Source organism: Evansella tamaricis (assembly GCF_019042215.1).
GTDB classification, from domain to species: domain Bacteria; phylum Bacillota; class Bacilli; order Bacillales; family Salisediminibacteriaceae; genus Evansella; species Evansella tamaricis.
The window spans coordinates 1-57,671 of the sequence record NZ_JAHQCS010000131.1 but is presented as its reverse complement, the minus strand read 5'-3'; the positions used below and the strand labels follow the sequence as shown (position 1 = coordinate 57,671).

Sequence of the window (57,671 nt, the reverse complement as noted above, 5' to 3'; positions counted from 1 at the left end):
CCCGTTTAGAAGAATAATGGGTAAAAAATAGTTTACTGTTTAGTAGAAAAAATAGTAGGCAATTTAGAGACACCTATTAGATGTTCTAAATTGCCTAGTTCATTACTCTGTAAAATCTTGCATATTCTCATAGATTTTTATTATTTTTTGTCCATAGTCATCGCCCGGTACTGCCCATTTCCCATTTAATTCTACCCATTTTCTTGCACTCCCACGCTCAATAAGATCAAATCTTGGATTAATTAATTTTTCTCCATCTGGAATTGGTTTTTTGGATGCGTAGGCATAAAGATGTTGAATATGGGCAATTACTCCATCTCTAGGTGTATTAAAACTTGCCCCTGAAACTCCATCCTTTGTTGCACCTAATCCGCCGAAATTGTTTTGGGATTTATCTACACGTCCACCAAATCGGAAATTACCAGTCTCCAAAAGGGCTTGGGCAAAGGCAACGTCTCCTCTTATCCCGTATTTCATACTAATTTCCACATACAATTCTCCTAGTTTTGGAGCGGAGGAATTTACACTTTTTGAGAACTTATCCATTTGCTCACCAGATAACACTGTATTCCCGTTAATTCTCTCTTCTTCCGGTTCCATTTTCGGCTGACTGTCATCCTCTCTTGTTATAAAAGCATCTTTTATGCCATATTTTCTTACTTTATCCCTTAGTCGTACTGCATTATCTTTCTTTTTAAATGCTCCAATTTGAACGCGGTGAAATGGCTCTCGTTCGTTATTTAAATTGACTTTAACAACATAAGTGTCGTAACCATCATTTTGTAATTGATTTGCCCGTTTCTTTGCATTTGATTTCTTTTTAAAGGAACCTGCTATCACTTTATAGAGCCCCTTTTCCAACTTTTGTCCTGTCCTCTTTTGATTTGATTTCTCTTTCTCAGTATATTCTTCAGCCGATTCTTCCTCTTGATTTTTCTCTTTATTTTTTCGAGTTAAATTGAATGCCCTTTCCAATCCATTCACATGCCCTTGAGCAACCTTCTGAAGCCATTCTGGATCCCTTAACTTCTTAGCATCACCTTCATGATCAATAAAACCATTCTCTGTTAAAATGGCCGACATAGATGATTCCCTTAACACATGAAAGTTTGCTTTCTTTTTCCCGCGACTCCTTAAATTATTCACCTTCATAATTTCTTTATGCAAGATATTTCGGTACATTGCGGTGTCTGAATCCTCTGATAAACCTTTGTAAATATAATCCTCGTAACCATTTGCTGATCCATTGGCAGCATTCGCATGAACCGAAAGGAAATAATCAGCATTCCATTTATTCGCGTCTTTCGTTCTATCAGATAATGAGATCGTAGCGTCTTTCGTTCTACTCATCTTCACCTCCACATCATCATATTGATCCATTAGAATATCCCTAATTCGAAGGGAGATCTCCAAGACCACATCCTTCTCTTTCAACCCATTTCCAACAGCACCACTATCATTTCCTCCATGACCTGGGTCCAGGTATAGTTTAAACATAGAATACACACCTCCTACTAAGCTACTATTTACTGTATTCAAAATAGAAGATGTTCGTATAGACAAGTTACTAAAACTGTGAAATATAGAGAAAATTAGGTTCCCGTGATAGAAAAAAAAGATCCGAAAAATCGAATCTTTTTTCACCCTATTAGATTAATCATCTTATTTATTCTCTTTAAAAAAGTGTGCTCTGCTTGATTCATAGGATATTTCTTATTTTTATCTCTTGTACTATTGATCCATTGATCCAATTGTATAATAACATCATCCATATTTTTATAGGTAATAATATTTAACGATTCACTTAATTCTTCTAAACCTTTGCGGTTGTCACATAATTGGATCGCATCACATGCTGCTATTTCAAAACACCGATTATTTGGACTTATGCCATTTATAATTCTTAGTTGGTTTGCCGGTCGATGGGGATTTAATACAATACTGGAGTTACTATAATAGTATCCTGTCTCGCTCGGATCTATCCAATGACTAATACAAGTCAATTGACTATAATTTTGCCAATTTCTAAGAAAATTTGACCATTTCCCTCCGACAACCGTGACCTTCCAATCTGTTTTTCTTATTATTTGGTTAATAATATTAATACGATTTGGATATGGGTATCCTACAAAACAAACATCACTTTTATATTTTGCATCCGAAGTTCGTTTAGGATAGTAAACGTTTGGGTTATAACCAAGTGGCATGTAATGAACATTTTGATGCCCTAATGCTTCGTAAAAACTTACTGCTGTTTTTTCCACAGTAAAAACCAAGTCGAAATCATGTATATATTTTTTTGTATCGTAAATAAAATAGGGATCTTCACAAAACCAACCTACTTTTCTGCACTTCTTCAGTTGTTTCAGAATGTTTTGCTCCGCTTTTATCCCTCTTCCAAACAATAAAAATGCTATCTCAGGTTTTTTTTCGCTCACAATCTGTTCTATTGGATCATCCTTATTAGCAATAATGATATCTATTCCAGAAATGGAACTCCACGCATCTATTAAGCTTTCGTTTAAATAATCATATATCCCCCTATATGGGGAGCAAATATAAAGTAGTTTCAACTATTTTCCTCCTAGAGGGATACCGAGATGGTATTAACGGCCGGAATTCCTTCTTGATAGTTTTTGGCATAGAAGAAACCTTCAATAAAATACTGCTGTTCTTTATTTTCGGTTAAAGAAATATTAAAATTTGTAAATCTTCCAGTCTCATATGGTTTTAATTCCTTTAAATGTATCGGTTTTAACCAATGCTCCCCCTTTTCAGCTATCCATCGTTTCCAATCTTCTTGAACATACATCCATTCCTCCGTTAATTGAGTTGAGTTTTCTCCCATATTGGTAAGATGTGATATCTTTCCTCCCAATCGAATTTTTGTGGATGGCCGTACACGAAAACAAATAACAGGCTCTTCAAATGTTTGGTTTGTTACATTTCGAAATGTAAATTGACCAAAAAGGTTAACCTTATTTTCTGTATCTTCTATTTCATCATCACTATTAATGAGAGTAGTATAACTAAAATATGATAAAATAGGAGGCACTATTTCTTTATTTTCCTCAACTTTATCCATGGATGCCCCCGATACAAATACTTCTTCTACCTCTACTGAATCAGAATCATCCACTTCTCCATCTTGCTGGTAACGTTTTTTCAATAAAACAATATGTTGCTTATATTTTTCCACTTCTGACCTGTAATGAATAATTTTTTGATTTAGTTGGGTTATTTTTTCATCTCTTTTTCTGATCATCTTTTTTACTCTCTCCGACATGGTGTTCTCCTCCCTTCCTTCATATTCGATATGTATGCAGCATAAGTATTGGTAAGTAGTTTAAAATAAAAAATAAAAAGAATCAGGCGATGAGTAAATCATCATCCTGATTCTAAAGTCCCTATTTAGCAATTTTTTGGAGGGAATATTTCTGGGCACTGTGGTGGAAATGCGATATCTGGGCAAAGTCTATCGACAATAGGCTCAATTATGTCTTCACGAGGTTGACATATTTTACCTTCCACTTCCACTTTCACATCTGCTTCCACTTGAACAGATTGACAGATTGTCAATGTAAATGCTAAGTCTAAAAACTCACCATTATTACAACAAACTACTCCTGTACCAAATAGATCGAAGATGTGACATTCGATGTCTGTCCCTTCAGGTGCACACAATAAGAATTTTTCAAAAACACAGAATGGAATTGGAGTGGATACACAGAATGGATTGTTTAAATCATCTTCCATATAAAGTTCAATCACAAAATACCCTTGTACCTTTAGTTTAACAGCCTGAAGTTCAATACCTAGTTCTTCCACATATACATTTCTGCGATTACCAACTTCTGTGCAGTCAATATCATCTAAGTCAATTTGGTTTCCATCTTGATCTGTGGGAATAGCGTTCACAATAAAGTCTTCACCTGGCTCTAGGAATGCGCATGGGTCCGCATCGGGTGTTCCATTACATGTGAATTCTAAATCATCTAAACCTCTAGTACCCATAAAGTTAAAATCTTTGTCTACTTGTCTAGTGACCCAATCATACACTTTGGGAACACGGACGCAAAGTCTCTCAAAGTCGGACATAAATTTATCATCCTTTCTTTCATTATTATTCCTTTAACGGGACTACTTCATTGTATGAACAAAAGCTGAATTTGTTCTTAGTTCTATAGGTGATTTTATAAGTTGGGCGAAAGAAGCAAGTTTTCATTTATTTATCATAAGCTATTAACAAACTAGATCAAATAAAGGAGGTAAAACAATGAAAAAAGGAAAATTAACATCTGTTCAGCTGGAACAGAAAATCATTCATTTGCAGTCAGAACTTTCGAGACATAAAAAAAGAATCTTAGATTATGAGGAGAATTACCATTATCGTCTGCTCGATGAACTAAAACAAACAAATGAGAAACTTTCCAAAAGAAATCAATTATTAGAGGGAAGTTATCAAAGTCTTCATAATGAAAAGAACAAATTAGAAGGAGAATTGAATCGCTTAAGCGAAAACGTAAAAGAAAAAGATTTAAAGATAACAGAGTTAGAGGGTTTACTAAAACAAAAAGATCAAAAAGTTAATCCTCAAAAATCTGTTGATTTTCAACAACTAACTGTCATGAACGAATCAAAAAAAATCCAAGGGACTTTAGAAAAAATGACTGATCAACAATCTTTTGTTCATCCTAATACAGATACAAAGAATAAAAACGATAAAGAAGTTCTTGAAGAAAAGGAGAAAAACTCTCTATCACCAACCGACTGGTTTCAAAGAAATATTATGGAACAATCATCTAAAAACAAGAAAAATACATGAGACCATTAGGCTAGTTGTAACACATCTTTACATTCCCACTCATAAATTGTAGAGAAAAAGCGAGGGGGTAAGGAATATTATGCAAAAAAAACCAAAAGTATATCTTCCAAATAAAAAACGAAGATCAATAGTTTCCCCTGGCACGAAAAGATCCAGTGGATGTGGATGTGGAAGTAAAAGAATCAGGACAAAACGATCGTAATTTTTTCAAGTTGTTTTATCCTAAATACAATAGGGAATACAAAATATATGGAGGTGAGAGTTCGATGGGTTATATACCACCAGTTAATGATCCACAAACAATATTATATGGTAATCGCCTATCTGGAACTAGCCGGAATATCTCACCTTCTTTTCCTGTTCAAAATATTACACTCTATGAATCTTTGTATCATTTGAAAAAACCGTACAGAATCAAAGGAGATAGAAGGAAAAAACATTCACCCGCGATTGCTGACAAACTGGATAATCAGTTGTCTGGAAAAGGGAAGTATATGGATAATCGTATTTAAGTATTTTTTATACTACTAGATGTGTTTCAAATACTCATCTACTGCCTTTTCCCATGATCTTGGCAATGGTATAGAATTTATTTTTAGCATATTCATGTTTAAAACTGAATTTTTTGGCCGGACAGCCTTATTTCCAAATTGCTGTGTTGTCGTTTTATATACTAGATCTTTCTGACCCGTTATTTTACTGTATATATACTCTGCAAGCTCATGTCTGGAACACTTCCCCTGATTACAAACATGATAAATGCCTGTTTTTTTTTCAAGAAGGTTTATAACGATTCTTGCCAAGTCCTTGACATAAGTTGGCGAACCAGATTGATCGTTGACAACATTAATCCTTTCCCTCTTTTGTGCTTTCACCACTATTTTTCGGACAAAATTATCCACATCTCCACCGAATATCCATGAAGTTCGGACAATCCACCAATCGTAACGATAATTCTGTACATATTCTTCTCCAAGCCATTTCGTGAACCCGTAATGATTAACAGGTTTTGGTTTGTCAGCTTCCATATATGCCATGGAACTTTCTCCATCAAATACATAGTCACTGCTCATATATAATACAGACGCCCTTACCTTCTCTGCAGCTTTTAAGATGTTTTTTGTCCCTTGCACATTTACCTGAGTGGCATGATAAAAGTGTTCTTCAGCCCCATCCACTTCTGTCCATGCCCCCGTATGAAGAATAATAGAAGGTTTCCATTCCATTATATATTTACAAACACTATCAAAATTTTTTATGTCCATTTCCTCCCTGCCCAGTGGAAGAAACACCACCTGCCTTTCTTCCAGAACATTCTGTAAAGCACGGGATAACTGACCCCTCTTCCCAGTTATAAGTACGTTGTTAATCATAACCTCCACCTACAACTCTTCTCATATGAAAACATATATTGACTTGTTTTTTGCAATGCTTCCATCGTTCCCGCATCCATCCAATAATCCTTCAGTGTTACTGTAGATACTGTGGAATGTTTCAAATACAATTGATTGATGTCTGTGATTTCCAATTCTCCTCTGTTTGATGGTTTTATCTCTTTGATAAAATCAAATACTTCATGGTTAAACAAATAAATGCCGGTCACACATAAATTAGAAGTTGGTTCTGCTGGTTTTTCAATAATTTCAACTGGATGATTATTCTCATCAAGCTTTGCGATACCAAACCTGCCTGGATCGTAGACTTCTTTTAAGAATAGTTTTGCCCCTTCCTCCCCCTGTTCAAATAACTTTACTGATTCTGCCACAGATTCTGTAAAAATGTTATCTCCTAAAATAACAAAAAGTTTTTCCCCTTTTACATATGATTCCACCTGTAACAAAGCATGTGCGATTCCTAATGGTTTACTTTGTGGAACAAAGGAAACTTTCATATTTTTATGAAAGGAATAGTCCTCTAAAATACTTTGAAAGAAGGGGATATCCTTTAAATTGGAAACAATTAAAATCCTTTCCATACCGGCTTTTTTCATACTTAATAAGGGCCATATAATCATTGGATGCCTTCCCACCGGTAAGAAGTGTTTATTAATGATTTTAGTAAAGGGACGCAAACGTGATCCCGATCCCCCTGCTAAGATGACTCCAATCATACAACTCACCCTTTAGATCTCAGTATAATAACCACCTGACAACAACCGATTCCACAACAGCTGCCACTCCAGCAGCAGCTAATATAATAATAACGACCGAAAACACGGATGGAAGAAGCGAGAAACCAAGCCATAACAAGATGCTCGCCCATATTCCCATACACCAGTGGCAACTGAACAATTCCCCAAACCATTTCTTCCAACCTTTATGGGCTATGATTTGAACGGTTTCTTCCTTTCCGTCTTCATCCACTTCCTGTTCGTATTCATATAGACCTTTACGAATAAACTCTGTGATGGAATCGTACAGTAATAAATGAGTTAATCGAAACACCGCCAAGGAAAACAAAAGGAATTGAAACACCGTTATCTCAGTCATCCCACTTCTCCTCCGTTCTAAATTGGGCATTTACTTTATTTATATGTGGGGTAAAGAGAAATGGGAATGTACATTTAAAAACAAAAAAACCCAAGAAGTTGGTTCTGCCAACCTCTTGAGTGAATCAATTCAATTCATTTCATTACTTTACATTAGCCCAATCGTATTATAACCGCCATCCACATGGAGAAGTTCTCCAGTTATTCCACTGGATAAATCACTCATTAAGAATAATGTCGTATTACCCACTTCCTCTTGGGTTACCGTCCGTTTTAATGGTGCAGTTTCTTCCATTTCCTTTAACACTTCGTTGAATCCACCTATTCCCTTTGCGGCAAGGGTACGAATAGGACCAGCTGAGATGGCATTGACTCGAATTCCTTCTTTTCCAAGATCATTTGCCAAGTATTTTACACTTGCATCTAAGGAGGCTTTAGCAACACCCATGACATTATAATTTTTTACTACACGTTCCCCACCTAGGTAAGTAAGTGTTACAACAGACGCTCCTTCTGTCATGATTGGTCTTGCGGCTTTCACCACAGCAGTTAATGAATAGGCACTGATATTTTGTGCCAACAAAAACCCGTCCCTCGTTGTATTTAAATATTCTCCCATAATTTCATCACGGTTTGCAAAGGCAATACAGTGGGCAATTCCGTGAATTTTCCCTACTTGATCACCGATTTGTTTAAAAGCAGTGTCAATTTCTTCGTCACTTGTGACATCACAGGGGAGGATAATAAAATCTTTTCTTTCCAGCGTTTCCGCTAAATCTCTGACGTTTTTTTCAAATCGTTCTCCTGCATATGTAAAAACGAGACGTGCCCCAGCACTTGCCAGTGATTCAGCAATACCCCATGCAATACTTCGTTTATTTGCTACGCCCATAACGACATAGGTGCGATCAGATAAATCAATTTTCATGAAAGATCCTCCTAAATATAATAAGTTGTTATTAGTACCTAGTACTAATTTTACAGAGTTTAAACCCATACGTCAATCCAAGAATTAAAAACGTTAATTTAGTGTATCCAATTGCCTTATTTTAGCGCAAGTATTGGAAACTAATTTTTGCAGAAAATACTCAATGGAAAGTAAAATAGATATATTACAATTCCCACACATTTCCTTGGAGGTTTTTTTATGTATGATATTATTGGAGATATTCACGGATGTTTTCAGGAAATGAATGAACTTCTGGATACGCTTGGATATCAAATGAACGATGGGAATATAACCCATCCAGAAGGGAGAAAACCCGTTTTCCTTGGTGATTTAATGGACCGGGGACCTAATTCATTATCCGTCATTTATTCTGTTACTCGCTGGGTAAAGGAAGAAAAAGCACTTTATTGTCCGGGAAATCATTGTGATAAATTATATCGGTATTTTCTTGGGAGGAACGTTACCATAAGCCATGGTTTGGAAACCACAGTGGCAGAATTGGAAGTATTGGGCCATAAAGAATATAACCATATATCATCCCTTTTTCGGAATTTGTACGAATCTTCCCCCCTTTACTTAGTATTAGATGAGGGAAAGCTTGTAGTTGCCCATGCAGGCATACGTCCTGATGATATTGGTAAAAACAATAAGCGTATAAAGACATTTGTATTATATGGGGACATTACAGGAGAAAAACACCATGATGGTCGTCCAATTCGAAGGGATTGGCCATCCAAATATACTTACGATACCTTTGTAGTCTATGGACATAGCCCTGTGCAAGAGCCTCGCCAAGTGGGAAACACCTTAAACATTGATACTGGTTGTGTCTTCGGTAATTCCCTCTCCGCTTTTCGTTGGCCAGAAAAACAAATTGTTTCCGTTTCATCCCACCAAGCATTGGTTGAGGAAAAATTCCGCCCTTTTGATCCATATGACCAATAACCTGTCAGGTGGTACGTATACTTTAAAAGCACTCTAGCATTAATCTCTGAGTGCTTTTAGAGCTTCTTCCATATCGTTTGGAATACTACTTTCAAAGAAAAATTCCCTGTTTTCGATGGGATGAAAAAAACGTATGCTAGAGGAATGTAACGCCTGCCGCTCTATTATCTCTTTTTTACCGCCATAAAGGGTATCTCCCATCAGCGGGTGACCTATATAACTCATATGAACTCGAATCTGGTGTGTCCTGCCAGTATCTAAAATTAGTTCAACGAGTGATGCATTCCCTAGAGTTTCCTTAACTTGATAATGGGTAATGGCCATTTGTCCATCAGTCCGGACTTCCCGCTCAATAATACTTCCTTCTCTCCGCCCTATCGGTTCGTTAACCGTTCCACTATGTTTACTTAATTCTCCATGGATAATAGCGGTGTATGAACGTTGGATACCTTTTTCTTTTTGCATCCGAACAAATAAATCATGAGCATACCGGTGTTTTGCAATCATCATTAATCCCGATGTATCCTTATCCAACCGATTGACAGCGTGGAACGTAAAGGGAATGTTGTTCTCTTGATAGTAATAAATAACAGCCCCTGCTAATGACCCCTCTAAATGATCTCTTGATGGAATTGTGGGTAACTGTGGTGGTTTATTTACCACAAGGAGATGGCTATCTTCATAAACAATATTTAGAGGGACAGCATGGGGTCTGATCCAATCACTGACTTTTTCTGGAGGAAAGGCGATCGAGACATGGTCATCAGTGCGTAATATATATCGCACTGTCACTGATTCCCCATTGACTTTAATTTCTCCCCCATGAAATTTAATATCTGCTAAAGCTTTCCGTGAAATTTTCTTTATGTGAAGCAAATAATCCCGAAGAAACTGACCACTCTCCACTTCTTTTATCTTCCATTCCAAAGTATGATGCATTTTAATCTCCTAATCAGTAATAAAGGATTCCTTCACCCGTTTCCAGAAAGGGAATGGGCGGAATCTGGCAAATCGGATTTTTTCTTCAGCAACACGGCATTGAATCGATTTCATATCCTTCTGCACTAACGTCTGATGGTCTATAGTAACTTGAAAATCAGCGTTGTTCTTTGGCTTTAACAAACATGTATGATGCTGAGGTAGAACCAATGGTGAACCAATAGTTCGGTACACTCGATTATTTATCGATGCCATTTCAGCTACTTGTATACAGGCCAAAGATGGATGAACAATGGCACCACCCAATGCTTTATTATAAGCTGTACTCCCAGAAGGTGTGGATATACACAGTCCATCTCCACGGAAAGTTTCGAATAAATTACCTTTAATTTCAATATCCATCACCACAGATCCTTCGATACTCTTAACTGAGCATTCATTTAATGCCAGAAAACGTTCTGACTTCGATTCGTTATGATGTCTTATGATTACTTCGAGTAAAGGGTATTCCACCACTTTAAATGGTGTTTTAGCAATATGTATAACAAGCTTCTCCACTTCTTCCGGCTGCCAGTCTGCGTAAAAGCCCAGGTGTCCTGTATGGACCCCTACGAATGAGGTTTCTGCCAGCCGATTTGTATATTGATGAAACGCCTGCAATAAGGTACCATCCCCCCCTACCGAAATCACAATATCAGGTTCTTCCTCGTTAGGTGATAACTTGAATTCCTCCAAATAGCTCCTAATCTTTTGTGATATTCTGTTAGAAACATCGTCTCCACGGGAACTTACAGTGAAATTCATGATTCGCAATCCTTTCCACATTATGTTTTTCTTTGCATCGTATCATGTTGTTTTTGGGAGATGATTTGTTGTGCTTCTTGTACTTCTCCCCGAATTTGGGACATCTCTTCATCAAGTCGAAACGCAGCTTCCGCAGCCCGTTCTAACCGATGCTCTACCTCTTTTGGGATCTTACCTGCATATTTGTACTGTAAGGAATGTTCTATGGTAGCCCAAAAATTCATCGCCAATGTCCTAATCTGCAGTTCCACTAGAATACGCTTTTCTCCCCCGTCAATCATTTGTACCGGGTAACGTAATACAATGTGATAGGATCTATATCCGCTCCGCTTTTTATGTTTAATATAGTCCCTTTCTTCTACAATTTCGAAATCTGTTCTTGCACGGACTAATTCCACGACAGTATCAATGTCACCGACAAATTGACACATCACTCGTACCCCTGCCAAATCCTGCATTTTCTCTTCCAAGTCTTCCAGTGGGATATGTTTTCTTTTTGCTTTTTGAAGGATACTTGAAATTGGCTTCACTCGTCCGGTTACAAATTCAATTGGTGTATGTTTTGACGTTAATTGATATTGTTCTCGAATTCCTCTTAATTTAATTTTCAGTTCATCAACTGCCTGTTTATACGGGGAAAGCATCGTGTCCCAATCCATAAGGGAAATCACCACCAAACCGAAGTTCTATACTATCAGGAGACAAACACTTCTTCAACAGCACGAACCATCTCGTCACCATAATTACTGTTTCCACGGATATTATCAATTAGTGTATTCATTTCTTCCTTAAAATTTGTAAGTTCTAGTCTTGAAACCTTCCCTGAACCGGCAAATTCCACATATACCGGCTGGTCTGTCAAGCGAAGTTCTTGGATTTTATTCCAAACATTCTTTTGAAAGCGTAAATGGGCAAACCCATTGTCATCTTCTAGTATGTAAACAAATGATTGGCGATCAGAATCCACAAGAATTTGTTCTCCAGCTGTTAGCTTTTCTATCGTATCATTAGTCACTGATGTTCCATTTACAATGGCAAAATTACCTTCATCCCTTGTTTCAATTTTTTCTATGTTCCAAGAATTCATATTCCATTAACCCTCCGTTTAGCCTACTTTCATTTTTTCATTTTTAGTGTATCATAATTTTTCCAATACTACGATGAAAAGCGCAAGCGCCTATGGTCACGAGCGCAGTACAGTGCCTCTTCCTCTACAAGCATCGCTCTGAAGTATATCCGTCCATCGGGCAAAGCGCCACGTCCTGTGGCATGCCCGATATTAGGACGTTTGTCCGTCGAGGTAACTCGAAGCATATTCGAAGGGCAGCATCGCTCGCGTGCTGCCACTGGAGTAAACGCTCGTTGGACAGCGAATTCGAAGAAGTAGCTAGAAGTCCGCTCTTTGACTTCAGTTGTCACTTCCGAAGGTGCAAAAACTTATAAATTCTTACCTTTTAAAAAATGTAAACTAATCCCCAAAAATCTTTGTCATTTTTTGCCGACAAATGGTATTGTATTACTAAGGATTATTAATGAAAAAACGAAGGTGATGGAATGAATCAAGAAGTGGAAATTGAGTTTAAAAATTTATTAATTTCTGATGAATATTACGGTTTATTAAATCATTTCAATATCAAACAAAATGATTTTAAAGTACAAACAAATTATTATTTTGATACTTTACAAATGGAGTTAAAACAAAACAAAAGTGCCCTTCGAATTCGGAAAAAAAATGATGAATATACGATTACATTAAAGGAACCTCATCCAGAAGGGTTATTGGAAACCCATCAAAACTGTTCACGAACAGAATTCAAGCAAGCGGTAACAAAAGGTATACTTCCATCAGGGGATATTCTTATACAGATTGAAAACCTCCTTCAAAAAAATACTCCTTCCTTTGTCTTTTTAGGGGAGTTAACAACAGAACGCGCGGAATTATCGTTACCAGAAGGTCTGCTTGTATTGGACAAGAGTTCTTATTTTGACGTTGTTGATTATGAAGTGGAATTTGAGTGTAAAGAAAGAGTAGCAGGAGAATTGGCATTTCAAAATCTTCTATCAGAGTTCCGTATTCCATTCAGAAAAACTCCAAATAAGATTAAACGATTTTTCGAGGAAAAAAATAAGATTCACAAACATAAATAGATGGGGGAACTGAAATGAAAATCAATGGAGGAAATGATTTTTATCAATGGCAAGTTTTACGGGCATGGGGAGAAAAACAATCAGAAACACTACGTTCTTCCTCAGTCAATCCATTAGCATCCAATTTCCAAGATCTTCTTCAAGAAAAAATAGCTTCCTTCGAAAATAAATTACAGCAATTAAATTCTGGAATGGAATTAAAGAGTAATTCAGAAAGAGATGCAGCATTTCTCCCCCTTATTAAAGAGGCATCACTAAAACACGGGGTAGACCAGGAATTAATTTATGCCGTTATTCAACATGAGTCAGGATTCCGTTCTGATGTTGTCAGTCACGCTGGGGCCAGAGGTCTGATGCAATTAATGCCGGCCACCGCTAAAGGGTTAGGGGTAATGGACAGTTTTGATCCGAAGCAAAATATCGATGGAGGAACACGATATTTAAAATCGATGATTGATCGGTATAATGGAGATATTTCCTTAGCGCTTGCAGCTTATAATGCTGGACCGGGAAATGTAGATCGTTATGGAGGTATTCCACCTTTTAAAGAAACTCAAAACTATGTACCAAAAGTACTTGCTACCTATCGAAAAATATCAGAGACTTCTTTTGCTTAACGGAACATCGCTCTTTTTAGAGCGATGTTTTTATTTTTTACTTCAGGAAAAACTAAACGAAACAGTTTAATTGAAATCCGCATAAATTATCTTGCTGTTAAATAACATTATTACTGTTGTAAAAGTACATTATAGTTCACATTTGTTGATGACTAGGTTAATGCTTGCTACAATAAGCATAATTAGGAAAAGCATAAACGATTCAAGGATGAGGGATTAGGGGTACCCTCCCTAATAGAAAGCGCCAGCCTGCGGGAATTTAAACGATAATAAAAGGAGCTAGTTATGGATTCCCATCATAAAATGACACCTTTTGAGATAATTGGTGAAGAAAAACTTAGTGAACTGGTAGACCGTTTTTATGAATTAGTTTCCAATGACCTAGAGCTTTCTCCCGTTTTTCCAGAAGACCTGACAGAGACAGCCAGAAAGCAAAAACAATTTTTAACCCAATTTCTTGGAGGACCACCATTGTACTCTGAGGAACATGGTCACCCTATGTTACGGGCAAGGCATATGCCATTTCCAATTACGCCAAAACGTGCTCAAGCTTGGTTAGCCTGTATGGATACTGCTCTCAGTGAAACGTCAATGGATCAGGCCGTAAAAGATTACCTATATGATCGACTAACACATACAGCACAACACATGATAAATACTAAAGAGTAATTGACTTGCTCTCTGTAAGAAGGAGGGATGACCCATTGTCACAAAAAGAAGGTAATTTTGTCTGTTATGATGAATTAGGTATTTGCTGCCCAGAGGAACCATCATCTTTTTACCTCCCTGAACGGGGTAAAAAACCCATAGAGATTTATATGTTCATTGATCCACTATGTCCTGAATGCTGGGCACTGGAACCTATTATAAAAAAATTACAAATGGAATATTCTCCATACTTCACCTTAAAGACATTGTTAGGGAATGAATTGAAATCGTTAAATCAGCCCTGTGGGTCAACTAAAGGTGCACGTTTAAAACAATTGGCAAAGTCCTACGATGAAATAGCCACACGAACAGGTATGCCTTGCGATGGTGATGTCTGGCACGAAAATACTTTCACACCATACTCTGCAATCATTGGAATTAAAGCTGCTGAGTTACAGGGAAAAGCCATTGGATCCAAATTTTTACGCCGACTTCGTGAAGCACTTTTTCTGCATAAACAGAACATCGCTTCCAATAATGTTTTAATTGAATGCGCTGGAAAGGTAAATGGAATGGATGTGGAAGAATTTAAAAAAGACATTCATTCACAAAGTGCTACTAAAGCATTTCAGTCAGATGTGAAAACCACAAAAGAAATGGACGTTACATCTGTTCCTACATTAGTATTTTTTAATGATGATGTGGAAGAGCCTGGATTGAAGGTTACTGGTCTGTATGACTATGGGGTGTATGTGGAGATTATGGAAGATATGATTGGAAAAACGATGGAAAAATGTCCACCACTGCCATTAGATGCTTTCTTGAAATTTTATTCTGTTGTAGCAGCAAAGGAAATTAGCGTTGTATTTGATTGGTCTCTGGATGAAGTGGAAAAGGAAATGAAAAAACTTCAAATTAAGAAGATGGTCGAAAAAGTGTCTGTCAAAACCGGTACATTATACCGTTACTTAGATTAGATAATGACAATGGAATTACTGTCCCGGTAAATCGAATGAGCGATTTTGGGGCAGTTTTTGTTTTATTTCCCGTTTTGTTTTTCTATTGCATCAATATTTGTCTGTCCACACTTCTATTCCAATTCTTTGTCCCACACCTCCAAAACGAAAAAAATCAGGTGGGGTAACCTGATTTTTTTCATTGGAACATTGTCAAGTTTATTAAAAGGGTTTTCGTCAGGGGTTTGACGACCTTCACATAAGCTAAGGGGGAGTTATGTGATTCCCTTCACAACACAAATGTAACAAAATAGTTTATTTTATACAATGCATTCGTGAATCATTTCACAAAAATGACACACAAAACAACCTCCTTGTCTATTTTGCTGTGTACTTGCATAAACATTTAGTAGAAAAAGCAATTGAAAGAAGGAGGAGGCAGTCATGACTTTTATCCTTATCATTAATGCTATAGGAATTCTCATCAGCTTCTTTTTGGTAGTATTAAGTCTATTGAATATATTCCCAAAACTAGTTGCAATTCCTCTTTTGTTCTTATTTATTGTTCTATCTGTTCACCTCATCAATGATCGTCATCGTTTTAGGGGATTTAAGTCTACGAGGAGATAACTCCTAATGAAGTTGATCCCTATAAATAGAGCACCAATGGATCAACCTGACCCAAATGATGCTCCCAACGTATTTATTCTGTTAATAATGATTCTAATTCCGTTAGTGTTTCCTCAAAAACAGAAAGGGCCTGCTTAATTGGTTCTGGTGAAGTCATATCCACTCCAGCCTTCTTTAGCACATTAATCGGGTAGTCGGAACTACCGGCCTTTAAGAATTCCAAGTATCGATCAACAGCAGGCTTACCTTCTTCTAATATCTGTTTTGCAAGAGCAGTAGCCGCACTGTACCCAGTTGCGTATTGATAGACATAAAAATTATAGTAAAAGTGTGGGATTCTTGCCCATTCTAATGCAATCTCCTCATCCACAACAATATCTTCTCCAAAATACTTTTTGTTTAATTCATAATATAACTCACTTAAACGATCTGCTGTAAGGGGTTCTCCTGCTGCAGCTTTTTCGTGTATAAGTTGTTCAAACTCTGCGAACATAGTTTGACGGAATACCGTACCTCGGAAACCTTCTAGGAAGTGATTTAATAAATACAATCTCTCCTGTTTATCTTCCGTTGTTTTAAGCATATAGTCATTCAACAATGCCTCATTACATGTCGATGCAACCTCAGCTACGAAGATAGAGTAATTTGCATAAGGATATGGTTGTGTTTTCCTCGTATAGTAACTATGAACTGAGTGACCAAACTCATGAGCAAGGGTAAATAAATTGTTTACGTTATCCTGCCAATTCATTAGAATATATGGTCTCGTTCCATATGCACCAGAAGAATAAGCTCCGCTACGCTTCCCAACATTTTCTTCTACATCTACCCAACGATTTTCTAAACCCTCTTGAATAATAGAAACGTACTCATCCCCTAGAGGCTTTACTCCATTTTTCACCAGATCCTTTGCATCATTGTACGTTACTTTCATATCCACTTCCTTTACAAGTGGCGTATATAAGTCATACATGTGAAGCTCATCGAGTCCTAGAACTTTTTTCCTTAGTTTCACATAACGGTGGAGCAAATGTAAGTGATCGTTGACTGTTGATACCAATTGGTCATACACGACTTCCGGAATGTGATTTTTGCTTAGTGCGGCCTGACGTGCAGAATCATAATTGCGGACATTCGCATTAAAAATGTTTTTTTTCACATTTCCACCAAGGGTGCTTGAAAAAGTATTTTTAAATTTCCCATACGTTTCATAAACTGCCTTAAACGCATCACGACGGACCTTTGGATCATCACTCTCAAGAAAACGGATGTAGCGGCCATGAGTAATTTCAATTTCGTTTCCTTCCTCATCCTTCACTTCTGGAAACTTCATGTCTGCATTGTTTAACATTCCGAATGTATTTGTAGAAGAATCAGTCACTTCACTTACTTGTGCTAAAATAGATTCTTCCCTTTCTGTGAGAACATGTGGTCGTTGATGATTAAGTTGTTCTAATATATGCTTATATAATTGTAGATCAGGTGTGTCCTCAAGGAATTGATTTATTTTTTCCTCAGGTACCGCAAGTAATTCCGGTGTCATAAATGATGCTGCATTGGAAACTTGAGAAACTAGTTGGCTTGCACGATCATTCAACCCTTGATAAAAAGAGTTCGTTGTATCTTGGTCATAGCGCATATGTGCATATGTATAAAGTTTACTGAGTTTCTTTGATATTTCATTTTGGTATTGTAGCGCTTCATACAATTTATCTCCGGATTTACCAAGTTCCCCTTTGAACTCTTTTAACTTCGGAAACATTTCTTTTACTTCATTAAATTCTATATCCCACTCCTCGTCTGTGGCATAAATATCTTCTAGATCCCAAGTCAATTCCTTTGGAACTTCATTTCTTTTCGGTAATGTTTGTGTTGACCCTGCCATTTTGGCACCTCCATTTTTGTAGGTTAGTTTATAATTTTACCACTTGTATTCCATCTAGGTAAACTAATATACTCTCCTTCTTACTGTTTTTCCCAAGCCTCCTTTATGACACTTTGTACATAAAGATCATCCATACATAGTGTATCCAACTGTTTATTAATATGAATATGATTCTTAATACAATACACTCCATTAAACTTTTTTTCTAAAACATGAAATAAACAGAGACAATCAAAGTACTCTCCTATCACTTCACGAAGAAGATCTTTTGGGTGCCGTGGAAGTTTTTTCATTTGAAAAAAGGAGGAGCTTTTTTGGGAAATGGAATTTACAATGGAAGAAAGTTGTAAGTGATGATAAATGGGGTTTCCGTTAATTATTGTCATGATAATCCATGTTTGCCACCATTGTGGCGGTGTAAGAAAATATAAGTTCCTCCTTAAGGGAAGACAACCCAGTGCAGGAAAATAGTTTAAATTTAACTGAAATGCTTGAAATATTCTAAGCATTTTCCGTTCCACCGGATTCATAGATAAGAACACTTTTTGGCGCTTTTTTCTTGTTTCCTTGAGCCATGTACTGAAAAAAATATCATAGTAAAATGAATTTGGTTTTATAGAAGATGATGGTGTACTATCGATGAGGTCAATAGGTGAATAAGTAGGGGGAAGACTAAATGGAAAAGCCATAAGTCTTTGTGAGCTAATATATAAATAATGTGTTAACATGATCCATTCTTCTTTTTTTACATCTAAATAAATTGCTTCCGTTTGATCAGTGGGGGTAAAACGGATCAGCATCTGATCCAGCAGAGTAGAGGAAATTTCATATTTATTTCTTCTCCGCTGTAATACTGAGGATAATCCAATCCAAATTTGATGAATGCCTATCTTTTCATATTCCTCTCGGCGTTTATTCAGAATCTCAAAGGGAATTGCTGATCGTTGAATTTCAAAAACATAGGATTGATCGTTGATTGTTACAAAAATATCCGCTCTCTGTCTAATCTCCTTTATATAATATTCTGTTTTCGGATCATACCCGTGCATGTTTAACCAGTTGACAATCAGCCTTTTTCCTTTTGCATGGTCTTCGGTCTCTCCTTTTTTCTCTGCCAGACTGCAATCACTTTCTGAAAGATGTGCAAAATGCCACGCTTGATAGTGACCAAGTTTTAATATTACTCTTTCACCACACTTTGGACAAAAATATTTCGTTTTTTGTTTTTCCGCTTCTAGCTCCTCCCTTCCCTTATTAACTCCAAACAGGGTAATCATTGTTCCGTTTTGACGTTTTGCAGTAAACATTTTCCTTACTCCTTTCAAAATGTTATAAAAGAAACCCTACTATCATTTTAATATTGGCTTATGGGATCAAGAAGGAGGGAATAAAGCCCTTCTGATAAAAGGGCTTAAAGGAGCGGTGACAATAACCTGGAAGTGGATTCAATCAGTTTATGAGCATAAGATCGCTTTTTAAATACTTCATAACGTATGATGGTAGAATGCTCCATATCATAAATAAAATCACTGACAAGTGATTCCACACTTCGCGTTTGATACAAAAATGCGTTTACTTCAAAATTCAAGTGAAAACTCCTCATATCCATATTTGCAGTGCCGATAGAAGCTATTTCATGATCAACAATAATTATTTTGCTGTGCATGAATCCCCGATGATACTCATAAATTTTTACTCCCGCGTCCAACAATTCTGGAAAGTAAGACCTTGAAGCATAAAATACAATTCGTTTATCAGGACGGCTTGGAACAAGAATACGTACATCTATTCCACTTAGAGCAGCAATCTTTATGGCACTTAACATATCATCATCAGGAACGAAATACGGGGATGCAATCCAAATGGAACGCTTTGCGGAAGTAATCATTGTAAAAAACAACTTCTTAATTACTTCCCAACGGGTATCTGGTCCACTGGATATCATTTGAACCCCGCCCACATCTTTTTTTTCAGGTAAGTTAGGAGATAAGTAACTTGGTTTTAATGCGGTTTCCCCAGTGGCATAAAACCAGTCTCGAAGGAATAAAAGCTGTAGACTTCGAATGGCTTCCCCTTCCACAAACAGGTGGGTGTCACGCCAATGCCCGAAATACCTATTCTTTCCTAAGTATTCATCGCCGATATTTAAACCGCCAATAAAAGCATATTTCGTGTCCACCACTATTATTTTTCTGTGGTTTCGATAGTTTATTTTATTATTGAATATTGGAATTCTTACCGGTGAAAAAGGTACCATTTGAACACCTTCTGCTAACAGTTCATCAATGTAGTCCTTTCCAAGTTTCCAGCACCCTACGGCATCATACAAAAAGCGGACAGTTACGCCTTCCTTTGCTTTGTCAATCAAGATATCTTTTATTTCATGGCCTAACTGATCATCCCTTACGATATAGTACTCCATATGAATATGATCGACTGCCTGTTTTAACGCTTGTTTTATATAGGTGAAAGTTTCTTTACCGTCCGTCAAAACTTTCGTATCTGTTTGAAAGGAAATGGGATTATTTGCCAATTTATGCGCTAAACGGAATAACTTTTGCTGATGATCTGCCATTTCACTAATCTTTGACTCATCAAGTGGTCTATTTCCCTCAATTTGATGAAAAGCCTGTTCATCCTCAATTGCTTTTTTTGAAAATGATTTTCGCTTCCGGTAATTTTGACCGAACATCAAGTAAAAGAAAAATCCAACAATGGGAAACATACCAAGGACCATTAACCATGTAACGGTTTTCGTTGGGTTCCGGTTCTCAAAGAATATTACTACTGCAATAAAAAAGGCAGACAAAGAAAAAATAATACTGAATCCGCCAACTATCCAATTTTCATAATACTCATTTGTAAGGTATAAAATAGCCCCGATAAATGTAAGAAAAATAAAAATTTGTAAACGTTTTAACATTTTGGTTTCTCCTTTGTTCTATCATGGAGATTGTAACATATTTCCTCCCATAAGTAATGTATCATAGTATCGAAATATGTCATTTTTTTGTTCATTTAAGAAAGGCTATCGGCATTAGAAAAAAGAAAAAAGCCGGCCATATTTCACCGACTTTAAGCAAACTTTTTTCGAATATCAGATAAGGCATCTTCTGCAATAATTTCTGTACCATATTCAGAAATTCGATGAATCGTTACATCTGATTCATATCCAAATTCCAACATACGACTTAGCATATTGTCCTGTTCCTCATCACTGTATGTTTCATCTAGTGTAACGTAAATATAATAAGTCCCTTCAAAACTATGAAGGCTGGTCATCACCTCATCATGAAAAGAGTGACTTAAGGAAATAACATCTTCAAATTCTCTGAAACCAATTACAACACTTAAGGAATGATCTTTAACTACTTCACTCCCCTTATTTTTTGCAAACTGACTATCTAACATGTCTACAATATTATTATCCACAGGCATCTCTTCCCTCTCATCATCATCCATTGGAATTTCAAGCTTCATGTTTCCATCGCTCATTTGCCCACGAGTTACAATAATTTCTAAACCTTTATCTAATGCATGAACCTGTACCCAAAGGGGGCCAGACATTTCAAAATTTTCCTTGTCGTTTGCCTCATTCATCATTTCGAAAAATAACTCTTCTCCCCGTTCCCGGTTATACCATATTTCGTCTTTATCGAATCCTCGACGTTCCATGTCGTGGTAAGTAATGTAGAACTTAATTGTTGTATCATTGATTCTTTCGATATCCATTTGTTCTCACCCTTTCCTTTTAATCTGTTTTTTTGAGAACAATCTCACGAATGTCTGGGTAATAAGAATAGCGCAAGCGCCTATGAACACGAGCGTAGGGCAGTGGAGGAATGACAACTAGAAGTCCGCTCTTTGACTTCGGTTGTCACTTCCGAAGTGCCCCGCAGCGAGTAGGCGCTGTAGCTAGACAATAAGATAGCGCAAGCGCCTTTGTCATGGGCGAAAGTCCTGAAGTGATCTGAGCCCGAAGGTGCCAAAACTTATACATTCTTATCTTTTAAAAAAATTAACCAGATAGCTTACTTATATTTTAGACGATTTAAGACAGAAATGAAATAGTAGGAACTACTTTCAAAGCTATCCACCTCTCTTATTAGTATTTACTGTAAATCACTATAGAGATGTTCTTAAATCTTAAGAGCTTGTATATATATATAAAAGATTCCTTAACTTTTATAACAATGTTTAAGTGACTCTATTTTAATTGGATAAGCAGGGGGGAATCAACCTTTGAGCTCAGAATTTGTACTCTCACTTTTAACCATCATAGGAATTGATATTATATTAGGGGGCGATAACGCAATAGTAGTGGCTCTGGCCTGCAGAAAACTTCCACCTCACTTGCGAAACAAAGCAATTGTTGCTGGTATCCTTCTAGCAATCATTGCCCGTGCCCTTTTAACGATTGTAGCCGTAAAACTGTTAGCCATACCATACTTAATGACAATAGGTGGAATATTATTATTATGGATAGCATTTCGATTACTGACAAATTCAGAAGAAGAACATTCCATCAGTAGTGAAGCAAAAGTCAGCGATGCCATTAAAACGATTGTTGTTGCTGATGTTGTTATGGGATTTGATAATGTACTAGCTGTTGCTGGTGCTTCCCAAGGTAATATCGTTTTAGTTTTTTTAGGATTATTAATCTCCATTCCAATTATCATCTGGGGTAGTAAAATTATACTTTATTTAATGAACAAATTTTCATTTATCATATACATCGGTTCAGGAATACTTGTTTATACTTCTGGCAGGATGATTTTACACGAACCAAAAGTAATGGAAATAGTTAGTGATATTGGAATAAATTCAACCCTATTTTTGATGATTTTAGTTTTAATTGTATTATTTGGATCCTGGGTTTTCAATCAAGTAAAAGGAATTCAGTGGTTTCATACTTATCGTAACTAAGAAACAACAGTCCCCCACCTTCCGTTTTCAGTAAAAATTTTTTCTATTATCCCATGAATGACTTTAAAATGGAAGCGAAAGGCCTTCTACTTTATCAGCAGAAGGCCTTTCCATTTTTTATTCATTCACTAGTTTTCTTGCTGCTTCCTGTAATTGGAATGTTCTTACTTTACGTGGTAAGAATCGACGAATCTCTGCTTCATTATATCCTACCTGAATTCGCTTCTCATCCAAAATAATGGGACGTCGTAATAAACCAGGATGATCACTAATTAATTTAAAAAGATCTTGTAGTGGCATTGAATCTAATTCCACGTCTAATTCTTGAAATACTTTAGACCTTGTGGAAATAATTTCGTCAGTACCATCCTCTGTCATTCTGACTACCTCTTTTACCTCTTCTACTGTAAGTGGCTCAGAAAAAAGGTTTCTCTCAACAAACTCAATATTGTTTTCTTGTAACCATGCCTTCGCCTTGCGACATGACGTGCAACTCGGAGATGTAAATAGTGTCACCATGAACCCAATTCTCCTTTCCTGTCCAAAATCAATTATATATTTATAAATCATGAGATCTATCTCTAAATACAATATTTATTATACTATAATTATTATAATTTGGATAGATCAAATAAAGATCAAATATATTTATTATACAAAGTATAAACATTATGTATATGCTAACATTCTTTACTTCATTTTAATACCCTTTATTTCGAAAAACTAAACTATTTTTTTCATAATTTTTTTTATGGCTTTTTCCTAAATTCTCAACAACGAAAAACAATTCTCATTCATCAACGTACATATAATTCTTATATACGATTTCACTTCAATAAAAGTTTCATTTTCACGAAAAAAATTCTTACTTCCGTGACGAAAAATGAAAGGTTAACCAACAAAATCCAGGGGAGCTAATTCTAGAATAGTGAAAAAAGCTGTACTGCGTTATTCAATACAGCTTTTGTTTTTTACGCTATAGTTTTCGTTTGAGAGACAGTACCACGTTTTGGGATTTTATTTACTTCTTCCCATTTCCGTTTTAAGAGATCTCTCCACAGCTCTTTTTTTGCTTTCTTTCTCTTCATACTTCCTTTCATTCAAAACACTCTCCTCTCTTTTGTTTCCTAACAAAGAGAATTATGGTGACGTTTGATCCTCATCAAATGTCAAGACTTTCTCCACATCTTCATAGGATTTTCCATATAGCTGCTGATCCTTATACGTGTGAATTGTTTCGTAGGTGTGCCTCATTTTAGCAAATATACTTTCTTCTGGTTCATTTAAAGGTGTCCAATATAAAATCTCAAGTTCATTAATTTTTCCAGTATCTAAGGATTTTCTCCGATAACCTATAGATTGTGCATGCTTAAATCCTTCACGATCATAAAATCTCTTTCTTTTTTGAGTATCCGTATCTTTGTAATCAATGGGTTCAACCTCTAAAATAATCGGCTTTTTCTTTCGCTTCAATTGATCAAGGAGTTTTTTTCCCAAACCTTGCCCCCTCGCATCTTTCGAAACAAACAAATAATCCACAAAAATGAAATCCTCCATCTCCACATACATAAGTACATGGTTTGGACCTTCATCTTTTTTATAGATATCCTTTTTTTCCTTTAACAATAATTCCATATGTTCCTGTGATTTCATCTCTTCTATTGGAAAATATTGATTTAACTTTTCATACCAATTCATCTCGCAACCTCCACTTTTAACGCTATATAATCAATTTTGTTATCCTTTATTAGTATATGCTAAGAATAACAAATGATAAACAACGCATAAGCCCGTAATTTACCCTCTTATAAGATTGGCTGCTCATTAAACGGAGTTACGAATAAGTTTTATATAATACCTAAAGAATCCTTTCATATCCCTAAAATTTGATAAAACGACCGGGTATCTGTTCCCGGTCGTCTGTTGTTAATCTAGAAGATAATTAACTCCTTGGGTATAGGAATTCCCTGCATTCCAAAGGAGAAATTCATTTATTCCATTTTCGTATAACGCTCTAATTTGAGCTTCCACTTCTGCTTTACCATAAACTTTATAATTTCCAGCCCCTAAATAAGATGCTGTGAAATCTTGAATCCAAGGTCTGGATGTTGGAGGATTATCCATCGCTCCTAAAACCTCGTTCTCTACCTTCGCATAAGCGTCAACTAATTCATACGGATATAAATCCGGTTTATCAATTCCAAAATAAGGTGTCCAGTGACTTGGATATATCATAGATGAAATGACATCAACATTTTCTGAGATACGAGTAAAGTTTTGACCTATACCTGGTGCTTCTGAGATCGTTGCAGAGTAACCAAAAATATCAACGGAAACATCCACATCATACGGCTCCAGTTGCTCCCTTGCATAGGCAACAAAATCCGTAACAGCATCTACACGTTTCTTCACATTATCTTCTCCGTCAGTATATTTCCCAACTCCATAATCTAAAATATCATCACGGGTTTCAAATCCTTCTGGGAAACGGACATAATCAAACTGAATTTCCTGGAAACCCAATTCCGCTGCCATTTTCGCAATCTCAACATTGTATTCCCATACTTCTTCTAAAAATGGATTCACAAATGCTTCTCCACGACGGTTTACCCAAACTTCACCATTTTGTTTAAATGATAATTCAGGTTGCTGCTTTGCCAATACAGAATCTTTAAAAACAACAATACGTGCAATAGGATAAACTTCATTTTCTTCCAAAGTCCGCATTAATTCTTCCATATTTTTAATCATGTTTTGAGAGTTCTCATAAAAAGGAGAATCCTCTTCGGGACGATAAGTTAAGTATCCGTGATCATCCTTCACATCAATTACCATTGCATTTAAAGCTGTTGTATTCACTAGTTCCAATAACGATTCAAACCTTGCTCCCCCAGCAGAGTGACCCGTAACAAAAATCCCCCTTACAGCATCTGGATATTCAAACGTAAATCCAGAGTGGAATGTAAACCGGGCAATTTTCTCAGGCCAGTCCCTCTCTAACAACTGAACCTGCTTCGTAACATGAAGATAACCTGTTAAAGGTTGTTCCGTTTCTGCAGATGCCTTTTCTGTTCCAATAAAAGTAAAAACTAATACCAATACTAATAAGCTTACTACTCTTTTACATTTCCCCACAGCATTCACACCTTTTCCCTTCAGTATTTCTTAAGTTGTCCTACTTTTTTGTGACTTCGTTTAACTTGCTTTAATTATACAATGATATGGGCTAATAACCAATGAGGAAATTAGTGGATTTTTGTAAAAACAAAGTCATGTCCGTATATAATTTATTTTCCTATCCTATTGACTCAATACTTACGAATCGTTATAATATTGAACAATATACATTTTTCTTTAACATATGGTTGGTCAATAGACTAAAAGAATTTAGGAGAGGAGAGATAAGATGGAAAGAATTACATTACTCGAAATTTACAAACACCCAATCACCCAAAAATATGTTAAGCGATCTGGGTTGGCCCATGCTATCTCAACTGCTTACTATGCCTTTGATTATGCCATTCAATTAAATGTTAACCCTGATTTAGCTGCCAAGGCAGCACTCTTACATGATATTGGCCATTATACATGGTATAAAGATGGGAAATGGGATTATCGACTTTACAAAGAAAACGATATTCATCCTATTAAAGGGGCAGAAAGGGCACACAAATTATTAATACGCTTAGGAGAAAAACCTGTTTTTGCCAAAAAAATTGCACTTGCTATTCTATTTCATACAGATTCTTACTTGCCTGAGGGAGAACTTCATCTTGACCCGTTACAAAAAGCAGTTGCCTTAGCGGATAAAGCAGATGAAGAGCCAGGTGGTACTCACCATTATAAAACCATTTCTGAATCAAATGCTTATGAAAAACTTAGATTGTTAGATGACAAGATTGAAAAGTTTCTTACGTATGAAAGAACTGGAAAAAGTCAACCTGCGTCTTAAATGACAAAATTTAAAATATCTTGACCGTCAGGAACAAGAATGCTAGATTAGTCTTATACAATTAACAAACCTCATAAAAAGGGGAGTAGCGACCATTGGTTAATGAATCGTCATTTCAGCGATTTTTCGCTCGGTTCATTAAGCTTTGCCCGTATGCAAAGTACGCAAGACCTTTTTATGAAATGTTCTTTTTTAAGAAAAGAACATTTCATAGGAAGGTCTGTTTTTATGTGAAAAAGGAGTAGATGAAGAGATGATGTATTTTATTTTTGCAATAGCAGCATTAATCACCGTCTTATGTGCCGTAAAATTATCTGTTTATGCAGATGTATTAAGTGAAAGGACCTCCCTTGGGGGAATGATGGTTGGTACTCTCCTCTTAGCAGGCGCAACTTCTTTGCCGGAAGTAACAACAAGTGCCACTGCTGTGTTTGTGAATAATCCTGACATTGCTGTTGGTAATGTATTAGGAAGTAATCTGTTTAATCTGCTCATTCTTGCAGTATTGGATATCATTTACCGAAAGAAAAGGATGATGACAAATATCCATAGAGAACATTTGCAGACAGGTTTTATCAGTCTTGGATTAACAGGATTTGTTCTTGTTTCAATTTATCTGCAATCAAATATTACTTTTCTTGGTGTTGGAATTGAATCCTATTTACTCATTCTTTTTTATTTTATTGGAATAAAAATGATGAGTAAGTCCAATGAAGAAGTAACACAGGCTGAGGTTGCCGCAACATTAGAAACGGGAAATACAACTACAAGAGATTATCATACAGGAGCCATCTCCGTGAAAAATGCAAAAATAGGGTTTTTTATAGCGGCTTTGATTATCTTCATTACAGGATCCCTCTTAACCATTTCAGGGGATATGATAGCAAAATCCACTGGACTGAGTTCCAGTTTTGTTGGAAGTTTTCTCATTGCTGGTGCCACTTCCTTACCTGAGGTGGTTACGGTAATTGTAGCTATACAACTTCTTAATTATAATCTTGCAGTTGGGAATATATTGGGCAGTAATATATTTAACCTTCTAATCTTATCCTTTTCAGACATTTTATATCGGGATGGAAGTATTCTCAGTGCTGCTAGCCCTGTATCTGCATTTACTGCCGTTGCAGTTATCATTTTAAACCTTATTATTATTGGAAGTATTATCTATTGGCAAGGGAACAGAAAAAATACAGTTGGTTACATTTTCCCATCTATTCTGCTAATTATTATATACGGGTTCTCAAGTTACTTTATATTTACGTATTAAAAAGAAAAGCGAAAGCGCCTAAGATCACGAGCGTAGGGCGGTGGAGGAATGACAACTAGAAGTCTGCTCTTTGACTTCGGTTGTCACTTCCGAAGTGCCCCGTAGCGAGTAGGCGCTTGAGCTGGACAACTTGCCCGAAGGTGCAAAAACTTATACATTCTTATCTTTTAAGAAAAGCGAAAGCGCCTAAGATCACGAGCGAAGGGCGGTGCCTCTTCCTCTACAAGCATCGCTCTGGAGAGTATCCGTCAATCGGGCAAAGCGCCACGTCCTGTGGCATGCCCGATATTAGGACGTCCTGTCCGTTCATCGGGCAGAGCGCCACGTCCTGTGGCATGCCCGATATTAGGACGTCCTGTCCGTTGAGGCAACTCGTAGTCTATTCCAGGGCAGCAACGCTTGCGTGCTGCCTTAAAAAACTTTAGAGAAATATATTTCCTAGCTAATGATTCCATTAACTATCGTTTCGTTGGGATTTGTCATTGATAAAACACTTTTGTCCCAGTTTCGTTTTAATTATTACTAAAAAAATCATTTTCTTTAATGGTTTCCACTGGGATAATTCCTAAGTTTCTCCCTTGGATAATACCATTTGAATCAATCATGAAACTGGTCGGAACAGCAATAATTTCATATAGTTCCTGAACCTCACCTTCCTTATCTAACAGGATAGGGACTCCCTCGATAGGAATTGAACTTACATAGTCGGATATATCATGTTGTGTTGATTCAAGCGTGGTTAAATTCACCCCGATAATTTGAATATTATTTAAAAATCCATTTTTTTTCGCCCACTCCAGCTGAAGCCATTGTTCTGAACAGTTATGGCACCATGTGGTGAAGAAAAAAATCACTATTTTTTCTCCTTCAAAATCCCTTGTATTTACAGGCTCTCCTGTTAGTGTTTCCAAGGAGAAACCAGGGGCCCTCTCCCCGTTTTGTAAACCTTCTGATACTTCGGTCATTGTTCTCTGTGTAAGTGCTAAGTCATGATTCGATTGCATATAAAATGCACCAGTAAGAAACAAAATAAAGAACATTAATCCTATTTGGAGCCTTCCTTTAAGTGACATGGACATCCCCCCTGCTCCATCTTATGAAGAAATAGAGTGAGAGATTACCTTTCCATGAGTATTAATTTACTTTTCCATCGTCTGATCAATGATCACGGACATAGCCCCATCCCCAGTGACATTTGCTGCTGTTCCAAAGGAGTCTTGTGCCATATATAAGGCAATCATTAACCCTATGGCAACATCGGTAAAGCCCAGCATAGATGTGAGAACCCCCAAAGCAGCCATAATCGCTCCACCTGGTACTCCAGGAGCAGCAATCATAATTACCCCAAGCATAAGAATGACAGGAATCATTTCCAAAAATGTTGGTATACTATATCCATCAAGAATAGACATGACAGCTACGGCACACGTTACAATTGTAATAACACTTCCTGAGAGATGAATAGTGGCAAAGAGTGGAATACTAAAATTTGCCACTTCTTCCCTAACCTTGTTTTCCTTTGCCTGCTTTAAAGTGACAGGAATCGTCGCGGCACTACTCATTGTACCGATAGCCGTAAAGTAAGCAGGCAACATTGTTTTAATTAATAGGAGTGGATTTCGTTTAGTAAACACACCTGCAATACTATATTGAACAATTAGCCAAATCCAATGGGTTATGACCGCTACAAGTAAAACAATCCCAAACACTCTGAGTGTATCAAAAACTGTCCCCTCTGATGCTAAACCTGCAAAAATACCTGAAATATAGATTGGTAAAAAAGGTATAATAATCTTTCGAATAATGAGATCTACAATCTCTTTCCCTTCATCAAAAATCGTAATGAGAGCATTGCTTTTTAGCTTTGCCATACTAATCCCAAAAATGAATGCTAAGACTAATGCCGTAATAACTCCCATCAACGGCGCGATTTGAAATGAGAAAAAAGCTTCCAGCGCTGTCCCTTCAACAGGTTGTGTTCCTTCTGAAGATATAATTGGTACGACAATCGTGGCAATGATATAGGCAGTTACACCTGCTAAGAATGTGGAGATATAAGCTGTACCCACAGTGAATCCTACCAATTTTCCAGACTTTCCCCCAAGCTTGGACACTCCTGATGCAATGAAAAATAAAATGATCAGTGGAATCATAAATCCAATAAATTGTCCAAAAATATCTTTTACCGTAATTAATAATCTTGTAAGCCATTCTACTTGAATAAGACCAATGATAATACCAAAAATAATACCAGAGACTAATTTTAAAATAAGCTTCATTTTTGCCACATCCATTCTATAAATTGTTTTTATACAAAGGACAAATGTCTATTCTGATTCACTTTTAATCATCTTGCCTTTAATCTTGTAAAAAAACAAGGCTTTTTGAATTAGTCCCAATTTTAAAATTATTCTACTATTTCACCATGGAATCGTTCTCTGTTTCTTTCAGTCGGTTCACAAGATTCCAATTGTGCTGTAAAACTCAAATCTGTTCCAGGATAACAGCATATATTCAACTAATTTCAAGGTTTGATGTATTATTTTAAAATAAATTTGCTTTTGGAAATAAAAGGTCGTATAATGAATTCAAATTTTAAAATTGTTCCTGGTGATGAGAAAGAGTAGTACTTTTCCCTAACATTTTCAGAGAGTCTGCGGTTGCTGGAAGCGGATAGTGTGGTGAAAAGGAATGGACTTTGGAGCCATCTGACTGAACGGATTGATAATTCTTGCTATCAACTCAAGTAGGCTCAGACGTCAATCAAACGTTATATTGATACCCCTTCCTGGTCTATGTATTTTTAATTGAATCCGGCGAGGGTACAGAGAGATTTCTTTTTTGGAAGAAATAATAAGGGTGGTAACGCGGTCCAATCGTCCCTACTATTACAGTAGAGATGATTGGGCCTTTTTATTTACAATTTCATTTGTATGAAAGGTAGGAAAATCCAATGAAAACAATTTTTTCAGGAATTCAGCCAAGCGGGACGCTAACACTTGGAAACTATTTAGGGGCGATGAAACATTTTGTAGAATTACAAAAGGAGAACAACTGTTATTTTTGTATCGTGGATCAGCATGCTATCACTGTCCCACAAGACAAGTCAGTGCTCAGAAAAAACATTCGAAGTCTTGCTGCCCTTTATTTAGCGGTGGGAATTGACCCAGAAAAGTCAACACTGTTTATACAATCGGAAGTGCCAGCTCATGCACAGCTAGGATGGATCATGCAGTGTGTAAGTTACATTGGGGAACTGGAACGGATGACTCAATTTAAGGATAAATCGGAAGGAAAAGAAGCCGTTTCCGCTTCCCTCCTTACTTATCCACCACTCATGGCAGCAGATATTTTACTTTATGGTACGGATATCGTTCCTGTGGGTGAGGATCAAAAACAACATCTTGAATTAACAAGGGACTTGGCGGAAAGGTTCAATAAAAAATACAATGATATCTTTACCATCCCTGAAGTGAAAATACCAAAGGTAGGCGCACGGATTATGTCATTAACGGAACCTGAGAAAAAAATGAGTAAATCAAATCCAAACACCAAAAGCTTTATTTCCATGTTAGATGACGAAAAGCAAATAATTAAAAAGATTAAGAGTGCCGTTACAGATTCTGATAATGAAGTCCGTTATGACAAAGGAGAAAAACCTGGGGTTGCCAATTTGCTTTCCATCTACAGTCTGTGCTCTGGTGTCTCCATTGAAGAGTTAGAATTAAAATACAGAGGGAAAGGATACGGGGAGTTTAAAGGGGATGTTGCCGAAGTGGTTGTCACTACCATCAAACCGATTCAGGAAAGATATTATGAGTTAATTGAATCGGAGGAATTGGATATCATCCTCGACCAAGGTGCTGAAAAGGCCCAGGCTGCTGCAACTAAAATGTTAAAAAAAGCAGAACGTGCCATGGGATTAGGTCGAAAAAGATAAACCTAATTACAGTTCCAAAAAAAATAGTTCATGGAACATCCAAAGGATGTTCCATGAACCAATAACCGTCTCCAAAGTAACCACTATTTTTTCTCGTTATTTTCCTTTGAAAACAGCCCATTTAAAACACTGTTTATGTAAAACTAATAATCCTAACTTAACGGACATTTTTTTTCACATTGTCATCTTGCTGTTGTAACTCCCACAATTTCTCGAAAAAAGGTTGTCCTTTAATCATGGTTAAGCAATATTCCTCATGTTTTTTTGACCAACTAACTTGTATATCTCTATACAAAGCATTCCAAGCTTCTTCAAAATTCATTTGTTGAATCTCCAAGTATTTATCAGGAGCCCATTCCGTATACCAGTACCGTATTTCTGCCTCTTCTGCATCATGATAAAGTTGATCAAGTGCCATAAAGAGAATCTGCTTTAATTGTCGTTCTTTCCGTATTAAGCCTTTCATTAAAGCAGGGTCCGGTGAAAGGATATGATACTGCTTTTCACAATCAAGATAATCCATATAGTATTCCCTTGGAGGTTCTCCAGAAACTAATTCCAATAGTTGTTGTTCCTGCCTTGGTACTAATCGACTTTTTCTCACCGGTGTATGATAGCCAATCGTATCTACCACTATGGTTCGATTTCCATCGGTTGCTAAAAAACAATATTCCAGTTCCACCCGCTGGCTTTTTCTCCGTATATAACTTTGTTTATATACATCCGCTAATAGCTCTTCCGGTAACTCTTGCAATGAATTTTCAATATAGTCAAACAAATTTTCATGAATTTTGACAACCGCCACCTGATCTAACAATTCTATCCGATCTTCCTTACGCCATTCAAAAAACTCGCAAACGTTATATCCGTTCTCTTCTCCTTCAAACCAATTTACCCATACATCCCGCATATGGAGCATGCTTTTTAAACCCCCTTACACGTTCTTTTTAACAACAGTATGGGCAGGAGAAAACCAGTTTATTCCACGATTGCTATTTTCTTTTACTCATTTCATCTTAAAAGGTAGATAAATCATTCCCCAGACAAGGAGAATCCCAAGGAGAAATAGGTATAACTCTAAACGACCTACTAAAAACAGCAAATATTCTGCTATAGAATAACCAACTGTCAACAGATTTAAATAGGCTACGATACTGACCCCGCCTATCACTGCAAATCCGAATCCTATAAAAAGAATAAAAAATCGATAAATCAAGAGTTATCCCTCCCTTCCCCTTGTCCAGTAGAACTATTTATTCTAAACTATGACAGGAGACAGCTAAAAAAGAACAATGACTTGGACTACCCTTTGAACTATTCCGAAATTAATGAACAGGGTCTTTTTGTCTTATAACTCCTACCGATCAGAAAAAAATGATTCATGAAGGATTTTCTCTGCTGGCATTTGTACTAACTCTAATGAATTCAAATTATCATTCTTTTCTGCAAAAGACTCTACCATTCGAAAACCAATATTATAACCTAACCATTTCGGAAATCCATACTTACCACCATACATATATGCTGTGTGACGTTTCCTCCCACGAAGTGTTATCTTTTCTTGAATGACCCTTTCCCACCACTTCCACAAAAATTCATTACTATATAACTTCACCCATGGGGCTAAATATTCAGACCCAATCTGCTTTTTTACTTCCCACTCTGCTAATCCTTCCATGACAATGGACTCTAATAGAGAAACCGAATCTTCTGTGTGACCATGATGATGTAATCGGCAGATGTGATGGTACTCATGAATCATTAGTGCTTGCTTTTCCTTTTGGGTTACTTCTCCATGAAAAAAGAGAAACATGACATTTGGAAAGGTAATTCCATTTTTTCCACCCATACCTTCCATTAACCAGTGGCTGTTCTCATTAATTGGGAACAAAAAAATATCCACATCCGGACCTTTTAAATATTCCTTACACTGTTGAAATATTTTTGACAGACCTAAAACTGGATTATTAGATTGCCACTTTCTCCAGATATCCTGAGTATCCTTCGATATAGGTAACATCCCTTGTGTATAGAGATAGTGAAGCCATTCTTCTTTACTCCAGTCTGGAAAATGTTCCATCAGCTTAGAGAATTTTATAACATTTAATGGTTCACTTTCTGCGGACACTTCGTAAAGCCGTTTCAACCAAACACTTGAATTAATTAATCCCATATGGAGTACCTCCATTTCATGACAATTACTTAGAATATAAAAGGAAAAAGCAAACAATGGTTTATCTCAATTTTCAATGTATATATTATGCTATGCTAGAAGGAAAGTATTGCGCACAACAATGGTTATTCGAAGTGCCCCGTAGCGGTGCTACCTCTTCCTCTACTAGCTAATACTCTGTTGTTTGTCCTTCAATCGGGGCAAAACCCCATGTCCTTTGGCTACCCGAAAACATATAAATTACATTTTAAAAAGACATTTACACGATGGTAAATGTCCCTTTGAAATATATACTATTTTCTATCCTTATGTAAGGTGATGTTTGTTGGCATAGATGGCTGCTTGGGTACGATCTTCTAATTCTAATTTCGCCAAGATATGGCTGACATGTGTTTTGACTGTCTTTATTCCAATAAATAGAGCCGTTGCAATTTCCTTGTTCGTTTTCCCTTGTCCAATGAGAGCCAAAACTTCCTTTTCCCTATTTGTGAGTTCATCATGTTTTGGTTTAGAATGCATATGCTGAAACATTTTTTGTGTAACTTTCCCTTGGAAAGTGGGTTCTCCTTTTTTCGCTTTTCGAATGGCATCTACTATTTCTGTTGCGCTCGATGTTTTTAGGAGATAACTAAATGCTCCTGCCTCCATCACTGGAAATAGCATTTCATCATCGAGGTAACTGGTCAGAACAATAACCTTAATGTTATCCATTTCCTCCATAATTTTCTTCGTGGCGTCTATTCCGTTCATCCCATCCATGAGCAAGTCCATTAAAATAACATCTGGAGACAGCTCTTTAGCCTTTTGAACCGCTTCAAACCCATCACTGCCTTCCCCAACTACTTCAATATCATCCTCCACGCTAAGGTAAGTAACTAATCCCATCCTAACCATGTCATGATCATCAACAACCAATACCTTTATCGTATCATTCATCCTTATTTTCCTCCTTTTCCTCATCACCTTTGACAATTGGGATACGAAATTCCAATTTAGTACCTTTCTTCGGATACGATAAAATGGAAAAATGACCGCCAAGTTCAACAATTCTTTCCTTCATGGTCTTTAACCCATAACTGACATTTTGTTTTTTCTGCAATTGTTCCATGTCAAAACCTAAACCGTCATCCTCTAATACTAAAAGCAAACGATCACCTTTATTTGCAAACGAAAAAACTAATTTCCCTGGATTTCCATGTCGGAGGGAATTTGAAATACCTTCTTGAATAACACGAAATAATTGTTCTTCCACACCTGGGTCCAACTCAGGAAATCCCTCTAAACTCCATTCAACCTTTAATGTAGGATGTTTCCGTTTTAGTTCCTCAAATAGACTTTCAATTGCTTGTTTAAGACCTTTCCCATCTAATGTCACCGGTCGTAAATGCATAATAAGAGCCCGTAATTCCTGTTGTGCATGGTGAACCATTTTCTCTGTTTGCTGAAACAAACTCTTAACTTTATCAGGATGTTTATCCATTAATCTCGGCATTGCACCTAAAGACATGGATACGGCAAATAGTTCCTGACTGACAGCATCATGTAAATCCCGTGCCAATTTTCGTCGTTCCTCCAAACTTGCAGCACGTTCTGCCTCGGAAATAAGGGTTGCATTTTCATTTAGTACTCTTCTCATGGACACGATTTGTTGCTCCACATCATTCGTTAATTCATTAATCTGATCCCCTAGTTTTTTTAACTCATCATCCCTTGTGACTTGAACAGTTTTTCCAAACGCTCCCCTTTGAAACTGTTTTAGTTGATGAGTAAGGTATGTGATTGTCCGTTTTATGGATGCCCCATATGTGTAGGAAAAAAACCATGCCGTAAACAAATAGATTACTGCTAAAACAAGCAATATCATTCCATATATAAGGGGGTTGGTAAGTGGTAAGCCAAATATAAGTGATGCCAAGTCTCCATTGGATGGATAAATATAAAAAGATTGGAAACTAAACAAGAGAAAGAAAGATAATAGGAATGCTGTCACCGTTATTTTAATCTGAAGTCTAAGAAGGTCCCAGACAATCCCCTTTAAACCTTTGTTTCTATTGTTTACTTTTTTTTGGAGAGGTTTTACCTTAGCCAACGGTCAAAACCTCCACATCTCCAATATTTAAATTGACGACAAGAATAACTTTTTGCTCTGCTTCATGAAAATTAGGGCTTGTATAAGTGGCGTTTTTACCAGTTCCAGAATAGGAATCATCAAACAAGGTCACTTCCCCTAAGTTAACATCAGCAACAGCTTTTACTGCCATATCCTTTGGGACGAGTATGTCAACAGAACCAATCCAGCATCTGACATCAATGAAATTCTCTCCCTCTTTTAGAATGGCCTTTGATAAATCTACCGTAACATCTCCTATCCAAAGGGAAATATCGGCACCATCTATTTCAAAAGGTTGTCGGCCTAATTGAATTTCTCCCACCCAAGAGTGATATCTTTTGCGCTTATTGCGAAAGGACTTATTTTTATACGAATGGCTACCACTAGACGAAAAATCATGATTTAAATTCTTTTTTTTTCCTTTTTCGTTGTCACCACCAAGATGGATGACAACATTACTATCTCTATCGAAAATAACTTTAAAACCAATATAAATAACTAAGACTGGCCAAACCCAACTCCATAAATCTGAAACACTAAAGGTAAACCAGCCTGCATTATTTCCAAGGATAACTGTGCCCACAGCAGTAATTAATACACCCCAAATGAATTTACCAACATGCCACCGATCCCGTTTTAAACTTTGTAAGAAAATTACAAAACCTTCAAATAATACTTTCAATCCAATAAGTATAATTAAAATCGGCCAAAACGTAGAAACAATACTAGTTGCTTCTGAGTCAATTAAACCTGTATTTGTTAATAAGAAAATAACACCAATTGCTAAAATCAGTATTCCGAATATATTTTTCATCTTATAAAAACTCCTTTTCTTTAAAGGAAATGGGAAACTAGTTATCCTATTTAAGTCCCTTTCCTCTATTATTGTATCGCTTCCCTAACCCTACGCCAATTAATTTTTTTGAATTAGTTCCTAGATTAAGCATACCTTTATACCATAAGCAATCCAACAGACGTAGGACTGTTCTCTCCTCCGTCTCAAGTCGGATATTAATAACTTTCTACTGAATATCAGTCTATAATGACGTTATCTATTCTAGTCTGAAAGAAGTAGTGAATAAAAACGAGAGGTGACATTCCATGAAAAAAACCACCACTGTCACTGTGCTACGTTGGAAGTTGATCCTATTAATATTTCTTCTCCTGATTCTAGTACTTCTACTTACCACAGCTTGGGTGAAAAATGAATACTCTAAAGCAAGGGAAGATTCTCTAAGGGACATTCAAAACCGGAATGGTGTCCTACCTGCTGATGAGGAAATCCAGTTCCACCCTCCTGAAGTAGAATTGGATTTTATCAACATCTTATTACTTGGTGTCGATGCAGAAAATGATGGAGTAACAAGAACAGATACGATAATGTTAGGTCAATATCACCCAAAAGAAGGAAGTGTCCGACTCGTATCCTTAATGCGTGACAGTTATGTTTCCATTCCCGGTTATCGTGATAATAAATTAAATGCTTCCTACGCATTAGGTGGAATGGAACTCCTAAGGAAAACCATAAAAGAAAATTTCCAGGTAGATGTTCATTATTACGCCCAAGTGGATTTTAATAGCTTTATACGAATAGTTGATATTATGGCACCTAATGGATTGGAAGTGGATGTGGAAAATCGAATGTATTACCGTAACAATTCCGGATCATATATCATTGATTTTGCAAGAGGTACACATATACTTGATGGGGAAGATGCACTGGATTATGCCAGATTTCGCAGTGACAGTCAAAACGATTTTGGTCGGGTAAAAAGACAGCAGGAGCTCCTTTCCCTTCTAAAAGATGAAGTCCTAAGTCTCTCAGGAATACAGAGAATTCCTCAGCTCTTAGGTTCGATTGAGCCATATATTCAAACCAATCTCAGTTCACAGGAAATGATATCTTATGGACGGAGTTTTTTAGTAAATAATATTGAAGATATTGAAACAATGACAGTCCCTGTAGAAGGTGGATTTTACGATGAATATTACAATCATGCAGGTGCAGTCTTACAATTGGATATTGAAAAAAACAGAGAAGCTCTTCATGAATTTTTAAAAATAAAAAATGAAGAATAAGTAAATTCCAGACAGAAGCATAAAATCACCCAAAAAAATGGGTGATTTTATCTATATACTATTTATTTATTCTCTTTAAGCTTGGAATTTCTTAAATATCAATGCCACATTATGTCCTCCAAAACCAAGGGAATTACTCATCACCACATTAACTTCCTGATGTCTGGCTTTGTTTGGAACATAGTCTAAATCACATTCCGGATCAGGAGTTTCTAAATTCATAGTTGGTGGAATAATTCCTTCCTGTATAGCTTTTACTGAGAAAATTGCCTCCACAGCTCCAGCTGCACCTAAAAGGTGACCTGTCATTGATTTGGTCGAACTTATTGCTAATTTTTGTGCATGTTCCCCAAAAACGGTTTTTGCCGCTAGGGTTTCGTATTTATCATTATATTCTGTACTTGTTCCATGGGCATTCATATACGTAACATCTTCAGGACTTAAGCCGGCATCCTTCAATGATTCTCTCATAGCTCTTACTGCCCCTTCTCCAGCTGGTGCTGGTGCTGTCACATGATAGGCGTCTCCAGTAGCACCATAACCCACGATTTCTGCATAAATCGTAGCTCCACGGGCAACGGCTGATTCCAAAGATTCAAGAATAATGATACCTGAACCTTCTCCCATCACGAACCCATCACGATTTTTATCAAACGGACGGCTTGCTTTCGTAGGATCCGGGTTTGTGGATAATGCCTTGGCTGAGCTAAATCCCGCAAATGCCATTTCGGTAATCGGTGCTTCTGCTCCACCTGTTACCATTACGTCTGCGTCACCACGCTGTATGACTTTAAACGCATCTCCAATGGAGTTTGCCCCTGAAGCACAAGCCGTTACTGTACAAGAATTTACTCCTTTTGCTCCTAAAGTAATGGATACTTGTCCTGAAGCCATGTCGGGAATCATCATTGGTACAAAGAATGGACTCACACGACGATGTCCCCGTTTTTCATAATTCCTAAACTGAGTTTCAAATGTTTCCATTCCACCGATACCAGAACCAATCCACACTCCAATTCGATGGGCATTTTTGTCGGAAATTTCTAAGTTAGCATCTTTTACTGCCATTAAGGCACTTGCAACAGCAAATTGGGTAAACCGATCCATTTTACGAACATCTTTCGGATCAATAAAGACTGTTGGATCAAATTCCGTTGCTTCTCCCGCCACTTCAGTGGGAAATGTCCCTGCCTCATATTTCTTTAGCTTATCAATTCCAGATTCACCGTTAATCAAACGATTCCACGTTGTTTCCGCATCATTCCCAAGGGGAGTTACTGCTCCTATACCAGTCACTACGACACGTTTCTTTTCCATTACGTAAACTACTCCTTTCACCAAAACAATTATCTGTTTTCAATTAATCAATATTAAATCATTTCAAAAAAGCGATTTTCATTTTCTATAATCAATACGTTTACTAACGTCCCCATCTGAGTGCAATGGAACCCCAGACTAAACCGGCACCAAAACCTACAAGTACAACTAAATCATCCTCTTTAATTTTACCATGTTCTAAGTCGTACATTAATGATAAAGGGATAGATGCTGAAGATGTATTTCCATAAAAGTCTACTGTTCGGGACATCTTCTCAATAGGTAAATCAAGACGTTGTCTAGCAGATTCCATAATTCTGATATTTGCCTGATGAGGGATTAAAAAATCCACATCTTCCTTATTCAATCCAGCTTTTTCAACTACTTTCATGGAGGATTCACCCATTTGACGAACGGCAAATTTAAATACTTCTCGTCCATTCATTTGGAGAAACTCCCCCGGTTGTTGAATGTGATCTCCTCCACTTCCATCAGAACCAATATCAAAAGATAAAATACCACGGTTTTCGGAAACTTCCCCTAAAACCGCTGCTCCTGAACCATCACCAAATAGTACGGCAGTATTTCGGTCATCCCAATCCACAATTTTGGACAATTTTTCTGTGCCAACTACTAACACATATTTATAATCCCCAGATTCAATAAACTGTTTAGCAGTAACCATCCCATAAATAAATCCTGCGCATGCAGCACTGATATCCATCGCTGCCGCTTTATGTGCCCCCAACTGATGTTGGATCATAGAAGATACTGATGGAAATGGCTTATCTGGAGTTACTGTCGCAACTAAAATCAAATCAAGGTCTTCTGCTGAAATGTCCGCGTCCTTTAACGCTTCCACAGCAGAGCGGTAGGACATATGTGAGGTATCCACCTCTTCTGCAGCAATTCTTCTCTCTTTTATCCCCGTTCTTGTACGAATCCATTCATCATTTGTGTCGACTTTCTTTTCTAAATCAAAGTTTGTTACAATATTTTCAGGTACGTATTTACCCATACCGATAATTCCCGCACGCATAACCGTTCCTCCTTGTGTTTCCTTCATTTAGTTAATCACCTGATTCTTATACTTAATATTATGACCTAGTACTAAAAAAATTGCAATCCCAACTTTCAAGTAGAAGAATAAAAAACTCCACCGGAAAAGGTGGAGTTTCATCGTTTTTATCTCCCGTAGTTAGGGCCATAATGTGGACCATAATTTGGACCGTAGTCAGGTCCGTATTGTGGACCAAAACCTGGGCCGTATTGCGGGCCGTGATCAGGGCCGTAGTCGGGTCCATATTGCGGTCCATAGTTTGGACCGTAATTCGGACCGTAATTTGGGCCGTAGTTCGGTGCATAATTAGGTGGATGAGGTGGTCCTGGATGAGGTGGATATGGGTATGGCTGTGGTGGTGGTGCTGAATGATTAGCCCCTGTAAACGCCGTAGCCAATAAACCTCCACCTGCAAGACCCGCAACAAATGGTAAAACTGGGCCAAACCGGGTATTCTGACCATGATGTCCGTGATGCTCTTGATGTCCTTGGGACGGACCATGTTGATTTCTATGCCAACCATGATGATACATTGGAGTATGTGGATGCATGGTAGTTCCCTCCTTCAAGATCTCCCCAGAATAAATTGTCTAGTTGGGGTTCTTTTGTATCATATGAGGACATCTATCCTGTTGTTCCTGTCCCAACTATCCATTGTTATTGTTTGATTGCAGTGATTCCATCAATTCATGAAACATCTCATCAACCCTATCTTTTAGAGCTAGTTCCTTCTTATTATTAGGCTTGTGTCTTTGTAATTCTTCATAAGTTGATAAAAATGCATCGATATCCTTACTACCTATTAACGCAATAGATAAGTAACATAAAAACGTTACATTGGGCCGTTCCGCTTGATGAAGTAGAGGTGCTAGTGGTTCCAATAATTTTTTCCCTTTTTGATAATCCTTATCATGGATTGCATTGTATCCCTCCACTACCCTCTCAGCCATCTTTTGTATTCCTTTATTTTTTTCCATGAATGAAAAACTCCTTTTTAATTATTAACTTCGGGATTTTATTCTGAATCTAGTCAAGATTCCTGTTTTTCAATTCTATCTCCGTCCATGATGCCTGTTAAATAAGAAAAGCACAAGTGCCTTGCTCACGGAAGCAACTTTCTATTTCATGCCTCTCCAAATTTAAAAACAGTCATGAAAAAAAATGTAAATGAAGAGACTCATTTACATTTTTATTATCACCTATAAAATTATTCCGAATGCTCATGGGGGAACTTTCCAGTCTTTACATACATTTCAATTGCGTGCTCAATCCGCTCCTTTTTCTCTATTGGTACGATGGAACTAAATTCACCTAAAGAAATTACCCCATCCGCAAAATCATAATATTCATTCCCATTTTGCAGAACACCTTGTTCAAATGCAGTGGCAACATTTTCGTATAATTTTTCCACGTGCTGAACTGTACTTGTTAATATGGTGTACTCCCCTAAATCAATATGATCTCCTACGTATCCGATGGCGTATAATCCATCACTTTTAATTTGCTCTACCACAGAAACATGGAACCCATCTCCAGCAGGATAAAAAATGTCTACTCCTGAACTCTTCATATTTTCATAGTAATAAAGGGCTTTGTTCGTATCAACCCAACTTTCGACGAAGTCTACTGTTACTTCAACATCAGGAGAGTGAAAACTCGCCCCATCTACAAACCCCTGAACTTCCGGCTGAAATGGAAATGCTGCAATTATTCCTAAATGATTTGTTTTAGTCATCTCACTGGAAAGCATGCCGGCAAAATACCCCATTGCATATCCCTCAAAATGAAGGCTTGTAATATTTTCTCCCTCAACGTTCCCATTAAAACTGACGAAATGAATATTTTTATATTTATCTTTCAATTCCATAAAGTATTCTGAATATAAACTGCTGTGTCCAAAAATGATATTTACTCCTTCATTATGGTACGATTCTACCGATTCATATATTGCTTCTTTTGTATGTATATCTTCTCTGATATAAACTTGTATACCTAATTTAGATTGAATAGATAATATCCCTTGATAGCCTTTACTGTTCCATCCTTGGTCATCAATTGGATGGGGCAACAATATCCCTGCTTTCTCTAAGGTCTCTTCTTGATCATTCCCACAACCCACTACGAGAAAGACAAGGATTATCGCCATTATATTCCACCAACGTATCATCTTGATGGCACGCTCCCTTTACGTTTTATTCTGTAATAAAGGAACTCTAAGATGAATCCAATTCCGATTGCCGAAAGGACTTTCAAAGTTGTCATTCCTTCAATGAAAATCTCTAATATGAAGAATGATAGTAGAGCACTAACAGCAAATATTATCAGACCTAAAAATGCCCTCATAAACAAGTGCCCCTTTCACTTTCTTCTTTGTACTAAACTCTATTATCATCACAAAAATTACTAGAATTTGCAAGATCATTTTTTACATGTTTTTAAACAATTTTATTTAATTATTCATATTTAACAAAAAAGGTTAAAATAGGCTGTAGGAATTGTTCGATCGTTTTCCCTGGTAAATAGAAAGTTGTCTCTAAATCCTTTTGAGTTTGTTTTTTTTCTTTAATAAAAAATCGAGTTTGTTTTTCCATGGAATACGGTGCCTGATAAACAGCCTGAATTAATCTTATTGGAATTGAAGGATCAAGTTTCTCACATATCTCACCTAATTTTTTACATACATCTTCAATTTCTTTTTCTTCAATACCATAGGAAGATTTTATTTCCTGTATCATTTTTTTATAAAAAAAACGATTCGTTTTTTCTTCCTCCAATTGTTTGTCTAAATAGAAACATGGATTTATAAATACAGCAGATCTCACACTAACGCTTGGATCTGTCATAAGTCTCAAAACTAATAAAGCGCCCATACCTTCTGCTAAAATATGAATATGCTGGTTTAAAATTTCTGTCTTCATTACCAAGCTTTTTAGTCGCCCTAATACCACGGATAGACGATCGTTCCCCCAATGCGCTCCACCTTGATCACAATAAAAAATGGTATAACCTGCTTCCATTAACCCTTCCAAAAGGTTTTTCCGAGTAGGGTGCTGTGTCCATAAACTTGTTTCACCCTGAATATAATGATTGCGATCCCCAACTAATAAAATACCATATCCATTCGGTTTCTCTGGAAGATGGAGGAGACATTTTTCTTCTTCAATTGTTAGTGTACGCTTTCTCACTGACATGACCATCCCTCTCCAATTAATATTGTTGCCTTCCTTTTCTATAAACATATTTTTCATAGTATGTTATTCAATTGGAAATGGCATTGTTCATAAAAATCAATAAAGTAAGAAGGAAATTACTAATTATTCCTTATATTTTTTTATATGACAAGCTACCGTCAATCATTCCTCTAGGCTCAACAGAAAACGTGAACCTTCACCTTTTTCTATAGACAGTAAGAGAAGCGCAGTGGCATGCCCGACATTAGGACGTCCTGTCCGTTCATCGGGCAAAACGCCACGTCCTGTGGCATGCCCGACATTAGGACGTCCTGTCCGTTGTGGTAACTGGAAGTAGATTCAAGGGCAGCACACTGAAGAAAACGCTCGTCGCTGGAGCTTGACAGAGATAACAAATCATATACTTATCTCTCAAAAAAAACTATTATGAATTAATTTAAAGGATTCACAATAGGTTTTCCTTTTATTATCGTTTCCGTTTGTATGGATGGAATTCTAACCATTGTCTTTACTCGCGAAATAAATATCCACAAATGGTTGACGTAAACTTGTTAATGGTGTAGATTGCTTGATTGTTAAATATTAAATGTAATCCATTTTGAGTCTCCCTATCGTATTAATTAACGGTCACTTTTCGCTTCGAATCCTCGGACATCAAGTACCTATGGGCTTTTTTCTTCAAACCTCAAATAACTCATTACAGGAATGCTCCTATCACATGATATCCCTCATAGGTTTTCGATCTCTTCCATCTTTATGAAAATAATTACTATCTAAATAATACGATGATGATAAAGAAAACTGTACTATTTACGATTTCAATAGTGCCAATTTGAATTGGTTTTTGTACATATTTTTTAGGTACAAAGACGGTTTTCAAAAACGTTAATAAAAAAACAATTGCTGCACCATACCAGTGAATCAATGTGGCAACCAATACAATTATCAAATGATATATAAACGATGTTCGGTGAAATAACCGATTGCCTTTCTCTCGTATAAGAGATTTCACATGAAAAACACTCGCTGTGAAAAACAAAATACAAAGCATCCACAATTGGATAGACGTTTCATCAATAGATGACCCCGTTAAACTATAAGACAAAAATAGCAAACTTGATAATGCTGCAATGGCAACAAAGTCATTTATAAATAACCGTTCCCGTTTTATTTTTGCAAAAAACAAATTCACCATAAAAAGAGGAAAAATCAATAAGCAAATGATTAATATAATCGGATGTAAAAATAGGATAGGAATTGTGAACAGACATCCAATCGCTAAATACGTAAAAAAGGATGGCCAAACATCTTTATATTTCCTGTTTCTTATATATGTTAACAAAGGGGCTTGTGCAAAATAAATGGCAAATAGCCCAATAAACAAAACTAAATGTAACCACTGAACCCCACTTTCAAAAGCCCCAATCCAATATGGGACAACAAGCATTGCCCAAGCTCCATGCTCTCGAGGTATATACCATTTCATAATACTTCCCTCTTTCCTTCTCATTACGTTCCTTATCTATTTTACCGATTATATATTTCATCCAATGTGATAGGAGTCACACTGAATGAAATCATTCGTGAACAAATTTAGAACTTCCCTTTTGAAACTAGCCAGTGTGATTTCTACCACAGTCATTAATAACAACCTTTGATAAAATAAATCTATTAAATGAATGTAAGGAGGTACATGATGCTTTCTGTTATTATTAAATACACTGGAGAGAAAATGTTCTTTAGTTATATATCAACACTTGGGTTTTCATATGATCAAAATTCTTATAGATTAGCTCTAAGTAAACGGGCTGGGGGACCTGTTGTATTAACACATCAACCTGAACTAAAAAAGTTAATTCTTCAATTTCCAAAAGAAGTGACGATGGAAGATTGCAAGACAATTAATGAAATAATCACATCTATCACTAATGAGATAAAAGGAGATGTTGATGATCAAGGTGCACATATAGGTTATGACAAACATGGTAAAGAAATCTATATATACCATGGTTTCTACAAATGGAGTGATTTTATTAACAAGGCAAAACATCGTTCCCTAGAGGGACATAAGGTTTCAGTGCTTCATGGAGAAAATGAGTTAGGAGAGGGAATACTATTAACGTATGAAAGAAGAAAAATCTCTAATGATCAAAGAGGCGATATTGTATCCTGTACTTTAATAACAAAAGAAGGAGAACAATCATTTTACGGAGAAGCCATTGAAGTCATTCCAATAACTCAATGGTAAAGGAATGTAAGGGGATTCCCCAAAACAATTGGGTCATCCTCCTTTGAGTTTTATATTGTACAAATCTCGACTGGACAGTCCCCACAATGTAAATAATCCTTTAAAAACTGAACATCATGGAGGATAATATGTCCATCTTTCATGGAAATAATATCTGATTTTTTAAGATCGTTTAACATTCTATTAACGCTCTCCCGTGTTGTACCAATATAATTAGCAATATCTTGGTTTGTTAACTGAACATTGATTAATGTCCCGTCTTCAGAGGTGATACCATAGGAATTACTAAACCGGATCAATGTGGAATAGAAAGCACCCGTTTTTCCACATAAAATTAAATCACGGAATTTCGCTTGGGTAGACTGCGTATGACGGGCAAACCACTTCATAAATGCAACCGCAATTTCCCCATTTTCACGAAATAGTTCTTCAAGGGCATGACGTTCAAATCGAACAAGGCTTGCATCCTCTAGCACCTCAGCTGTTACACTAATAGACATTTCATTAAATAAGCCAACCTCACCTACAAGTTCATCCTTCTGCTTCAAGTGAACAGAGAATTCTTTTCCGTCAGACGTCATCTTACTTAAACGGACTTTACCAGAGCGAACTAAGTAAACATGTTCTGGATAATCTCCTTCGTAAAAAAGAAATGTTCCACTTTTTACCGACATCTCTAAACCATAAGTTAATAATAGATTTTGGTTTTCTTCAGACAGTTCATTAAAGAACCTTTTCATTTGTAATTGTTTTTTTTCCATAAGAAAACCTACCTTCTAAATTCGAATATTCCTGTATCTATTATGTTATCACTATATATACAGTTTTTAATATCGAATATATGAAGATTATATGACGTTTTAGGCTGGTTTTAATTTCATTCTGATCTTCCTAAAATAGACAATCATTTGAAATTAAAGGGGGGAAAATTACATAAAACAGAAATAAAGGATGCAAAGAAAGCTACTCAAGTTAAATATAAGATCTTTGCTCCTGAATTCTCTCATTGGAATAACTCCTGGACTTTCATCATACCTGTTCCTTATCCTAATAAATAATAAAGAGAAGAGCTGGCTTTAAACAAAATGAGTTAAACCAGCTCGATTATCATTAACATTTCACTTCTGCATTTTTTCTAGAATAATAGTACCAAGTAATTGCAAGACTTATTGCATAGTAAGCGATGAATATATAGAGAGCTAGATTTGCTGTACCTGTAGTATCAATAGACCATCCAAACACCTTCGGAATAATAAATGCCCCATAAGCTCCAATAGCAGAAGTCCAACCAATAACAGCAGCGGCTTCTTTCTGGTTATCGAAAATATAAGGAATCATACGGAATGTAGAGCCATTGGCAATTCCAGTTGTTACAAAAAGAATTAAGAACATAATTAAAAATCCGGTAAAGTTCCCGACATTATAGTAGTAGATTACACCGATTGTAGCTAAAATCATGATGATAATATCCCAAAAAGTAACAACGGCACCACCGATTTTATCAGAAATCCAACCACCAACTGGTCGAATCAATGCTCCTACTAGCGGTCCCAAAAATGCATACTGGACAGCATTTACTTCTGGAAATTCCGTTCTCATTAATAACGGAAAAGCCGCAGAATAACCTATGAATGAACCGAAACACATGACATACAACCATGTCATTACCCAAGTATGTTTCTTTTTCAATATAACTGCTTGTTCTTTTACCGAAGCCTTTGTTCCTGGCAGATTATCCATCCAAAAAAACGCAGCAATTAGTGTCAGAATAATTGGTATTACCCAGATAAACGCTGCATTTTGTAACCAGACTTGAGTTCCATCAGGTAATATTTGAGGATTTCCAGCAACAGCACCAAAAATACCAACTGTTACCACTAACGGTGCTAAAAACTGTACAGCACTGACACCTAAGTTTCCAATCCCAGCATTAATTCCAAGGGCAGTTCCCTTTGCCTTTCTAGGATAAAAAAAGCTAATGTTTGCCATAGATGAGGCAAAGTTCCCTCCTCCCAAACCACAAAGGGCTGCTAGGATCGCCATTGTTAAAAAAGAAGTCTCTGGATTTTGAACAGCAATTCCTATCCCTATGGCTGGAATCAGCAATGTCGCTGTACTAAAAATGGTCCAGTTTTTCCCACCAAAAAGAGGAACGACGAAGGTGTAAAAAATCCGCAAAGTCGCTCCAGTTAAACCTGGAAGAGCGGCTAATGTAAATAATTGTGAATTAGTAAAACTAAATCCTATATCATTTAAGCTAGCAGCTGTTACAGACCATATTTGCCAAACCGCAAATGCTAGTAATAATGCTGGAACAGAAATCCATAGATTTCTACTTGCATGTCTTTTTCCCTCGGTTTTCCAGAATTGTTCATCTTCTGGTTCCCACCTTGTAATTCGTGGCATATTGTTACCCTCCAAATGAACCAAATTTTAACTCTTTTTTTCTGAACTGTACTCTATTTTTCGCAAATGTCCGTAAGCTAAAAAGGCAACGAATGCCATTACAATCCCGACTCCAGAGTAGAGTAAAGTTTGTTCATACTCTCTTCCTAAATAGGCCTCTATTGTCCATTGAAGCATGACAACATTGATTGCAATGGTAAAAATAATGACGCCCCAACATACTTTTTTACCCATGGCGATACTGCCTCCCAACAGCGTATACCTTTCCATTTTCTACTTCTATCTCAATGAGAGGTAACTCTCTTTGTGGCGGACCGGCAACAGGCTGACCATTCGAGACATCGAAGTAGCCCTTATGACAAGGACAAAGTAAAATATCTTTTTCTTTTTGGTAAAATACAGGACACATTAAATGAGTACAGGCCGAGTTGTAGGCTACTAACTCCCCTTTAACGGTATGAACTAATAATGCAGGATCGTTTTCCGTAGGATAATTAAAAGTAAAGGCCTCTCCTTCTGGTAAACGAGCAAGATCTATTATTTCCACTCTATCATGATCCGGTTCCGCAATCCCTATCATCGCCCGAACACTGAAGGGAACGGTGGATAACCCTAAAGCCATTGACGCACCCACAGCAGATTTGATGAATGCTCGGCGATTGTACCTCAAGTCGTCATTTTGATCCACATTATCCATTAGATTAATCATGTCATGATTAGATTTTTTTCCATGTCGTCCTTTTGGACATTCCTTTGACATCTTTCCCACCCCTATCTCTAAGCTATTTGTCTAATATCAATCGGAATACACCCCGAAGAACTCCGGTACATATTGCCACTTATCATTTTCCGAAGGCTTTTTCCCTTCAATTAAGTTCATTTGTGTTCGACGTCGTCGAAGTTCCATCATTTCATCATGATCAATAAATCGAATAGCATCACTTGGACAAACGGATGCACACATTGGTGAAATATCATACTTCGTACGGTCATAGCACATATCACATTTGTACATTTTATTCTCTTCGAAATCGAACTTAGGGATTCCAAACGGACAACCGAAAGTACAGTTTCTACAGCCTATACACTTCTCTTCCATCGCAGAAAGGACGACCCCTTCTTCCGTGATTTGAATGGCATTCGCCGGACAGACCTTAGCACATGCTGGATCCTTACATTGCATACACATCATTGGAAATGTTTGACGGCTTTCAAAGAAGTCAATATACTCCACATAGTTACGTTCTTTCGCATCATGGCCGCCGCATTCTCGACAGGCTGCTTGGCAGGACCGACACCCGATACATCGCTCGAATTCTAAATACATCACTTTTTTCATGTTCGTTCCTCCTTGAGTTATGCCTTTTTAAGCTTTACGGCACACACTTTAAATTCTGGCATCCTAGATGTTGGATCTAAGGCTGGATTCGTCAGCTTATTAACAGACAGCTCTTTTCCCCAGTGATATGGGATAAACACATGGTCCTCACGAATGGCCTTTGTAATACGCGCTTTTACAGACATAGAGCCACGTTTTGTTTCAAGAAAGACAGTATCACCATCTTGCAAAGCATATTTTGATGCAAGATGTGGGTGCATTTCTGCGTATGGTTCAGGACATTGTTCCATTAAAAAATCGGTTCTTCTTGTTTGTGTTCCAGACAAATAATGAAAAACAACACGACCTGTAGTAAGGATGTGAGGATAGGCATCTGATGGGTTTTCATTAGGTTCCTGCCAATCCACTGCCGCTAAATTTGCTTTTCCATCTGGAGTTCCAAATGTCTCTTGGAACATGGTTGGTGTCCCAGGATGATCCTCAGATGGACATGGCCAGAATAGGCCATCCTCGTTTTCAATTCTTTCGTATGTCATTCCGGAGTAATCTGCTTTTCCTCCTTTGGAGGCTATTCGGAATTCCTCGAATATCTGAGGGACATTGTCATAGTTGAAATAGCTTCCTTTTCCCATTCGCTCTGCAATTAGTTTCATAATTTCCCAATCTGTTTTTGAATCTCCAATCGGATCCTTAACTTTCCGTATTCGAATCACACGACCTTCTAAATTAGTCGTTGTTCCTTCATCTTCTGCCCATGTCGTTGCAGGTAACACTACATCTGCGAATTCAGCCGTTTCAGACAGGAAAAAGTCACTAACTACCATGAAATCAAGCTTTTTAAAGCCATCCCAAATATAATGATTATTAGGTGCCGAAACAGCTGGGTTACTACAAATAACATGCATGGCCCGGATGTTGCCCTTTTGAATTTCATCAAACATTTCATAAGCGGAGACCCCTGCTTTAGGCATTTCTGCGGGGTCAATTCCCCAAACACCAGATACATAATTTACATGGTCTGGATTATCGATCTTACGATAACCTGGTAAGGCATCTGCTTTCTGTCCATGCTCACGACCGCCTTGCCCATTCCCTTGCCCAGTAAATGTCGCAACGCCAGAAGCGAACTTCCCAATCTGTCCCCGAAGTAAAGCCATAGAAGTATATAAGCAAACATTATCAACACCTTTTGATTGCTGCTCTACTCCCCTTGCAAACATCACTACCGATCTTGGAGATCGGCCAAAGATATGCGCGGCTTTCACAAGTTTTCCTACTGAAACTCCAGTAATTTTCGACGTATATTCAGGAGTGAATTTCTCAACAGATGTTTTTAATTCTTCATAGTTATTGCATCGTTCATTTACATACTCTTCATCTACATATCCTTCTTTTACAATTAAGTGCATTAAGCCATTGGCTAATGCCGAATCCGTTCCTGCCTTTAAGTCTAAGTGAACATCTGCTATTCTGGCTGTCGGTGTTTCCCTCGGATCAGCTACGATCATTTTTGCCCCTTTGTCTCTTGCTTTCCATAACCACTGGATGGTGGTTGGATGACATTCTGCTGTGTTTGATCCTGCCATAAAGAAACAGTCTGTATGCTCAAGTTCTGGCCATGGTAGTGTTGATCCACGATCTATCCCTAATGTTTTCATAAAGCCACCAGCAGCGGATGACATGCAAAAGCGACCATTATAATCCACATATCTTGTACCTAGTGCAACCCGGGCGTATTTTCCAACGAGATAACATTTTTCGTTTGTCATAGATACTCCTCCAAATACCGAGAGAGCGTCTTTCCCATGCTTCGCTTGAAGTTCCTTGAAATTTTTCTCAATGAGATCTAGTGCTTCTGTCCAACTACTTTCAACAAATTTCCCATTCTTTTTAATCAATGGTTTCGTAATTCTCTCCGGATGGTCTACAGTCTGATATGCCGTAACTCCTTTAGGACATAATTTTCCTAAAGTTACTGGCCAATCATAGCGCGGTTCAACTCCCACCACTTTTCCTGTCTTTTCATTTACTCGAATATGCATCCCACACTGCATACCACAATAGCAGCAATGCGTCGTAATTAATTTTTCACCGTCATGTTGAAGATTCTTAACACCTGGCTTAACAACAAATTGTGTCATTTATTTTTCCCCCTTAGCATCATAGAATGTCTCCGCACGCTCCCGTCCAAACCCTGGTATGTGAATGCCATTATTCGTCTGTACTGGTTCAGCTGAAGTACCGAATGGAGTTTTCATATTTAGTTGGCTCATCACGCGAATTTTTCGCCTGCAAGCTGGACAATAATCGGAAAGTTGATGACCGTCATTCGTTTTAAAATCAAACATTTGTTTCCCTAAAATCGTTTGTACATCCGTGATTTGGTCATCGCTGGAGTAAAGCTCTCCACAGCCAACACACTCTTTCGTATCAATACCAGGTTCCTCTTGATAATTCATTGGTACAGCAACTGCCATTGGACGAATTGGTAAGTGGAATAGTTTACCAAATGGGAAGTAAACTAGGAATAAAACAGTTGTAACTTGATGGAGTAGTTGGAACTGAGGATGCATCCAACCACCTAATAATTTGTAAGAGACAGTTAATAACAAGCCTGTTCCTGTCATTGCTAATAAAATATATAGTGGTACTAAATCAAATTCTGCTCGTTGGGTAACTTGGGTATCATGATTTTTGATACGTCGGACGATCGCCATGATTACACCGATGAGAAGCATAGTTGCCGTAATGTTTAATCCTTCAAAAATTAACCCTGCTAGTAGCCCATCTGGATGCATTTTAAGCGTTGGGACTCCGAATACAACCACTTGGTATGTCGTTGCATCCACTAACTTAAAATGCATCCATCCAAAGGTTAAACCAAAGGTAATAGCTAGTGATCCGATACATCCCCAGGCAATAAGCCAGTGCTGAATTCCTCTGTAAATTCCACGTTTAAAGATGTATTTTTGAAGAATAATATTGTCTATCAACGTTTTGATAATTGCCTTTACATTTCTTTTCTGACGTTTCTTAGCTTTCATATTTTGAATTGATCTTTTAATCATTTCATGTGTTGCCGGGCGCATCACCCATGAAGTTAGGCGGACTGTCATTCCAATAAAAAATATAAATGAAGCAACCATGTATCCAAATAACATCCAATCTACCTTTGTAAATTGTCCTGTGCCGATCCACATGGTAAAAAATAAAAAGATTACTACGAAAAACGAGTTCATACTCGCCTTGGAATTAAATGATTTCTCTATTGCCTTCATTTTTGTACCTCCTTTGACCTCTCCAGGTGACCATTCTTGTTCTTTACTTGTAGTTATCATTGTAAGAACCAATGTGACATACCACTGTGCAAATTCTCACACCACCCCTGTGAATTTCATCACACCACAGATTTTAGCTGGACAAAAAAGAGTATCTTATTGTTGATGTACCAACGACGGAGAGGTTATTAGACAACGATGCCCGTTCACAAAAATGTCACTTTATACACAAAAAATCCGGGGACCAGGTCCCCGAATTTTTTGTGCGGGACCTGGTCCCGCACAATTTTGTGAACAAAATAAAGAGGCACTTGGAGAAAACATTTCCTCCAAGTGCCTCTATCATTTTTCTACATATCATTTAATCCTATAGTAAGCTTGATTCAGCAGTCAGTCTTCCTGAATATCATGGGTAAATTGAATTTCATCTATAGTACTATCATAATCCACAGAAAAGTCTTTCCCATTAAAGTACCATTCATCCTTTGTTTCAATATAAAAGTGGATATCTTTTTCTGTTACGGTTACAACTGGGTCTTCTGGATCCTTTTTCACTACCCCTAAAGAAAAGCCTGTTTGAATATTACCACAACCTCCATAGCGAACGAAAAATTGAACACCATCACCAGGTTTCACGTCTAGTTCATCCTGAAACCACTTAATTGCTTTATCACTAATATCTATTTTCATTGGAGTCCTCCATTCCTTTCGTTCCATTCAATACATCTCTATTGTACCAAACAACGGTGCAGATGATAAATTACTACAACTTATCAAATTAATGATACTTATCTCAAAAAAAGAGTATTCATTCAGCTCAATCGGAGCTTCCATAAATACCCTTACTTTACAATTAAGATGAAATCTCCTGAATTGATTTCTGATCAGCCATTAAGTGGAAAAAACTTTCCCAAGTCTTGTCCACTAGATGTTTAATATCTTCCTTCGTAGCATTGTCCACATGTATTCCACCAGAGACCACCACATTTTTCTGGAAAGTTGTACACCATACACTAGCTAACTCTTTAAATAAATCTTCCTCTTTATGATGTGGTAGTCCATGACTAAAAACTTGCGCATGATCATCACTCCACGTGGCGATGACAACAGCACCAATATGGGGTTTTGTTCCACCACTGACAACAATGAGATCATCCCCTCCAACATGATGTATTTCACATTGAACCATGGTCCTCCTCCATTCCATAACAATCTCTTTCTATACATAATGTATCAAATCCCAAAAGATAATCATGTGAAATAAATCACAATTTTGAAGGAGTTTCACCATCGTGACCTCCATCACTGAGAAATATAGTAACTTTCCCTACTATAAATAGGAGAAGTTAAAATTATTATCAATCAGGGGGAAACAAACGTGGATATTATATTGAACTAGATGTCCGGGAAGATAATGCAACAAGGAATGATCCTTTTGAAAAAATTATGAATGCCATACATGATTTAACCCTAAATGGAAAACTAGTATTACATACTCCTTTCATACCAGAACCCCTTTTAAAAGTAATGAAGTCAAAGGGATTTGAGTATGAAATTCAAGAAGAGAAAAATAATCACTATATCACTACCTTTATATTAGAGGAAGAGTAATTCTTGAAATTCCATTGTCAACGCAGTGATTATTCAGTACTCTCCTTTAACAGAGCCTAAATTATTACTATTCTTGGCGTTAGATATAGTCTATTTCATAACCAGGAGGTGAATTAGAAGTTGTTCCCCCTTGTTACTCTTTTTGGATATTTAATTGTTATTGCCATATTACTGAACTTTAGTATGTATTTTATTTTTCTATGGATTAGAAACTCTAAAAACAGAAATATTAGGAAAAAACTTGCTACTGTTGCAAGAAAATGGATGAAGTCCCATCGACCAGTGGCAGTTGTGGCAACCTGCTTCCTACTATTGCACGTTTTTTTCGTGTATCAACAGCGCTCAGATTATTTTAGCATGCAATTTGCTTCAGGAATAATTGCCGGGGGAATGTTCCTAATACTTATAATCACTGGCTTATACCGTAATCAAAAGGCCACTGGCAGAAGGAGACGAGCTCACCAATACACTGCATTCCTATTTGTTTTCTTTGTTTTGATACACGTAGCCATAGTCTATCTCTAAAAGAATGCAAAAAAAACTACTAAAGATTCTTTAGTAGTTTTTTTCGTTCATATGATTGGGGGTCATAATGAACGAAAATCCATGCATTTCATTTGGGTTTGTAACGCTAGCATTTGGCAACATGCTGGTTTTGGGGGAACCAGTCATGTCTTACTACGTTGGGTTCTTATTTAAAGGAAGTAAAACTATAAATCGCTGGTAGAAGTTTTTAATCTAGAATTTTTGGCGACCTTCTATCTTAATACCTTCTAACGACTATAGGTATAGTTTACATAGATTCCCTTGTTCAAAATGTGAAAAAAATCACATTATTTTTATTTATTTGGATAGAGTTATGAACATTTTATGGATATCAATAATTTCTTTAAATAACTCCGATCTATACTAAAAATGTGTCTATATTTTATCAACAGTTCATGTAGTGATTTGTATCACTTCACTTTTCTTCGATAACAACTACATTTATACTATAGATCATTTGTGAGGGGGATAACGATGTTTAACAAAGTGATACTTGATGTACGGGAAGACTTATCTAACAAACGGGACCCATTCAAGAAAATTATGGGTACTGTAAAAACGTTGAAGAAGGAAGAAAAGCTCATTCTCCATTCGACTATTAAACCAACACCTCTTTTGACCATTATGAAAGCAAAAGGTTATGAAAATGAGGTAGAAAAAATAGATACAAATCATTATAATACAACATTTACTAAAAAGGAAAATGGATTCTTTTCGTTATTCCAAAAGAAAAAAGAAAGAAGAGATGTTACACCATCTCTACTGAAGGAGGAAGAACTTACTTCATACTTCTTAGATAATCGAGGTTTACAACCTCCACAACCGATGGTACGTACAATGAAACGACTGGAACTCCTTCAACCTGGAGAAACATTAATTATTCATAACGACCGGGTACCAGTATTTTTATTAGAAGAATTGAAGGATCTCCATATTAGTTATGAAATAGAAGAACAAGAAGATAACACTGCAAAAGTACATCTAACAAAATACTAAGGAGAGGACCAATCATGCAACTAAATTTCCAACAACCATCAGAACAAAATGATTCCTTTATCCTTCCCTTTTCCTTTATCATAACAAGCTTTTTTTCTTTATTAATCTTTGCAATTGCATTGGCAATAAATCCAACCGCATTCTCTCTCGAATTAATTCGGCTTCCTTCCGGCCTTTCACTTGCCCACTTGTTTATACTCGGATGGGCTTCGATGCTAGCGATGGGGGCAATCTATCAATTAATTGCTGTTGTTACCCAAAGGCCTATTTATAGTAATCGATTAGGGTTTCTCCATTATGCCTTTTATTCTGTCGGTGTGATTGGTCTATACATTTCACTTACTGGTTTTCAATTAATACCAATGATTATATTTGGTAGTTTAACAATTATAGGTACACTTTCATTTATTTATAATGTATTAAAAACGATATCTTTATCAAAATTAAACAACTCAGTTATCTCGGCCACTAGAAATGCATTGCTTTATCTTGGGTTAACCGTCCTTACGGGACTTCTGATGATCCTAAATTTCCGGTTTTCCATTATCTCCTTTCACCAACCTATCTTTTTAATGCACCTTTGGTCAGGGTTAATTGGTTGGTTTTTGTTCTTAATTGTCGGGTATAGCTTCAAAATGCTTCCTATGTTTTATTTGGCTCACGGCCATTCCGAAAAATGGCAAGTATGGATCATTCGTTTCTTACATGGGGCAATTTGGGTCAGTGCTATTGCAGCATTTTTTGAAAAAGCTCTACAGCTATCATATTTAAGTTTCTTTCTTTTATCCCTTAGTTTAGTGCTATTTATTTTGCAAATAAAAGAGATTCAGAGGAAGCGATTTAAAAAGAATCCTGGAAAGGGAATTACTTTCTTTGTTGGGCTTGTTTATGGATTAACTGGAGCGTCAATTATCACATTTCTATTAGCAGTTATTCAACCATCACTACTACTAAATATGAAATTTATTGGTGCTATTACTTTGTTTTATGTACTGGGTTTTGTGAGCTTATCAATCTTGGCCTATCTCTCTAAAATCATTCCATTTCTATGGTGGACCTTTCGATACGGAAAGGAAGTTGGAAAAGGAGAAACCCCTTCCCTATCTGAAATGATTAATGAAACGGTCGCAGAACGTAAACTTTGGTTCCAATTACTATGTTTACTCCTTTTTATCGGTGCCTTACTTCTTGAATTAAATTTACTATTAATAATTGCTGCCATATTATTTGCGTTTAGTATCGTTTACTATTTAATGACTATTGTAAAAGCCTTTACCATTTAAGGTTTATATTGTTTTTTTAAAAATGGCTCTGTTATCGTTCAATGTTGATTTTTGCGAAATTCACTCCCTTTCACCACTGGCACAAGTGCGACATCTGCTCATTCTTCGCAGTGTC

The 57,671-nt window shown here is 36.9% G+C and carries 62 protein-coding genes and 1 other annotated feature; of the genes, 17 read left to right on the top strand and 45 right to left on the bottom strand.

Features of this window, described 5'->3' with window-relative positions:
* Positions 1–102 precede the first annotated feature (102 nt).
* The 4 genes from KS419_RS16325 to KS419_RS16310 form a co-directional block, all read right to left on the bottom strand.
* Positions 103–1,497 (bottom strand): N-acetylmuramoyl-L-alanine amidase, encoded by a 1,395-nt coding sequence (locus tag KS419_RS16325; RefSeq protein WP_217067457.1) that lies wholly within the window; start codon positions 1,495–1,497, stop codon positions 103–105.
* A 143-nt stretch (positions 1,498–1,640) separates the two neighbouring features.
* On the bottom strand, positions 1,641–2,573 hold the full coding sequence (locus KS419_RS16320; protein ID WP_217067456.1) for a CgeB family protein: 933 nt from the start codon (positions 2,571–2,573) through the stop codon (positions 1,641–1,643).
* Positions 2,574–2,584: 11 nt separating this feature from the next.
* A complete protein-coding gene (locus KS419_RS16315) occupies positions 2,585–3,286 on the bottom strand; it encodes a hypothetical protein (protein WP_217067455.1) in 702 nt (233 codons plus the stop codon).
* Between the two features lie 125 nt (positions 3,287–3,411).
* A complete protein-coding gene (locus KS419_RS16310; RefSeq protein WP_217067454.1) occupies positions 3,412–4,098 on the bottom strand; it encodes a BMQ_0737 family morphogenetic spore coat protein in 687 nt (228 codons plus the stop codon).
* A 178-nt stretch (positions 4,099–4,276) separates the two neighbouring features.
* Here KS419_RS16310 and KS419_RS16305 point away from each other — a divergent pair, with 178 nt between their 5' ends.
* The gene (locus tag KS419_RS16305) at positions 4,277–4,825 is read left to right on the top strand and encodes a hypothetical protein (RefSeq protein ID WP_217067453.1); all 549 of its coding nucleotides are present in this window, start codon (positions 4,277–4,279) and stop codon (positions 4,823–4,825) included.
* Positions 4,826–5,091: 266 nt separating this feature from the next.
* Positions 5,092–5,337, top strand: coding sequence for a hypothetical protein (locus KS419_RS16300; RefSeq protein WP_217067452.1), 246 nt, complete (start codon positions 5,092–5,094; stop codon positions 5,335–5,337).
* A gap of 15 nt (positions 5,338–5,352) precedes the next feature.
* Here the strand turns inward: KS419_RS16300 and rfbD are convergent, their stop codons facing one another.
* The 4 genes from rfbD to fabI form a co-directional block, all read right to left on the bottom strand.
* Positions 5,353–6,198, bottom strand: coding sequence for a dTDP-4-dehydrorhamnose reductase (gene rfbD, locus KS419_RS16295; RefSeq protein ID WP_217067451.1), 846 nt, complete (start codon positions 6,196–6,198; stop codon positions 5,353–5,355).
* Complete coding sequence (locus tag KS419_RS16290; RefSeq protein WP_217067450.1) at positions 6,195–6,935, bottom strand: sugar nucleotidyltransferase; 741 nt, start codon at positions 6,933–6,935, stop codon at positions 6,195–6,197. The genes rfbD and KS419_RS16290 overlap by 4 nt, the downstream gene beginning before the upstream one ends.
* 19 nt (positions 6,936–6,954) lie before the next feature.
* Positions 6,955–7,314 carry a DUF1360 domain-containing protein gene (locus KS419_RS16285; protein ID WP_217067449.1) on the bottom strand — a complete coding sequence of 120 codons (360 nt, stop codon included), beginning with the start codon at positions 7,312–7,314 and terminating at the stop codon, positions 6,955–6,957.
* A gap of 147 nt (positions 7,315–7,461) precedes the next feature.
* Positions 7,462–8,241, bottom strand: coding sequence for an enoyl-ACP reductase FabI (gene fabI, locus KS419_RS16280; RefSeq protein WP_217067448.1), 780 nt, complete (start codon positions 8,239–8,241; stop codon positions 7,462–7,464).
* 219 nt (positions 8,242–8,460) lie between these two features.
* On the opposite strand from fabI, the gene prpE reads away from it, so the two are divergent.
* Complete coding sequence (gene prpE, locus KS419_RS16275) at positions 8,461–9,207, top strand: bis(5'-nucleosyl)-tetraphosphatase PrpE (protein ID WP_217067447.1); 747 nt, start codon at positions 8,461–8,463, stop codon at positions 9,205–9,207.
* A 39-nt stretch (positions 9,208–9,246) separates the two neighbouring features.
* Here the strand turns inward: prpE and KS419_RS16270 are convergent, their stop codons facing one another.
* From KS419_RS16270 to KS419_RS16255, 4 genes are read right to left on the bottom strand one after another with little or no spacing between them, the layout of a single operon-like run.
* Positions 9,247–10,146: an RluA family pseudouridine synthase gene (locus tag KS419_RS16270; RefSeq protein ID WP_217067446.1), complete on the bottom strand. Its 900-nt coding sequence runs from the start codon at positions 10,144–10,146 to the stop codon at positions 9,247–9,249.
* A 9-nt stretch (positions 10,147–10,155) separates the two neighbouring features.
* On the bottom strand, positions 10,156–10,950 hold the full coding sequence (locus KS419_RS16265) for an NAD kinase (protein ID WP_217067445.1): 795 nt from the start codon (positions 10,948–10,950) through the stop codon (positions 10,156–10,158).
* 20 nt (positions 10,951–10,970) lie between these two features.
* Positions 10,971–11,609: a GTP diphosphokinase gene (gene yjbM, locus KS419_RS16260; RefSeq protein ID WP_217067444.1), complete on the bottom strand. Its 639-nt coding sequence runs from the start codon at positions 11,607–11,609 to the stop codon at positions 10,971–10,973.
* Positions 11,610–11,644: 35 nt separating this feature from the next.
* On the bottom strand, positions 11,645–12,037 hold the full coding sequence (locus KS419_RS16255; RefSeq protein WP_217067443.1) for a UPF0738 family protein: 393 nt from the start codon (positions 12,035–12,037) through the stop codon (positions 11,645–11,647).
* A gap of 467 nt (positions 12,038–12,504) precedes the next feature.
* Here KS419_RS16255 and KS419_RS16250 point away from each other — a divergent pair, with 467 nt between their 5' ends.
* The 5 genes from KS419_RS16250 (at position 12,505) to KS419_RS16230 (ending at position 15,949) form a co-directional block, all read left to right on the top strand.
* Positions 12,505–13,098, top strand: coding sequence for a CYTH domain-containing protein (locus KS419_RS16250; protein ID WP_217067442.1), 594 nt, complete (start codon positions 12,505–12,507; stop codon positions 13,096–13,098).
* A gap of 14 nt (positions 13,099–13,112) precedes the next feature.
* A complete protein-coding gene (locus tag KS419_RS16245; protein ID WP_217067441.1) occupies positions 13,113–13,715 on the top strand; it encodes a lytic transglycosylase domain-containing protein in 603 nt (200 codons plus the stop codon).
* 285 nt (positions 13,716–14,000) lie between these two features.
* Positions 14,001–14,384: a globin domain-containing protein gene (locus tag KS419_RS16240; RefSeq protein ID WP_217067440.1), complete on the top strand. Its 384-nt coding sequence runs from the start codon at positions 14,001–14,003 to the stop codon at positions 14,382–14,384.
* Positions 14,385–14,419: 35 nt separating this feature from the next.
* On the top strand, positions 14,420–15,340 hold the full coding sequence (locus tag KS419_RS16235; RefSeq protein ID WP_217067439.1) for a ClpXP adapter SpxH family protein: 921 nt from the start codon (positions 14,420–14,422) through the stop codon (positions 15,338–15,340).
* 423 nt (positions 15,341–15,763) lie between these two features.
* Positions 15,764–15,949 (top strand): hypothetical protein, encoded by a 186-nt coding sequence (locus KS419_RS16230; protein ID WP_217067438.1) that lies wholly within the window; start codon positions 15,764–15,766, stop codon positions 15,947–15,949.
* A gap of 73 nt (positions 15,950–16,022) precedes the next feature.
* Here KS419_RS16230 and pepF read toward each other — a convergent pair whose 3' ends face one another.
* The 4 genes from pepF to mecA form a co-directional block, all read right to left on the bottom strand.
* Entirely contained in the window at positions 16,023–17,834 is a 1,812-nt protein-coding gene (pepF, locus tag KS419_RS16225) for an oligoendopeptidase F (protein ID WP_217067437.1), read from the bottom strand.
* Positions 17,835–17,914: 80 nt separating this feature from the next.
* Positions 17,915–19,141, bottom strand: coding sequence for a competence protein CoiA (locus KS419_RS16220; RefSeq protein WP_217067436.1), 1,227 nt, complete (start codon positions 19,139–19,141; stop codon positions 17,915–17,917).
* Between the two features lie 104 nt (positions 19,142–19,245).
* Complete coding sequence (gene cls / locus KS419_RS16215; protein ID WP_217067435.1) at positions 19,246–20,757, bottom strand: cardiolipin synthase; 1,512 nt, start codon at positions 20,755–20,757, stop codon at positions 19,246–19,248.
* 152 nt (positions 20,758–20,909) lie between these two features.
* The gene (mecA, locus tag KS419_RS16210; RefSeq protein WP_217067434.1) at positions 20,910–21,566 is read right to left on the bottom strand and encodes an adaptor protein MecA; all 657 of its coding nucleotides are present in this window, start codon (positions 21,564–21,566) and stop codon (positions 20,910–20,912) included.
* A 510-nt stretch (positions 21,567–22,076) separates the two neighbouring features.
* Here mecA and KS419_RS16205 point away from each other — a divergent pair.
* A complete protein-coding gene (locus KS419_RS16205) occupies positions 22,077–22,760 on the top strand; it encodes a TerC family protein (RefSeq protein WP_217067433.1) in 684 nt (227 codons plus the stop codon).
* A 117-nt stretch (positions 22,761–22,877) separates the two neighbouring features.
* Here the strand turns inward: KS419_RS16205 and spxA are convergent, their stop codons facing one another.
* From spxA to KS419_RS16190, 4 genes are all read right to left on the bottom strand, one after another.
* Positions 22,878–23,279, bottom strand: a complete 402-nt coding sequence (gene spxA, locus KS419_RS16200) for a transcriptional regulator SpxA (protein ID WP_217067496.1) — start codon at positions 23,277–23,279, stop codon at positions 22,878–22,880.
* A 452-nt stretch (positions 23,280–23,731) separates the two neighbouring features.
* Positions 23,732–23,860, bottom strand: a complete 129-nt coding sequence (locus KS419_RS25290; protein WP_281419827.1) for a hypothetical protein — start codon at positions 23,858–23,860, stop codon at positions 23,732–23,734.
* Between the two features lie 40 nt (positions 23,861–23,900).
* Positions 23,901–24,458, bottom strand: a complete 558-nt coding sequence (locus KS419_RS16195; RefSeq protein WP_217067432.1) for a GNAT family N-acetyltransferase — start codon at positions 24,456–24,458, stop codon at positions 23,901–23,903.
* Between the two features lie 228 nt (positions 24,459–24,686).
* A complete protein-coding gene (locus KS419_RS16190) occupies positions 24,687–25,838 on the bottom strand; it encodes a putative glycoside hydrolase (protein ID WP_380087528.1) in 1,152 nt (383 codons plus the stop codon).
* Between the two features lie 328 nt (positions 25,839–26,166).
* Here KS419_RS16190 and KS419_RS16185 point away from each other — a divergent pair, with 328 nt between their 5' ends.
* Together KS419_RS16185 and KS419_RS16180 are read left to right on the top strand one after the other, a co-directional pair.
* The gene (locus KS419_RS16185; protein ID WP_217067430.1) at positions 26,167–26,712 is read left to right on the top strand and encodes an HD domain-containing protein; all 546 of its coding nucleotides are present in this window, start codon (positions 26,167–26,169) and stop codon (positions 26,710–26,712) included.
* A gap of 253 nt (positions 26,713–26,965) precedes the next feature.
* Positions 26,966–27,979, top strand: a complete 1,014-nt coding sequence (locus KS419_RS16180; protein ID WP_217067429.1) for a sodium:calcium antiporter — start codon at positions 26,966–26,968, stop codon at positions 27,977–27,979.
* A 248-nt stretch (positions 27,980–28,227) separates the two neighbouring features.
* Here KS419_RS16180 and KS419_RS25285 read toward each other — a convergent pair whose 3' ends face one another.
* From KS419_RS25285 to KS419_RS16170, 3 genes are all read right to left on the bottom strand, one after another.
* Positions 28,228–28,350, bottom strand: coding sequence for a hypothetical protein (locus tag KS419_RS25285; protein ID WP_281419826.1), 123 nt, complete (start codon positions 28,348–28,350; stop codon positions 28,228–28,230).
* Positions 28,351–28,491: 141 nt separating this feature from the next.
* Complete coding sequence (locus tag KS419_RS16175) at positions 28,492–29,052, bottom strand: peroxiredoxin family protein (protein ID WP_217067428.1); 561 nt, start codon at positions 29,050–29,052, stop codon at positions 28,492–28,494.
* A gap of 66 nt (positions 29,053–29,118) precedes the next feature.
* Entirely contained in the window at positions 29,119–30,258 is a 1,140-nt protein-coding gene (locus KS419_RS16170) for a dicarboxylate/amino acid:cation symporter (protein WP_217067427.1), read from the bottom strand.
* Positions 30,259–30,583: 325 nt separating this feature from the next.
* Positions 30,584–30,866 (top strand) — a binding site (T-box leader).
* A 66-nt stretch (positions 30,867–30,932) separates the two neighbouring features.
* Here KS419_RS16170 and trpS point away from each other — a divergent pair.
* Positions 30,933–31,919 (top strand): tryptophan--tRNA ligase, encoded by a 987-nt coding sequence (gene trpS, locus KS419_RS16165; protein WP_217067426.1) that lies wholly within the window; start codon positions 30,933–30,935, stop codon positions 31,917–31,919.
* A 157-nt stretch (positions 31,920–32,076) separates the two neighbouring features.
* Here trpS and KS419_RS16160 read toward each other — a convergent pair whose 3' ends face one another.
* From KS419_RS16160 to liaF, 6 genes are all read right to left on the bottom strand, one after another.
* Positions 32,077–32,838, bottom strand: coding sequence for a YjbA family protein (locus tag KS419_RS16160; protein ID WP_217067425.1), 762 nt, complete (start codon positions 32,836–32,838; stop codon positions 32,077–32,079).
* A gap of 87 nt (positions 32,839–32,925) precedes the next feature.
* Positions 32,926–33,135, bottom strand: coding sequence for a YuzI family membrane protein (locus tag KS419_RS16155; protein ID WP_217067424.1), 210 nt, complete (start codon positions 33,133–33,135; stop codon positions 32,926–32,928).
* 141 nt (positions 33,136–33,276) lie between these two features.
* Positions 33,277–34,092, bottom strand: coding sequence for a DUF2268 domain-containing putative Zn-dependent protease (locus KS419_RS16150; protein ID WP_217067423.1), 816 nt, complete (start codon positions 34,090–34,092; stop codon positions 33,277–33,279).
* 306 nt (positions 34,093–34,398) lie between these two features.
* Positions 34,399–35,028 carry a response regulator transcription factor gene (locus tag KS419_RS16145; RefSeq protein WP_217067422.1) on the bottom strand — a complete coding sequence of 210 codons (630 nt, stop codon included), beginning with the start codon at positions 35,026–35,028 and terminating at the stop codon, positions 34,399–34,401.
* Positions 35,021–36,181: a sensor histidine kinase gene (locus KS419_RS16140; RefSeq protein ID WP_217067421.1), complete on the bottom strand. Its 1,161-nt coding sequence runs from the start codon at positions 36,179–36,181 to the stop codon at positions 35,021–35,023. Before KS419_RS16140 ends, KS419_RS16145 begins: the two co-directional genes overlap by 8 nt.
* Positions 36,174–37,016 carry a cell wall-active antibiotics response protein LiaF gene (gene liaF, locus KS419_RS16135; RefSeq protein WP_217067420.1) on the bottom strand — a complete coding sequence of 281 codons (843 nt, stop codon included), beginning with the start codon at positions 37,014–37,016 and terminating at the stop codon, positions 36,174–36,176. Before liaF ends, KS419_RS16140 begins: the two co-directional genes overlap by 8 nt.
* A 287-nt stretch (positions 37,017–37,303) precedes the next feature.
* On the opposite strand from liaF, the gene KS419_RS16130 reads away from it, so the two are divergent.
* A complete protein-coding gene (locus tag KS419_RS16130; RefSeq protein ID WP_217067419.1) occupies positions 37,304–38,281 on the top strand; it encodes an LCP family protein in 978 nt (325 codons plus the stop codon).
* Positions 38,282–38,356: 75 nt separating this feature from the next.
* Here KS419_RS16130 and fabF read toward each other — a convergent pair whose 3' ends face one another.
* From fabF to KS419_RS16095, 7 genes are all read right to left on the bottom strand, one after another.
* Positions 38,357–39,598 (bottom strand): beta-ketoacyl-ACP synthase II, encoded by a 1,242-nt coding sequence (fabF, locus tag KS419_RS16125; RefSeq protein WP_217067418.1) that lies wholly within the window; start codon positions 39,596–39,598, stop codon positions 38,357–38,359.
* A gap of 103 nt (positions 39,599–39,701) precedes the next feature.
* Positions 39,702–40,637, bottom strand: a complete 936-nt coding sequence (locus tag KS419_RS16120; protein WP_217067495.1) for a beta-ketoacyl-ACP synthase III — start codon at positions 40,635–40,637, stop codon at positions 39,702–39,704.
* Positions 40,638–40,783: 146 nt separating this feature from the next.
* A complete protein-coding gene (locus KS419_RS24995) occupies positions 40,784–41,209 on the bottom strand; it encodes a hypothetical protein (protein WP_246594213.1) in 426 nt (141 codons plus the stop codon).
* A 96-nt stretch (positions 41,210–41,305) separates the two neighbouring features.
* Positions 41,306–41,635 (bottom strand): hypothetical protein, encoded by a 330-nt coding sequence (locus KS419_RS16110; RefSeq protein ID WP_217067417.1) that lies wholly within the window; start codon positions 41,633–41,635, stop codon positions 41,306–41,308.
* Between the two features lie 230 nt (positions 41,636–41,865).
* The gene (locus tag KS419_RS16105; protein WP_246594212.1) at positions 41,866–42,804 is read right to left on the bottom strand and encodes a BMP family ABC transporter substrate-binding protein; all 939 of its coding nucleotides are present in this window, start codon (positions 42,802–42,804) and stop codon (positions 41,866–41,868) included.
* A gap of 307 nt (positions 42,805–43,111) precedes the next feature.
* Positions 43,112–43,849, bottom strand: coding sequence for a hypothetical protein (locus KS419_RS16100; protein ID WP_217067415.1), 738 nt, complete (start codon positions 43,847–43,849; stop codon positions 43,112–43,114).
* Between the two features lie 769 nt (positions 43,850–44,618).
* Entirely contained in the window at positions 44,619–45,335 is a 717-nt protein-coding gene (locus tag KS419_RS16095; RefSeq protein WP_217067414.1) for a YwiC-like family protein, read from the bottom strand.
* A gap of 210 nt (positions 45,336–45,545) precedes the next feature.
* Between KS419_RS16095 and KS419_RS16090 the strand changes: the two genes are divergently transcribed.
* A complete protein-coding gene (locus KS419_RS16090; protein ID WP_217067413.1) occupies positions 45,546–46,097 on the top strand; it encodes a hypothetical protein in 552 nt (183 codons plus the stop codon).
* Positions 46,098–46,147: 50 nt separating this feature from the next.
* Here KS419_RS16090 and KS419_RS16085 read toward each other — a convergent pair whose 3' ends face one another.
* The 9 genes from KS419_RS16085 to lpdD form a co-directional block, all read right to left on the bottom strand.
* The gene (locus KS419_RS16085) at positions 46,148–46,858 is read right to left on the bottom strand and encodes a Crp/Fnr family transcriptional regulator (protein WP_217067412.1); all 711 of its coding nucleotides are present in this window, start codon (positions 46,856–46,858) and stop codon (positions 46,148–46,150) included.
* A gap of 349 nt (positions 46,859–47,207) precedes the next feature.
* Positions 47,208–48,503, bottom strand: a complete 1,296-nt coding sequence (locus KS419_RS16080) for a NarK family nitrate/nitrite MFS transporter (RefSeq protein ID WP_217067411.1) — start codon at positions 48,501–48,503, stop codon at positions 47,208–47,210.
* A gap of 27 nt (positions 48,504–48,530) precedes the next feature.
* On the bottom strand, positions 48,531–48,737 hold the full coding sequence (locus KS419_RS16075; protein WP_217067410.1) for a hypothetical protein: 207 nt from the start codon (positions 48,735–48,737) through the stop codon (positions 48,531–48,533).
* Positions 48,730–49,263 carry a QcrA and Rieske domain-containing protein gene (locus tag KS419_RS16070; RefSeq protein ID WP_217067409.1) on the bottom strand — a complete coding sequence of 178 codons (534 nt, stop codon included), beginning with the start codon at positions 49,261–49,263 and terminating at the stop codon, positions 48,730–48,732. The genes KS419_RS16075 and KS419_RS16070 overlap by 8 nt, the downstream gene beginning before the upstream one ends.
* Positions 49,264–49,299: 36 nt before the next feature.
* On the bottom strand, positions 49,300–49,842 hold the full coding sequence (locus KS419_RS16065; protein WP_217067408.1) for a 4Fe-4S dicluster domain-containing protein: 543 nt from the start codon (positions 49,840–49,842) through the stop codon (positions 49,300–49,302).
* A 17-nt stretch (positions 49,843–49,859) separates the two neighbouring features.
* Positions 49,860–51,983, bottom strand: a complete 2,124-nt coding sequence (fdhF, locus tag KS419_RS16060; protein WP_217067407.1) for a formate dehydrogenase subunit alpha — start codon at positions 51,981–51,983, stop codon at positions 49,860–49,862.
* Positions 51,984–53,120: an ATP synthase subunit B family protein gene (locus KS419_RS16055; RefSeq protein WP_217067406.1), complete on the bottom strand. Its 1,137-nt coding sequence runs from the start codon at positions 53,118–53,120 to the stop codon at positions 51,984–51,986.
* A gap of 390 nt (positions 53,121–53,510) precedes the next feature.
* Positions 53,511–53,810, bottom strand: a complete 300-nt coding sequence (locus KS419_RS16050; protein WP_217067405.1) for a HesB/YadR/YfhF family protein — start codon at positions 53,808–53,810, stop codon at positions 53,511–53,513.
* A 163-nt stretch (positions 53,811–53,973) separates the two neighbouring features.
* Positions 53,974–54,309, bottom strand: a complete 336-nt coding sequence (gene lpdD, locus KS419_RS16045; RefSeq protein ID WP_217067404.1) for a prenylated flavin chaperone LpdD — start codon at positions 54,307–54,309, stop codon at positions 53,974–53,976.
* A 200-nt stretch (positions 54,310–54,509) separates the two neighbouring features.
* Here lpdD and KS419_RS16040 point away from each other — a divergent pair, with 200 nt between their 5' ends.
* From KS419_RS16040 to KS419_RS16030, 3 genes are all read left to right on the top strand, one after another.
* Complete coding sequence (locus KS419_RS16040; RefSeq protein ID WP_217067493.1) at positions 54,510–54,731, top strand: DUF2249 domain-containing protein; 222 nt, start codon at positions 54,510–54,512, stop codon at positions 54,729–54,731.
* A 1,020-nt stretch (positions 54,732–55,751) separates the two neighbouring features.
* Positions 55,752–56,273, top strand: coding sequence for a DUF2249 domain-containing protein (locus KS419_RS16035; RefSeq protein ID WP_217067403.1), 522 nt, complete (start codon positions 55,752–55,754; stop codon positions 56,271–56,273).
* 14 nt (positions 56,274–56,287) lie between these two features.
* Positions 56,288–57,556: a hypothetical protein gene (locus KS419_RS16030; RefSeq protein WP_217067402.1), complete on the top strand. Its 1,269-nt coding sequence runs from the start codon at positions 56,288–56,290 to the stop codon at positions 57,554–57,556.
* Positions 57,557–57,671: the final 115 nt, after the last annotated feature.

Coding starts and splice junctions, on each gene's coding strand:
- prpE (WP_217067447.1), top strand. CDS start 8,461: ATGTATGATATTATTGGAGATATTCACGGATGTTTTCAGGAAATGAAT.
- KS419_RS16290 (WP_217067450.1), bottom strand. CDS start 6,935: ATGATTGGAGTCATCTTAGCAGGGGGATCGGGATCACGTTTGCGTCCC.
- KS419_RS16085 (WP_217067412.1), bottom strand. CDS start 46,858: ATGGAAAAAAAACAATTACAAATGAAAAGGTTCTTTAATGAACTGTCT.
- KS419_RS16230 (WP_217067438.1), top strand. CDS start 15,764: ATGACTTTTATCCTTATCATTAATGCTATAGGAATTCTCATCAGCTTC.
- KS419_RS24995 (WP_246594213.1), bottom strand. CDS start 41,209: ATGCATCCACATACTCCAATGTATCATCATGGTTGGCATAGAAATCAA.
- KS419_RS16080 (WP_217067411.1), bottom strand. CDS start 48,503: ATGCCACGAATTACAAGGTGGGAACCAGAAGATGAACAATTCTGGAAA.
- KS419_RS16255 (WP_217067443.1), bottom strand. CDS start 12,037: ATGAATTCTTGGAACATAGAAAAAATTGAAACAAGGGATGAAGGTAAT.
- mecA (WP_217067434.1), bottom strand. CDS start 21,566: ATGGATATCGAAAGAATCAATGATACAACAATTAAGTTCTACATTACT.
- KS419_RS16145 (WP_217067422.1), bottom strand. CDS start 35,028: ATGAATGATACGATAAAGGTATTGGTTGTTGATGATCATGACATGGTT.
- KS419_RS16305 (WP_217067453.1), top strand. CDS start 4,277: ATGAAAAAAGGAAAATTAACATCTGTTCAGCTGGAACAGAAAATCATT.
- KS419_RS16170 (WP_217067427.1), bottom strand. CDS start 30,258: ATGAAGCTTATTTTAAAATTAGTCTCTGGTATTATTTTTGGTATTATC.
- KS419_RS16065 (WP_217067408.1), bottom strand. CDS start 49,842: ATGAAAAAAGTGATGTATTTAGAATTCGAGCGATGTATCGGGTGTCGG.
- fabF (WP_217067418.1), bottom strand. CDS start 39,598: ATGGAAAAGAAACGTGTCGTAGTGACTGGTATAGGAGCAGTAACTCCC.
- KS419_RS16035 (WP_217067403.1), top strand. CDS start 55,752: ATGTTTAACAAAGTGATACTTGATGTACGGGAAGACTTATCTAACAAA.
- KS419_RS16195 (WP_217067432.1), bottom strand. CDS start 24,458: ATGAATTGGTATGAAAAGTTAAATCAATATTTTCCAATAGAAGAGATG.
- KS419_RS16245 (WP_217067441.1), top strand. CDS start 13,113: ATGAAAATCAATGGAGGAAATGATTTTTATCAATGGCAAGTTTTACGG.
- KS419_RS16055 (WP_217067406.1), bottom strand. CDS start 53,120: ATGAAGGCAATAGAGAAATCATTTAATTCCAAGGCGAGTATGAACTCG.
- KS419_RS16250 (WP_217067442.1), top strand. CDS start 12,505: ATGAATCAAGAAGTGGAAATTGAGTTTAAAAATTTATTAATTTCTGAT.
- KS419_RS16300 (WP_217067452.1), top strand. CDS start 5,092: ATGGGTTATATACCACCAGTTAATGATCCACAAACAATATTATATGGT.
- KS419_RS16160 (WP_217067425.1), bottom strand. CDS start 32,838: ATGCTCCATATGCGGGATGTATGGGTAAATTGGTTTGAAGGAGAAGAG.
- KS419_RS16075 (WP_217067410.1), bottom strand. CDS start 48,737: ATGGGTAAAAAAGTATGTTGGGGCGTCATTATTTTTACCATTGCAATC.
- KS419_RS16185 (WP_217067430.1), top strand. CDS start 26,167: ATGGAAAGAATTACATTACTCGAAATTTACAAACACCCAATCACCCAA.
- KS419_RS16110 (WP_217067417.1), bottom strand. CDS start 41,635: ATGGAAAAAAATAAAGGAATACAAAAGATGGCTGAGAGGGTAGTGGAG.
- cls (WP_217067435.1), bottom strand. CDS start 20,757: ATGTTAAAACGTTTACAAATTTTTATTTTTCTTACATTTATCGGGGCT.
- KS419_RS16285 (WP_217067449.1), bottom strand. CDS start 7,314: ATGACTGAGATAACGGTGTTTCAATTCCTTTTGTTTTCCTTGGCGGTG.
- KS419_RS16310 (WP_217067454.1), bottom strand. CDS start 4,098: ATGTCCGACTTTGAGAGACTTTGCGTCCGTGTTCCCAAAGTGTATGAT.
- pepF (WP_217067437.1), bottom strand. CDS start 17,834: ATGGCAGGGTCAACACAAACATTACCGAAAAGAAATGAAGTTCCAAAG.
- KS419_RS16120 (WP_217067495.1), bottom strand. CDS start 40,637: ATGCGTGCGGGAATTATCGGTATGGGTAAATACGTACCTGAAAATATT.
- spxA (WP_217067496.1), bottom strand. CDS start 23,279: ATGGTGACACTATTTACATCTCCGAGTTGCACGTCATGTCGCAAGGCG.
- yjbM (WP_217067444.1), bottom strand. CDS start 11,609: ATGGATTGGGACACGATGCTTTCCCCGTATAAACAGGCAGTTGATGAA.
- KS419_RS16270 (WP_217067446.1), bottom strand. CDS start 10,146: ATGCATCATACTTTGGAATGGAAGATAAAAGAAGTGGAGAGTGGTCAG.
- KS419_RS16095 (WP_217067414.1), bottom strand. CDS start 45,335: ATGAAATGGTATATACCTCGAGAGCATGGAGCTTGGGCAATGCTTGTT.
- KS419_RS16150 (WP_217067423.1), bottom strand. CDS start 34,092: ATGGGATTAATTAATTCAAGTGTTTGGTTGAAACGGCTTTACGAAGTG.
- KS419_RS16090 (WP_217067413.1), top strand. CDS start 45,546: ATGCTTTCTGTTATTATTAAATACACTGGAGAGAAAATGTTCTTTAGT.
- KS419_RS16050 (WP_217067405.1), bottom strand. CDS start 53,810: ATGAAAATAGATATTAGTGATAAAGCAATTAAGTGGTTTCAGGATGAA.
- KS419_RS16315 (WP_217067455.1), bottom strand. CDS start 3,286: ATGTCGGAGAGAGTAAAAAAGATGATCAGAAAAAGAGATGAAAAAATA.
- KS419_RS16180 (WP_217067429.1), top strand. CDS start 26,966: ATGATGTATTTTATTTTTGCAATAGCAGCATTAATCACCGTCTTATGT.
- KS419_RS16030 (WP_217067402.1), top strand. CDS start 56,288: ATGCAACTAAATTTCCAACAACCATCAGAACAAAATGATTCCTTTATC.
- fdhF (WP_217067407.1), bottom strand. CDS start 51,983: ATGACACAATTTGTTGTTAAGCCAGGTGTTAAGAATCTTCAACATGAC.
- KS419_RS16175 (WP_217067428.1), bottom strand. CDS start 29,052: ATGTCACTTAAAGGAAGGCTCCAAATAGGATTAATGTTCTTTATTTTG.
- rfbD (WP_217067451.1), bottom strand. CDS start 6,198: ATGATTAACAACGTACTTATAACTGGGAAGAGGGGTCAGTTATCCCGT.
- trpS (WP_217067426.1), top strand. CDS start 30,933: ATGAAAACAATTTTTTCAGGAATTCAGCCAAGCGGGACGCTAACACTT.
- KS419_RS16105 (WP_246594212.1), bottom strand. CDS start 42,804: ATGGCGATAATCCTTGTCTTTCTCGTAGTGGGTTGTGGGAATGATCAA.
- KS419_RS16220 (WP_217067436.1), bottom strand. CDS start 19,141: ATGTTTACTGCAAAACGTCAAAACGGAACAATGATTACCCTGTTTGGA.
- KS419_RS16265 (WP_217067445.1), bottom strand. CDS start 10,950: ATGAATTTCACTGTAAGTTCCCGTGGAGACGATGTTTCTAACAGAATA.
- KS419_RS16100 (WP_217067415.1), bottom strand. CDS start 43,849: ATGTCAGTGAGAAAGCGTACACTAACAATTGAAGAAGAAAAATGTCTC.
- KS419_RS16070 (WP_217067409.1), bottom strand. CDS start 49,263: ATGTCAAAGGAATGTCCAAAAGGACGACATGGAAAAAAATCTAATCAT.
- KS419_RS16240 (WP_217067440.1), top strand. CDS start 14,001: ATGGATTCCCATCATAAAATGACACCTTTTGAGATAATTGGTGAAGAA.
- fabI (WP_217067448.1), bottom strand. CDS start 8,241: ATGAAAATTGATTTATCTGATCGCACCTATGTCGTTATGGGCGTAGCA.
- lpdD (WP_217067404.1), bottom strand. CDS start 54,309: ATGGTTCAATGTGAAATACATCATGTTGGAGGGGATGATCTCATTGTT.
- KS419_RS25290 (WP_281419827.1), bottom strand. CDS start 23,860: ATGAAAGGAAGTATGAAGAGAAAGAAAGCAAAAAAAGAGCTGTGGAGA.
- KS419_RS16130 (WP_217067419.1), top strand. CDS start 37,304: ATGAAAAAAACCACCACTGTCACTGTGCTACGTTGGAAGTTGATCCTA.
- KS419_RS16325 (WP_217067457.1), bottom strand. CDS start 1,497: ATGTTTAAACTATACCTGGACCCAGGTCATGGAGGAAATGATAGTGGT.
- liaF (WP_217067420.1), bottom strand. CDS start 37,016: ATGAAAAATATATTCGGAATACTGATTTTAGCAATTGGTGTTATTTTC.